44 protein-coding genes and 1 pseudogene are annotated in these 50,565 nt (G+C 76.3%); 23 read left to right on the top strand and 22 right to left on the bottom strand.

Annotation, left to right across the window (positions count from 1 at the left end):
* The 4 genes and pseudogenes from E9565_RS09525 to serS form a co-directional block, all read right to left on the bottom strand.
* Positions 1 to 287 (bottom strand): annotated as a pseudogene (locus E9565_RS09525) (MCP four helix bundle domain-containing protein); the annotation flags it as partial.
* A gap of 142 nt (positions 288 to 429) precedes the next feature.
* Complete coding sequence (locus E9565_RS09520) at positions 430 to 1,233, bottom strand: HAD family hydrolase (RefSeq protein ID WP_236826383.1); 804 nt, start codon at positions 1,231 to 1,233, stop codon at positions 430 to 432.
* Between the two features lie 11 nt (positions 1,234 to 1,244).
* Positions 1,245 to 2,156 carry an HAD family hydrolase gene (locus tag E9565_RS09515; protein WP_236834799.1) on the bottom strand — a complete coding sequence of 304 codons (912 nt, stop codon included), beginning with the start codon at positions 2,154 to 2,156 and terminating at the stop codon, positions 1,245 to 1,247.
* Positions 2,153 to 3,448, bottom strand: a complete 1,296-nt coding sequence (gene serS, locus E9565_RS09510) for a serine--tRNA ligase (protein ID WP_236826381.1) — start codon at positions 3,446 to 3,448, stop codon at positions 2,153 to 2,155. Before serS ends, E9565_RS09515 begins: the two co-directional genes overlap by 4 nt.
* Before the next feature lie 287 nt (positions 3,449 to 3,735).
* On the opposite strand from serS, the gene E9565_RS09505 reads away from it, so the two are divergent.
* The 3 genes from E9565_RS09505 (at position 3,736) to E9565_RS09495 (ending at position 5,920) form a co-directional block, all read left to right on the top strand.
* Positions 3,736 to 5,160, top strand: coding sequence for a GuaB1 family IMP dehydrogenase-related protein (locus tag E9565_RS09505; protein ID WP_236834797.1), 1,425 nt, complete (start codon positions 3,736 to 3,738; stop codon positions 5,158 to 5,160).
* Entirely contained in the window at positions 5,157 to 5,504 is a 348-nt protein-coding gene (locus E9565_RS09500; protein WP_236826379.1) for a metallopeptidase family protein, read from the top strand. Before E9565_RS09505 ends, E9565_RS09500 begins: the two co-directional genes overlap by 4 nt.
* An 86-nt stretch (positions 5,505 to 5,590) precedes the next feature.
* A complete protein-coding gene (locus E9565_RS09495; RefSeq protein ID WP_236826378.1) occupies positions 5,591 to 5,920 on the top strand; it encodes a co-chaperone GroES in 330 nt (109 codons plus the stop codon).
* On the opposite strand, the gene E9565_RS09490 is transcribed toward E9565_RS09495, so the two are convergent.
* On the bottom strand, positions 5,911 to 6,399 hold the full coding sequence (locus E9565_RS09490) for a MarR family winged helix-turn-helix transcriptional regulator (RefSeq protein ID WP_236826377.1): 489 nt from the start codon (positions 6,397 to 6,399) through the stop codon (positions 5,911 to 5,913). The genes E9565_RS09495 and E9565_RS09490 overlap by 10 nt on opposite strands.
* Before the next feature lie 77 nt (positions 6,400 to 6,476).
* On the opposite strand from E9565_RS09490, the gene E9565_RS09485 reads away from it, so the two are divergent.
* A complete protein-coding gene (locus E9565_RS09485; RefSeq protein WP_236834795.1) occupies positions 6,477 to 8,618 on the top strand; it encodes an MMPL family transporter in 2,142 nt (713 codons plus the stop codon).
* Between the two features lie 44 nt (positions 8,619 to 8,662).
* Complete coding sequence (locus E9565_RS09480) at positions 8,663 to 9,550, top strand: ketopantoate reductase family protein (RefSeq protein WP_236834793.1); 888 nt, start codon at positions 8,663 to 8,665, stop codon at positions 9,548 to 9,550.
* A 6-nt stretch (positions 9,551 to 9,556) separates the two neighbouring features.
* Here E9565_RS09480 and E9565_RS09475 read toward each other — a convergent pair whose 3' ends face one another.
* Both E9565_RS09475 and pheA read right to left on the bottom strand, forming a co-directional pair.
* Positions 9,557 to 9,829, bottom strand: coding sequence for a hypothetical protein (locus tag E9565_RS09475; RefSeq protein WP_236826374.1), 273 nt, complete (start codon positions 9,827 to 9,829; stop codon positions 9,557 to 9,559).
* A gap of 23 nt (positions 9,830 to 9,852) precedes the next feature.
* The gene (gene pheA, locus E9565_RS09470; RefSeq protein WP_236826373.1) at positions 9,853 to 10,800 is read right to left on the bottom strand and encodes a prephenate dehydratase; all 948 of its coding nucleotides are present in this window, start codon (positions 10,798 to 10,800) and stop codon (positions 9,853 to 9,855) included.
* A 107-nt stretch (positions 10,801 to 10,907) separates the two neighbouring features.
* Between pheA and E9565_RS09465 the strand changes: the two genes are divergently transcribed.
* The 3 genes from E9565_RS09465 to larC all read left to right on the top strand — a co-directional run bounded on the left by E9565_RS09465 (position 10,908) and on the right by larC (position 16,458).
* Positions 10,908 to 12,581, top strand: a complete 1,674-nt coding sequence (locus E9565_RS09465; protein WP_236834791.1) for a GGDEF domain-containing protein — start codon at positions 10,908 to 10,910, stop codon at positions 12,579 to 12,581.
* Positions 12,582 to 12,682: 101 nt separating this feature from the next.
* Entirely contained in the window at positions 12,683 to 15,256 is a 2,574-nt protein-coding gene (locus tag E9565_RS09460; RefSeq protein WP_236834789.1) for a diguanylate cyclase domain-containing protein, read from the top strand.
* Positions 15,253 to 16,458, top strand: a complete 1,206-nt coding sequence (gene larC, locus E9565_RS09455; RefSeq protein ID WP_236834788.1) for a nickel pincer cofactor biosynthesis protein LarC — start codon at positions 15,253 to 15,255, stop codon at positions 16,456 to 16,458. The genes E9565_RS09460 and larC overlap by 4 nt, the downstream gene beginning before the upstream one ends.
* A gap of 7 nt (positions 16,459 to 16,465) precedes the next feature.
* On the opposite strand, the gene E9565_RS09450 is transcribed toward larC, so the two are convergent.
* Positions 16,466 to 17,524: an MFS transporter gene (locus E9565_RS09450; RefSeq protein WP_236826369.1), complete on the bottom strand. Its 1,059-nt coding sequence runs from the start codon at positions 17,522 to 17,524 to the stop codon at positions 16,466 to 16,468.
* 269 nt (positions 17,525 to 17,793) lie between these two features.
* Between E9565_RS09450 and E9565_RS09445 the strand changes: the two genes are divergently transcribed.
* The gene (locus tag E9565_RS09445) at positions 17,794 to 19,293 is read left to right on the top strand and encodes a diguanylate cyclase domain-containing protein (RefSeq protein ID WP_304505899.1); all 1,500 of its coding nucleotides are present in this window, start codon (positions 17,794 to 17,796) and stop codon (positions 19,291 to 19,293) included.
* 87 nt (positions 19,294 to 19,380) lie between these two features.
* Positions 19,381 to 19,977 carry a TMEM165/GDT1 family protein gene (locus E9565_RS09440; protein WP_236834786.1) on the top strand — a complete coding sequence of 199 codons (597 nt, stop codon included), beginning with the start codon at positions 19,381 to 19,383 and terminating at the stop codon, positions 19,975 to 19,977.
* Between the two features lie 7 nt (positions 19,978 to 19,984).
* Here E9565_RS09440 and E9565_RS09435 read toward each other — a convergent pair whose 3' ends face one another.
* Complete coding sequence (locus tag E9565_RS09435) at positions 19,985 to 20,872, bottom strand: haloalkane dehalogenase (RefSeq protein ID WP_236834784.1); 888 nt, start codon at positions 20,870 to 20,872, stop codon at positions 19,985 to 19,987.
* A gap of 45 nt (positions 20,873 to 20,917) precedes the next feature.
* On the bottom strand, positions 20,918 to 21,619 hold the full coding sequence (locus E9565_RS09430) for a class I SAM-dependent methyltransferase (RefSeq protein WP_236826366.1): 702 nt from the start codon (positions 21,617 to 21,619) through the stop codon (positions 20,918 to 20,920).
* 77 nt (positions 21,620 to 21,696) lie between these two features.
* Here E9565_RS09430 and E9565_RS23175 point away from each other — a divergent pair, with 77 nt between their 5' ends.
* Positions 21,697 to 22,449, top strand: coding sequence for a MerR family transcriptional regulator (locus E9565_RS23175; RefSeq protein WP_236834782.1), 753 nt, complete (start codon positions 21,697 to 21,699; stop codon positions 22,447 to 22,449).
* Between the two features lie 10 nt (positions 22,450 to 22,459).
* On the opposite strand, the gene E9565_RS09420 is transcribed toward E9565_RS23175, so the two are convergent.
* Both E9565_RS09420 and E9565_RS09415 read right to left on the bottom strand, forming a co-directional pair.
* The gene (locus tag E9565_RS09420) at positions 22,460 to 23,095 is read right to left on the bottom strand and encodes an NAD(P)-dependent oxidoreductase (RefSeq protein WP_236834780.1); all 636 of its coding nucleotides are present in this window, start codon (positions 23,093 to 23,095) and stop codon (positions 22,460 to 22,462) included.
* The gene (locus E9565_RS09415) at positions 23,092 to 23,973 is read right to left on the bottom strand and encodes an NmrA family NAD(P)-binding protein (RefSeq protein WP_236834778.1); all 882 of its coding nucleotides are present in this window, start codon (positions 23,971 to 23,973) and stop codon (positions 23,092 to 23,094) included. The genes E9565_RS09420 and E9565_RS09415 overlap by 4 nt, the downstream gene beginning before the upstream one ends.
* 30 nt (positions 23,974 to 24,003) lie before the next feature.
* Between E9565_RS09415 and E9565_RS09410 the strand changes: the two genes are divergently transcribed.
* Entirely contained in the window at positions 24,004 to 24,465 is a 462-nt protein-coding gene (locus tag E9565_RS09410; protein ID WP_236826362.1) for a MarR family winged helix-turn-helix transcriptional regulator, read from the top strand.
* Here the strand turns inward: E9565_RS09410 and E9565_RS09405 are convergent.
* From E9565_RS09405 to E9565_RS09390, 4 genes are read right to left on the bottom strand one after another with little or no spacing between them, the layout of a single operon-like run.
* Positions 24,452 to 25,429, bottom strand: a complete 978-nt coding sequence (locus E9565_RS09405; RefSeq protein WP_236826361.1) for a glycine betaine ABC transporter substrate-binding protein — start codon at positions 25,427 to 25,429, stop codon at positions 24,452 to 24,454. The two genes, E9565_RS09410 and E9565_RS09405, sit on opposite strands and share 14 nt — an antisense overlap.
* Positions 25,429 to 26,244: an ABC transporter permease gene (locus E9565_RS09400; RefSeq protein WP_236826360.1), complete on the bottom strand. Its 816-nt coding sequence runs from the start codon at positions 26,242 to 26,244 to the stop codon at positions 25,429 to 25,431. Before E9565_RS09400 ends, E9565_RS09405 begins: the two co-directional genes overlap by 1 nt.
* A complete protein-coding gene (locus E9565_RS09395) occupies positions 26,241 to 27,425 on the bottom strand; it encodes an ABC transporter ATP-binding protein (RefSeq protein WP_236826359.1) in 1,185 nt (394 codons plus the stop codon). Before E9565_RS09395 ends, E9565_RS09400 begins: the two co-directional genes overlap by 4 nt.
* Entirely contained in the window at positions 27,418 to 28,059 is a 642-nt protein-coding gene (locus tag E9565_RS09390) for an ABC transporter permease (protein WP_236826387.1), read from the bottom strand. The genes E9565_RS09395 and E9565_RS09390 overlap by 8 nt, the downstream gene beginning before the upstream one ends.
* A 261-nt stretch (positions 28,060 to 28,320) precedes the next feature.
* On the opposite strand from E9565_RS09390, the gene E9565_RS09385 reads away from it, so the two are divergent.
* Positions 28,321 to 29,406 (top strand): aromatic acid exporter family protein, encoded by a 1,086-nt coding sequence (locus tag E9565_RS09385; RefSeq protein ID WP_236826358.1) that lies wholly within the window; start codon positions 28,321 to 28,323, stop codon positions 29,404 to 29,406.
* Between the two features lie 4 nt (positions 29,407 to 29,410).
* Here E9565_RS09385 and E9565_RS09380 read toward each other — a convergent pair whose 3' ends face one another.
* Both E9565_RS09380 and E9565_RS09375 read right to left on the bottom strand, forming a co-directional pair.
* Positions 29,411 to 30,205 carry a methyltransferase domain-containing protein gene (locus E9565_RS09380; protein ID WP_236834776.1) on the bottom strand — a complete coding sequence of 265 codons (795 nt, stop codon included), beginning with the start codon at positions 30,203 to 30,205 and terminating at the stop codon, positions 29,411 to 29,413.
* Positions 30,206 to 30,354: 149 nt separating this feature from the next.
* Positions 30,355 to 31,851, bottom strand: a complete 1,497-nt coding sequence (locus E9565_RS09375) for a glycerol-3-phosphate dehydrogenase/oxidase (RefSeq protein ID WP_236834774.1) — start codon at positions 31,849 to 31,851, stop codon at positions 30,355 to 30,357.
* A 38-nt stretch (positions 31,852 to 31,889) separates the two neighbouring features.
* Here E9565_RS09375 and E9565_RS09370 point away from each other — a divergent pair, with 38 nt between their 5' ends.
* Entirely contained in the window at positions 31,890 to 33,542 is a 1,653-nt protein-coding gene (locus E9565_RS09370) for an FAD-binding oxidoreductase (RefSeq protein ID WP_236834772.1), read from the top strand.
* A 153-nt stretch (positions 33,543 to 33,695) separates the two neighbouring features.
* Here the strand turns inward: E9565_RS09370 and E9565_RS09365 are convergent, their stop codons facing one another.
* Entirely contained in the window at positions 33,696 to 35,144 is a 1,449-nt protein-coding gene (locus E9565_RS09365; protein ID WP_236834770.1) for an FAD-binding oxidoreductase, read from the bottom strand.
* 301 nt (positions 35,145 to 35,445) lie between these two features.
* Here E9565_RS09365 and E9565_RS09360 point away from each other — a divergent pair, with 301 nt between their 5' ends.
* Positions 35,446 to 38,766: an AfsR/SARP family transcriptional regulator gene (locus E9565_RS09360; RefSeq protein WP_236826353.1), complete on the top strand. Its 3,321-nt coding sequence runs from the start codon at positions 35,446 to 35,448 to the stop codon at positions 38,764 to 38,766.
* A gap of 117 nt (positions 38,767 to 38,883) precedes the next feature.
* On the opposite strand, the gene E9565_RS09355 is transcribed toward E9565_RS09360, so the two are convergent.
* Positions 38,884 to 39,651: an SDR family oxidoreductase gene (locus E9565_RS09355; RefSeq protein WP_236826352.1), complete on the bottom strand. Its 768-nt coding sequence runs from the start codon at positions 39,649 to 39,651 to the stop codon at positions 38,884 to 38,886.
* Positions 39,652 to 39,757: 106 nt separating this feature from the next.
* On the opposite strand from E9565_RS09355, the gene E9565_RS09350 reads away from it, so the two are divergent.
* The 3 genes from E9565_RS09350 (at position 39,758) to E9565_RS09340 (ending at position 44,072) form a co-directional block, all read left to right on the top strand.
* On the top strand, positions 39,758 to 40,984 hold the full coding sequence (locus E9565_RS09350) for an arginine deiminase (RefSeq protein WP_236834768.1): 1,227 nt from the start codon (positions 39,758 to 39,760) through the stop codon (positions 40,982 to 40,984).
* Between the two features lie 134 nt (positions 40,985 to 41,118).
* Complete coding sequence (locus tag E9565_RS09345) at positions 41,119 to 42,633, top strand: MFS transporter (RefSeq protein ID WP_236834766.1); 1,515 nt, start codon at positions 41,119 to 41,121, stop codon at positions 42,631 to 42,633.
* A complete protein-coding gene (locus E9565_RS09340) occupies positions 42,630 to 44,072 on the top strand; it encodes a M20/M25/M40 family metallo-hydrolase (protein ID WP_236834764.1) in 1,443 nt (480 codons plus the stop codon). Before E9565_RS09345 ends, E9565_RS09340 begins: the two co-directional genes overlap by 4 nt.
* Before the next feature lie 128 nt (positions 44,073 to 44,200).
* Here E9565_RS09340 and E9565_RS09335 read toward each other — a convergent pair whose 3' ends face one another.
* Complete coding sequence (locus E9565_RS09335; protein WP_236834762.1) at positions 44,201 to 45,133, bottom strand: DUF5926 family protein; 933 nt, start codon at positions 45,131 to 45,133, stop codon at positions 44,201 to 44,203.
* Positions 45,134 to 45,224: 91 nt separating this feature from the next.
* On the opposite strand from E9565_RS09335, the gene E9565_RS09330 reads away from it, so the two are divergent.
* The 4 genes from E9565_RS09330 (at position 45,225) to E9565_RS09315 (ending at position 49,536) form a co-directional block, all read left to right on the top strand.
* Positions 45,225 to 46,433, top strand: coding sequence for a cytochrome P450 (locus E9565_RS09330; protein WP_236826347.1), 1,209 nt, complete (start codon positions 45,225 to 45,227; stop codon positions 46,431 to 46,433).
* A 134-nt stretch (positions 46,434 to 46,567) separates the two neighbouring features.
* Complete coding sequence (locus E9565_RS09325; RefSeq protein WP_236826346.1) at positions 46,568 to 48,184, top strand: long-chain fatty acid--CoA ligase; 1,617 nt, start codon at positions 46,568 to 46,570, stop codon at positions 48,182 to 48,184.
* Positions 48,185 to 48,262: 78 nt separating this feature from the next.
* Entirely contained in the window at positions 48,263 to 48,769 is a 507-nt protein-coding gene (locus tag E9565_RS09320; RefSeq protein WP_236834760.1) for a SigE family RNA polymerase sigma factor, read from the top strand.
* Entirely contained in the window at positions 48,766 to 49,536 is a 771-nt protein-coding gene (locus E9565_RS09315; protein ID WP_236834758.1) for a hypothetical protein, read from the top strand. Before E9565_RS09320 ends, E9565_RS09315 begins: the two co-directional genes overlap by 4 nt.
* Before the next feature lie 40 nt (positions 49,537 to 49,576).
* On the opposite strand, the gene E9565_RS09310 is transcribed toward E9565_RS09315, so the two are convergent.
* Complete coding sequence (locus tag E9565_RS09310) at positions 49,577 to 49,906, bottom strand: rhodanese-like domain-containing protein (protein ID WP_236826386.1); 330 nt, start codon at positions 49,904 to 49,906, stop codon at positions 49,577 to 49,579.
* A gap of 68 nt (positions 49,907 to 49,974) precedes the next feature.
* On the opposite strand from E9565_RS09310, the gene E9565_RS09305 reads away from it, so the two are divergent.
* The gene (locus tag E9565_RS09305) at positions 49,975 to 50,514 is read left to right on the top strand and encodes a PH domain-containing protein (RefSeq protein ID WP_236834756.1); all 540 of its coding nucleotides are present in this window, start codon (positions 49,975 to 49,977) and stop codon (positions 50,512 to 50,514) included.
* Positions 50,515 to 50,565: the final 51 nt, after the last annotated feature.

Genomic DNA, 50,565 nt, shown 5'->3' with positions numbered 1-50,565 from the left:
AGGGTGGGGATGGCGGCCCGCGCCACGTTGGTGGAGAGCTTCCACCAGTCGGTCTCGAGCTTCTCCAGGGCGCTCAGGGGGACGGCGCCGCGGTCGTAGACCTGCTGCGCCTGGTCGCTGATCACCGACATCCGCTGGATGCCGAACGCGCCGACGCCCACCGTGGTGAGGGCGACGACGAGGATCGAGCCGAGCAGCCGGCCACGCAGTCCGATGCCGGACACCCCCCGCCGGGTCTCGCCGGTCCCCGGCTCAGCCGTCGCCGCGGGGTCGTGCGCGTGATCCATGCCTGCTCGCTTCCGTGAGGTCGGTCGATCCTCCAGGACCGTCGTGCTCCCTTTCGGTAGGCGATCGGCCGGAATGCAGTCGAGCGGTGTACCGACTCCACCGACGGGCGGCGAGCGGGCGCGGGGCGAGCGGCGGGGCGGATCAGAGCGAGGCCAGGAACGCCGCGACGCCGTCGTCCTCGTTGGTGCCGGTGACGTCGGTGGCGACGGCGAGCAGGTCGGGGTGGGCGTGGGCCATCGCGACCGCCCGGCCGCCGCCGTCGCGCACCCACTCGAAGGCGGCGATGTCGTTGGGCATGTCGCCGAAGACGACGACGTCCTCCGGCCCGACACCGTGCCGGGCCGCGACCCGCGCCAGCCCTGTCGCCTTGGTCACCCCGGGAGCGGAGATCTCGGCCAGCGCGTCGGTCGAGGAGGTGGTGACCGTGGCACGGTCCCCGACGACCTCGTCGACGAGGCGGACGAAGGTGTCCCGGGTCATCGACTCGTGCCGGGCCAGCAGCTTCGCGACCGGCTGCGCGACCATCTCCGCCAGCGTCGCCTCGGCCACACCGGGCGCGTCGACGTCCCACCGCGGCCGGTAGATCGGCTCGTGACGGAACTCCAGGCCGTACTCGACCGCGAACCAGGTGTCGGGCTGGCGCCGCCGCAGCTCGGTGGTGACCGACTCGAGCACCTCGGGCCCGAGCGGCTCCTCGTGCACGATCTCGAACCGCTCGAGGTCCAGCAGCACCGCACCGTTGCAGCACACCGCGGTGCCGGTGCCCAGGACCTCGCGGATGCGGTGCATCCAGCGCGGCGGCCGGCCGGTGGCCAGGACGACCGGCACCCCGTCGGCCCGCCAGCGCGCGAGCTCGGCGACCGTCGCCTCGCTCACCGTGTCGTCCCAGCGCAGCAGGGTGCCGTCCATGTCGCTGGCGATCAGCCGCGGCTTCCAGTCAGACATCGCGCAACCGGTCAGACATCGCCCAGCACCGCCTCCAGGTAGCGGGCGACCCCGTCGACCTCGTGCCCGCTGGTCAGGTCCGCGGTCAGCGCCTTGACCGCCGGGTGCGCGTTGGCCACCGCGACCGCCCGGCCACCGGCGTCCTTGACCGCCGCGAGCATCGGCAGGTCGTTGGGCATGTCGCCGAACACCAGCACGTCACCGAAGCCGACGCCGTAGCGCTCCAGCGCCATCGCCAGCCCGCTGGCCTTGGTGATCCCCGGGGGCAGCACCTCGATGAAGCCCAGCCCCGCGTGGGTGAGCTCGGCGTCGGCCGGGTCGACGACGGAGCGGGCCCGGGCCAGCAGCTCGTCCTGGCCGAGCGCCGAGGAGCGGAGGAACACCTTCAGCACGGCGCGCTCGGGCAGCACCCGCCCCCGCGGCAGCAGGTGCGCTGGCTCCGGGTAGGGCCAGTCGAAGCCGTGCTGCACGCGCAGGCGGGCGTGCACCTCGCCCTGCTCGGCGGCGTCCTCGACGGCGAGGAGCAGGTCGCCGGCCACCGCCTCGATCTGCTCGACCACCCGCTCGGCCTGCCCCCGCGGGAGCGCGACGGTGCGCAGCACCTCGTCCCGCTCCAGGTCGACGACGAACCCGCCCTGCGACAGGACGGCGATGCCGCGGCCGTCGAGCGCCACCCGCACGCTGTCGAGCAGCCGGGGCCCGCGGCCGGTGACGCCGATGACCGGGATCCCCGCGTCCCAGCAGGCATCCAGCGCCGCGCGGGTGCGGGGGCTGACCTCGCCGTCGGGGCCCAGCAGCGTGCCGTCGAGGTCGCTGGCCACCAGCTTGGGCCGCCAGGGGCCCAGGTCGCCGAGCTCGACGACGGTGCCGGCCCCCTCGAGGACACCGTGGGCGCGGACGGCCCGCGGCGTGGTGCCCGTCATGCGGTCGGCACCGGGGCCACCAGCGTCATGCCGGGGGTGAGCTCCGCGACGCCGCCCAGCCAGGGCCGCAGCGCGACCGGCACGTGCACCGACCCGTCGGCCCGCTGGTGCACCTCCAGCAGGCAGGCGATGGTGCGGGCGATGGCGCACAGCGTGCCGTTGAGGGTGGCGGCGGTCTGGTTGCGGCCCTCGGCGTCCTTGTAGCGGATGCCCAGCCGGCGGGCCTGGAAGGTGGTGCAGTCCGACGTCGACGTCAGCTCGCGGTAGGTGCCCTGGGTGGGGAACCAGGCCTCGATGTCGTACTTGCGGGTGGCGCTGGTGCCGAGGTCGCCGGCGGCGATGTCGACCACGCGGTAGGGCAGCTCCAGGGCCTGGAGGAACTCCTCCTCCCACGCCAGCAGCCGCAGGTGCTCGGCCGCGGCGTCCTCGGGCCGGCAGAAGCTGAACATCTCGACCTTGTCGAACCAGTGCACCCGGATGATGCCGCGGGTGTCCTTGCCGTAGGAGCCGGCCTCCCGGCGGAAGCAGGAGGACCAGCCGGCGTAGCGCTTCGGCCCGCCCGCCAGGTCGAGCACCTCCCCGGAGTGCATGCCGGCCAGCGCCACCTCGGAGGTGCCGACGAGGTACAGGTCGTCCCGCTCGATCCGGTACACCTCCTCGTCGTGCTCGCCGAGGAACCCGGTGCCCTCCATGGCGCTGGGCTTGACCAGGGCGGGCGCCACCACCGGGGTGAAGCCGGCGGCGACGGCGCGGCTGATCGCCAGCTGGGCCAGCGCGAACTCCAGCAGGGCGCCGGGGCCGGTGAGGAAGTAGAAGCGGGAGCCCGAGACCTTGGCGCCGCGCTCCATGTCGATCGCGCCGAGCTTCTCGCCGATCTCGATGTGGTCGCGGGGCTCGAAGTCGTAGGTGGGCACCTCGCCGACGGTGCGCAGCGTCACCGCGTCGTCCTCACCGCCGGGCGGGACCTCGTCGGCGACGACGTTGGGGATGCGCAGGTGCACCTCCCGCAGCGCGGCCTCGGCGGCGCGCTGCGCCTCCTCTGCCTCCTTCACCTCGGCGGCCAGCGCCTTGGCCCGCTCCAGGACGGCGGGGCGCTCCTCGGGGGTCGCCTTCCTGACCGCCTGCGAGGCGCTCTTCTGCTCGGCGCGCAGGTCGTCGCCCCGCTTCACCGCGTCGCGGCGGGCGGCGTCGGCGGCCAGCAGCGCGTCGACCAGGGACTCGTCGGCGCCGCGGGCACGCTGGCTGGCACGGACGACGTCGGGGTGCTCCCGCACCAGGCGCAGGTCGATCACGGAGCCATGGTGTCATCCGGGCCCGGGCGGCGTGCCCGGCAGCAGGGCGCGGCGGGCACGCAGGGCGTCGCCGGGCGTCCCCCCGTGCGCACCGGCTCGGCAGGACCTCGTCGTCGCCGGCGTCGCGGGGTCCCTACCCGACCGTGCCACCGCGGCGCTCCCGGCCGACCCGCCGGCGGGGCACCGCAGACCCCCGGGCAGTCGCGCTCTGCCCACACCGGCGGGGCAGAGCGCTACTGCCCCGGACTCACTCCGGGCGTTCCTGCGGATCGGGGACAATGGCCGCCATGCGCTTCCTGCAGCGGCCCTCGCACGACCTGACCTACGCCGACGTCTTCATGGTGCCGGCGCACTCGACCGTCGGGTCGCGGCTGGAGGTCGACCTGCGCACCCCCGACGGCGTGGGCACCACGATCCCGATCGTCGTCGCCAACATGACGGCGATCTCCGGCCGGCGCATGGCCGAGACCGTCGCCCGCCGCGGCGGCCTCGCCGTCCTGCCGCAGGACATCCCGGTCGACGTCGTCGCCGAGGTCGTCTCGTGGCTCAAGACCCGGCACCCGGTCTACGACACCCCGATCACCCTCTCCCCCACCTCGACGGTGGGCGAGGCTCTGTCACTGCTGACCAAGCGCGCGCACGGGATCGTCGTGGTCGTCGAGGGCGGCGCCCCGGTCGGCGTCGTCACCGACGGGCAGTGCCAGGGGGTCGACCGGTTCACCCAGCTCTCCGAGGTGATGACCCGCGAGCCGCTGACCATCCCGGCCGGCACCGATCTCACCAAGATCTTCGACGTGCTCTCCGGCGAGCGGGTCAGCGCGGCGCCCGTCGTCGAGGGTGACCGGCTGGTCGGCGTCATCACCCGCAAGGGCGCGCTGCGCTCCTCGCTCTACACCCCGGCCGTGGACGACCGCGGCCACCTGCTCACCTCGGCCGCCGTCGGCATCAACGGCGACGTCGCCGGGAAGGCCGGCGCGCTGCTGGCCGCCGGGGTGGACGTGCTGGTGGTCGACACGGCGCACGGGCACCAGGAGAAGGCGATCGAGGCGGTCCGCGCGGTCCGCTCGGTGGCCGGCGCCGCGCCGGTCGTCGCCGGCAACGTGGTCACCGCGCAGGGCACGCGCGACCTGATCGAGGCCGGCGCCGACGTCGTCAAGGTCGGCGTGGGCCCCGGCGCCATGTGCACCACCCGCATGATGACCGGCGTCGGCCGGCCCCAGTTCTCCGCCGTCGAGGAGTGCGCCGCCGAGGCGCGCTCGCTCGGCAAGCACGTGTGGGCCGACGGCGGCGTGCGGCACCCCCGGGACATCGCGCTCGCGCTCGCGGCCGGCGCGGCGAACGTGATGGTCGGCTCCTGGTTCGCCGGCACCTACGAGTCCGCCGGCGACGTGCACGACGACGGCGGCCGGCTCTACAAGGAGTCCTTCGGCATGGCGTCGGCGCGGGCGGTCAAGGCCCGGACGGCGACCCAGACCGGGTTCGAGCGGGCGCGGGCCGGGCTGTTCGAGGAGGGCATCTCGTCGTCCCGGATGTACCTGGACCCCCAGCGCCCCGGCGTCGAGGACCTGATCGACCAGATCGTGGCCGGCGTGCGCTCCTCCTGCACCTACGCGGGCGCGCGCACCGTCGACCAACTGCACGAGCGGGCGGTGCTGGGGGTGCAGAGCTCGGCCGGCTACGAGGAGGGCCGGCCGCTGCCGACCAACTGGTGAACGCGCTCCCGCTCCAGCAGTTCGAGGAGCTGGTCGCCGACGCGCTGGACCAGGTGCCGGTCGAGCTGATGGCGCTGCTGGACAACGTCGTCGTCCTGGTCGAGGACCGCAACCCCGACGAGCCCGAGCTGCTGGGCCTGTACGAGGGCTACGCGCTGACCGAGCGGGGCTGGGACTACGGCGGGGCGCTGCCGGACCGGATCATGATCTACCGCGAGGCGATCTGCGACGTCTGCGAGACCGAGGACGACGTCGTCGACGAGGTCACGATCACCGTCGTCCACGAGATCGCGCACCACTTCGGCATCGAGGAGGACCGCCTCCACGAGCTCGGCTGGGGCTGACTGCGGCGTTTTGTGCACATAACGCCCCGGGGGGCGATCACACGTCGGCCCCGGCCGCTCCGAGGGCCCTAGTAGCGTTCGAGGACGTGCCCGAGAACAGCGCCGGCCGGCTGCCCATCAAGATGCTGCACGACCGCGTCCTGGTGTCGCTGCGCAAGGAGGACGGCGAGCGGCGCTCGACCGGCGGCATCCTCATCCCGGCGACCGCCCAGGTGGCCAAGCGGCTGGTGTGGGGCGAGGCCAAGGGCGTGGGGCCGTCGGTGCGCCAGGTGAAGGTCGGCGACCAGGTGCTCTTCTCGCCCGAGGACCAGCACGAGGTCGAGGTGCACGGCGAGGACCTGGTGATCCTGCGCGAGCGGGACGTGCACGCCGTCGCCGCCGAGCGCATCGAGGAATCGACCGGCCTCTACCTCTGAGCCGCCCCGGGTTCGGGCCGGGTCTCGCGGGCGTGCGCCTCGATCACCCCGGTCATCCCGGTCAGGAACCGGCGGACGACGGCGAGCTCGTCGTCGGAGAACTCCTCCATCGCCACCAGCAGGTCCCGCTGCAGCCCGCCGAAGAACTCCGCCCCCGCGGCCATGGCCTCCGGTGACATCTCCAGGGTGACCCGGCGGCGGTCGGCGTCGTCCCGGACCCGGCGCAGGTGCCCGGCGCGCTCCAGGCGGTCCACCAGCGCGGTCACCGAGGCCGAGCTGAGCTCCACGGCCGAGCCGAGCCGCCCGGCGGTGAGCGCCTCCCCGCGGCGGGCGGCGTCCATGACCGCGACCAGCGCCCGGACGTCGGTGCGCCCCAGCCCGTGCAGCCCGGCGAACCGCTGGCCGACTGCATCCAGTTCCACGGTCAGCCGGCGAAGGAGCAGCGCCAGCTCCTGCCGCGCGGGATCGACCTCGCCCACCGCACCTCCGTTCGCGCGCGGCCCGGGACCGCTCTAATCTCTCGATCATCGAGATGATCGACCGTCAAGGAAACACGATGCCGCGCCGCACCTCAGCCCTCCGCTGGATCCTCCCCGCTCTCGTCGCCCTGCTGTGGCTGGGGCTGGCCGGCCCGCTGGGCTCGTTCAGCGGCAAGCTGGCCGAGGTCTCCGAGAACGACTCCGCCGCCTTCCTGCCCGACAGCGCCGAGTCCACCCGCGTCACCGAGCTGCAGCAGCAGTTCCGCACCGAGCGCACGCTGCCGGTCATCCTGCTCTGGGAGAGCGAGGACGGCGCCCTCGACCGGGCCGCGCTGGCCGAGGCGCAGCAGCGGGTCGACGAGGCGGCCGCGATCGCGGAGGAGGCGGGCGCCCTGGTGGGGCAGCCGTCCCCGCCGATCCCGTCCGAGGACGGCGAGGCGCTCCAGGCCGTCCTGCCCTTCGACCCGGACCTGGGCGAGGCGCTCCCCGAGGTCATCGGCGACCTGCGCGACCTGCCCGGGATCGACGGCACGACCGCGTACGTGACCGGCCCCGGCGCCATCTTCTCCGACTTCGCCGAGGGCTTCTCCGGCATCGACGGGCTGCTGCTGGTCGCCGCGTTCGGCGTCGTCCTGCTCATCCTGCTGGTCGTCTACCGCAGCCCGCTGCTGCCGCTGCTGGTCATCGGCACCGCCGGCCTGGCCCTGGTCGTCTCGCTCGCGGTCGCCTACTTCCTGGCCGACCAGGGCTGGATCACCGTCAACGGCCAGAGCCAGGGCATCGCCTCGATCCTGGTCGTCGGCGCGGCCACCGACTACGGGCTGCTGCTGGTCGCCCGCTACCGCGAGGAGCTGCGCCGCGAGCAGTCCCCGGCCGCCGCGATGCGGGTGGCGCTGCGGCAGTCGTGGGAGCCGGTCCTCGCCTCGGGCGGCACGGTCATCCTCGGCGTCCTCTGCCTGCTCTTCTCCGACCTGGGCTCCAACCGCGCCCTCGGCCCGATCTCCGCGGTCTGCATCGCCTTCGCCATGCTGGCCGCCCTCACCTTCCTGCCGGCCGTGCTCGTGCTGCTGGGCCGCGCGGCGTTCTGGCCGTTCCGCCCGAAGTACGGCGAGGAGCACGCCCGCGGGCGCGGCTGGGAGCGGGTGGCCTCCTCGGTCGGCCGCCGCCCGGGCCGGTACCTCGCCGGCAGCGGCGCCCTCCTCGTCGTCATGGCGCTCTTCCTCCCGGCCTTCGACGCGGACGGCATCCCGCTGTCGGAGGCGGTGCGCGGCGGCTCCGAGTCCGGCGCCGGCCAGGAGGCGCTGGCCCGCCACTACGAGGCCGGCTCCGCCAGCCCCGCGGTGATCATCACCCCGGCCGACGGCTGGCCCGCCGTCGCCGAGGCCGCGTCCCAGGTCGACGGCGTCGCCGGGGTGGCGCCGTTCACCGGCGAGCCGGGCGGTCCGCCCGGGGCCGGGGACGCCGAGCCGGTCGAGGTGGACGGCCTGGTCCGGCTCGACGCCACCCTCGCCGACGCCCCGGACAGCGAGGCCGCGCAGGACACCGTCGCGCAGCTGCGGACGGCGGTGGGCGGCATCGACCCGGAGGCCCTCGTCGGCGGCTCCACCGCCCAGGACCTGGACACGCAGGAGACCGCCGCGCGCGACCTGGCGGTGATCGTGCCGCTGGTGCTGCTGGTGATCACCGTGGTCCTGGCCCTGCTGCTCCGGGCGGTCGTGGCGCCGCTGCTGCTGGTGGCGACGACCGCGCTGAGCACCGCGGCGACGGTGGGGGTCGCCGCGCTGGTCTTCGAGCACCTCTTCGACTTCCCGGGTAGCGACCCGCAGGTGCTGCTCATCGGGTTCGTGTTCCTGGTCGCGCTGGGGATCGACTACAACATCTTCCTGATGACCCGGGCCAGGGAGGAGTCGGTCCGGCACGGGGCGCGCGAGGGCGTGCTGCGGTCGCTGGCGGTCACCGGCGGGGTCATCACGAGCGCCGGGCTCGTGCTGGCGGCCACCTTCGGCGCGCTCACCGTGCTGCCGCTGGTCATCCTCATTCAGCTCGGCTTCCTCGTCGGCTTCGGCGTCCTGCTCGACACGTTCGTCGTCCGGTCGCTGCTCGTGCCGGCGGCCGTGCACCTGATCGGCGACACGGTGTGGTGGCCCGGGAAGCTCGCGCAGGGCCCGACCGAGCCGGCCGCGCCCGACCGCGAGCTCACCGGCGCGGCCGCGGGCTGACGGGGGCATGGTCTGCCGGCACGGCGTTCGGGCAGGCTGTGTCCGTGACGACTGCGGAGCAGCTCCGGATCGCGGTGCTCGGCCCGGGCGGTGTCGGCGGGCTGCTGGCCGCCCTGCTGGCGCGGGCGGGGCACGCGGTCACCTGCCTGGCCCGGCCGGCGACCGCCGCGCACCTCGGCGAGCAGGGCCTGCACGTGACCAGCGACCGGTACGGCGAGCTGACGGCCCGCGTCCGCGGCGCCGAGCGGCTGGACGGGCCGGTCGACGTGCTGCTGGTGACGACGAAGGCCACCCAGCTGGACGAGGCGCTCGACCGCGTGCCGGCCGGGGCGCTGGGCGGCGCCGTCGTCGTGCCGCTGCTCAACGGCGTCGAGCACCTGGCCGCACTGCGCGGGCGCTACCCGGCCGCGAGGGTGGTCGCCGGCACCATCCGCGTCTTCGCCTCCCGCCCCGCGCCGGGCGAGATCCGGCACGAGGGGCAGCTGTGCGCGGCGCAGCTCGCCCCGGGCGCCGAGCCGCTGGCCGCTGCCCTGACCGCGGCCGGGGTGGACGTCGCCGTCCGCCCGGACGAGGCCGGCCTGCTGTGGGACAAGCTCTGCTTCCTGGCCCCCATGGCGCTGCTGACCACGCGGCACGCGGCCGACCTGGGCGCCGTCCGCGAGCAGCACGGCGCGGAGTTCACCGCCGTCATCGCCGAGGTGGCCGCGGTGGCGCGGGCCGAGGGGGCCGCCGGCGACGCCGCGGCGACGCAGGAGTTCGCCTGGTCGCTGCCCGGCGGCATGCGCTCGTCGATGCAGCGCGACGCCGAGGCGGGGCTGCCCACCGAGCTGGAGGCGATCGGCGGCGCGGTGCTGCGGGCGGCCGACCGGCACGGCGTCGACGTCCCGGCCACCCGGCTGATCGTCGAGGAGCTGCGCGCCCGCCTGCACTGATCGGGCTCAGCCGGCGGTGGAGACCCAGGTCAGCACGGCACCGCCGACGACCACCCAGAGCAGCGGGACCCGGTTCACCCAGCGGGCGGCGACCTCGTGGCGGGTGCCGAACAGCACCCAGGCGGTGACCGCCGTCCCCACGGCGACGAACGGGTAGCCGAACCAGGCGTAGACCAGCAGCGCCGCGAGCGTGGTGCCCGCGCTGCCCGCCGCCATGACCCCGCCGACGGCGACCATCGACCACGGCAGCAGGAACAGCACGTACAGCCCCTGCAGCACGCCCAGCTCGATCGCGCCGCGGCTCAGCTGCCGCCGGCGCGGACCCCGGCCAGCCACTCCCCGGCCTCGACGAACGCCGCGTCGGAGGACCCCGGCGGCACCGCCCGGTTCTCCCGGCCGTCGGCGCGGGCGTAGGACCCGAGGAAGCGGACGTCGTCGCACACCCGGTGCAGCGCGGCCAGCGCCTCGCCCACCCGCGCGTCGGCGACGTGCCCCTCGCAGTCGAGGGAGAACGAGTAGACGCCGAGCCGCTGCCGGGTGGGCCGCGACTCGATGCGGGTCAGGCTGATGTCGCGGACGGCGAACTCGCGCAGCACGTCCAGCAGCGCCCCGGTGCGGTCCCCGACGACGACGGTCAGCGAGGTCTTGTCGTTGCCGGTCGGCGCGGGCAGCCGGCCGGGCGGCCGGACCAGCACGAACCGGGTGACGGCGCCCGCGGTGTCGGCGACGTCGTCGGCGAGGACCTCGAGCCCGTACCGCTCCGCCGCGATCGCCGCGCAGACGGCGGCGTCCACCTCGCCGGCGGCCACCGCCGCCGCGGCCGCGGCGGTCGAGGCGGTGGGCAGCGGCCGGATCCCCGGCAGCAGCCCGGCCAGCCGCCCGGTGGTCTGGGCGAGGGCGTGCGGGTGGCTGGCGACCGACCGGACGTCGGAGAGCGATGTCCCCGGCCGGACGGCGAGGACGAACGCCACCTCCAGGTACACCTCGCGGGTGATCACCAGCGGGTCGCCGTCGGCCAGCCCGTCCATGGTAGCCGGCACCGACCCCTCGACGGAGTTCTCCAGCGGCACGAGGGCGGCGTCGGCGTCCCCCGAACGGACGGCCGCCAGCGCCGCGGCGACACTCGGGTGGGGGTCCCGCCGTCCCCCGGCGGTGGCGATCGCCCTGCTCAGGGCCGCTTCGGCGAAGGTACCCTCGGGCCCCAGGTAGGCGAACCGCGTCGGCGGCGGACTGGGTGGCATCCCGGGCATCCGACGAGGGTAGTGCGCACGGAACGACGTGGTCGCCCGGCCCGGGTAGGGGTGCCGGGGACCGGTACCACCGGCCCTCCGGGGCCCCGCCGCGGAGGGAGGGATGCGTGAGCCCCGGACCGGCCCGCGTCGCCCCCGGCGACCTGCAGAGCGCCCTCTGGCGGCTGCTCGACGCCAGCGACCGGGAGGACCCCGCCCCGTTCCTCGCCCTCGCCGACCGGGTCGACGAGGCCTTCCCCGAGACCTCCTGGCCGACCTGGCAGGCCTGGCGGCACGCCTTCGGCGCCCGGCGCGCCCTGGTGGACGGCGACACCGCCGCGGCGTCGTCCGCGATCGCCGCGGCCCGCGAGCAGCTCGACGCCTGCCCCGTGTCCGCCGGGACGGCGCTGCTGATGGCCTACCTGGCGCACGTCGAGACGACCGCCGACCACCTCGACGCCGCGATGCTGCTCGCCGTCGACGCCAGCCTGCTCACCGACAGCCCGTCGCTGCCGCCCTCCCGCGCCCTGCTGCAGGCGCACCGCTGGCTGTCGCTGACCCTCTCCGCCCTGGACCTGGAGGAGCTCGCCGTCCACCACGCGGTCCGCGGGCACCAGGTCGCCGCGGCGCTGCCCGACGTCGGCGACCGCGGGCTGCTGCTCCTGCTCGCGGCCCGCCAGCACGTCGAGCTCGCCCAGACCATGCGCCGCCGCGGGGAGGCCGAGCGCGCCGCCGAGCTGGCCGGCGAGGCGATCACCTGCGCCACCGCCGCGCGCGAGCTGGACTGGTCCCCCGAGCAGGCCGACGCCGACCTGCTCGACGTCGTGCAGGCCTGGGCGCTGATGTGCAGCGGCGACCCCGACGCCGCGCTGGGGCCGCTCCGCCGGGTCCGGCGAACGCTGCAGCGGGACGGCGGGCTGTGGCTGCGCGGGTACGCCGACCTGGCGCTGGCCCGCGTGCTCTCGGCCGTGGCCGCGCGCGACGGCCGCACCGCCCCCGGCGAGGAGGCCATCGACCTGCTGGTCGACGCGTCCGGGGCGTTCGCGGCCGCCGGCGACCGCCGCCGCTACCGGCAGAGCCTGCTGGAGCTGGGGCAGGGCAACGCCGACCTGGGCCGCCCCGCGGAGGCGCTGCACTGGCTGGAGGCCTACCGCGCCGACACCGGCCGCGCGCACGCCCGCAGCCGGGAGCTGTGGGCGGAGATGTTCGTGCGCCGCAGCCGGCTGCGCGAGGCCGAGCGGCAGGAGGCGGTGCTGCGCCGGCACGCGCTGGAGGACCCGCTCACCGGGCTGGGCAACCGGCGCAGCGCCGAGCGCCGGCTGGGCTCGATGCGGCTGGGCGAGGAGCCGCTGTCGCTGGCCGTCGTCGACGTCGACCGGTTCAAGAAGGTCAACGACGACACCTCGCACACCCACGGCGACGCCGTGCTGCGGCGGGTGGCCGACCTGCTGCGCGAGCACAGCCGCACCGGGGACGAGGTCTACCGCTGGGCCGGTGACGAGTTCCTCGTGGTGCTGCCCACCGCCACCGAGGCCCAGGCCGTGGTGGTCATGGAGCGGCTGCGGTCGGCCGTCGCCGGGGCCGACTGGGGCGACCTGGAGCTCTCGTCGCCGGTGACGGTCAGCATCGGCGTGGCGACGGCGCCGGCGGCGGCCGAGGGCCAGCCCAGCCCGGTCGCCGGCTGGCGGTCGCTGTTCGACACCGCCGACCTGCACCTGTTCTCCGCCAAGCGCCTGGGCCGCAACCGGGTGCGCGCGCACGGCCCCGCCGAGGCTCCCCCGGACCGGGGGGCGGGCGGGTGACCACGCTGCACGCGTGGGACGGGAGGGACGCGTCGGACGGGGGACGGCGCGTTTCCCGTGACGTCCTCGACACGCTCGGTGACGACATGCACAGTGCGCTCGTGCCACCGGGAGCCCTGCACCAGCGGGTGACCGCCGCCCTCAGCAACTGGCAGCTCGACGACGCCGAGCGGCTGCTCGCCGGGGTCGAGCGGGACCCCTCGCCCTACGTCGCCGCCACTCCTGCGCCCGACGCGCCCGAGGGCGCCCCGGCGTCGCTGGGCCGCGCGTGGGCCGACACGCTGCGCGCCGAGCTCCTGGTGCGCCGGCTGCGCGTCGCCGGGTTCACCCTCGTGGGTGAGCCCGTCTCCCCCGCAGGGCCCGCCCTCGACCTGCACGCCGGTGTCGCCGGGCTGATCGACGGCTCCCCCGACGACCCGGACGCCGACCCGCGCGCGGAGCAGGCCTCCCGCGCCGCCCTCGCGATCGCGCTGGTCCGCTCGGCGAAGGCCGCGTTCGACGCCGCCGACGACGCCCTCCAGCGGGCCGCGGGCCTCGCTCGGCACGCGCGCATCGAGCTGCTCTCGCGGCGCATCGACGCCGCGATGGACGAGGCGGTGGAGGCCGCGAGCCTGCTCGACCCGGAGCTCACCCCCAGCCCGCTGCTGGTCGACACGCTGGGCACGCTGGCCGGGGTGCTCGCCGACCTGGAGCTCATGCCGCTGGCGCTGGACTACCAGCGGCGCGCGCTGGAGGCCGCGCAGGCGGTCGCGGCCGGCCCCGCCGCGGAGCCCGACCGCGACGTGCTCGTCGCCGTGGCCGCCACCCGGCTCGGGGAGCTGTGCGCCGAGCTCGGCGAGGGGCTCCTGGACGACGGCGCCCCCGAGTCCGCCGCGCCCTACTTCGCCGAGGCACGCGCGCTGGCCGAGCAGGCGCTGGTGCAGCTGCCGCCGGAGTCGCCCGGCGTCGTGGCGGCCCAGGTCGTGCACGGGTGGGCCCTGGTGGGCATGGGCGAGCAGGTGGCGGCGGTCGGGCCGCTCCGCGCCGCCGTCCGGCAGGCGACCGCCACCGCCGACCGCGACCGCACCGCCTCCGCCGAGCTCGCCCTGGGCCGGGCGCTGCGCCGGCAGGGCGAGGGGCGGGCGGCCGACGAGCACCTGGTCGCCGCGCTCACCCTGGCCACCGAGCACGGACTGCCCCGGGTGCGCCGGGCCGCGCTCCGCGAGCTGTGCACCCTGCACGCCGACCTCGACGACGCCGGGCGGGCGCTGCCGTACCTGCAGGCCTACCTGGCCGACGAGCTGGACCGGGTCGACGAGCGGCGCACCCGCTGGGTGGAGCTGTTCGGCCGGCGCAAGAGCCTGCTGGAGACCGAGCGCGCCGCCGGGCAGCTGCGCCGGCAGGCCTACGAGGACCCGCTCACCCACCTGCCCAACCGGCGCTACGCCGAGGCGCGGCTGGACGGGCTGCTCGCCGCCGGCGACGTGCCGGCGCTGGCCGTGGTCGACGTCGACAACTTCAAGGCGATCAACGACACCGCCGGGCACCCGGCCGGCGACGCCGTGCTGCGCACCGTCGGCGAGCTGCTGGTCGCCGGCGTGCGCGACACCGACGAGGTGTGCCGCTGGGCCGGCGACGAGTTCGTCATCCTGCTGCCCGAGACCACCGCGGAGCAGGGTGAGCGGGCGCTGGAGCGCATCCGGGCCGCGGTCGCGCGCTACCCGTGGGTGGACCTCGGCCTCGACGTCCCGGTGACCATCAGCGCCGGCATCGCCTCGGCCACCCGGGGCGACGACCGCAAGACCCTGTTCGCCGCCGCCGACGGCGTGCTCTACGACGCCAAGCGCAGCGGCCGCGACCGCGTCGTCCGGCTCTCCGCGCTCACCCAGACCCGGGCGGCCGACGGCGCCGCCCCGGCCCCCGCACCCGGGACGCCGGCCCCGCGGACCACCCCGGACGGCGACGCCGCCCGCGCCGTCGCCGCCGTCCGCGAGGAGGCCGCCGGGTTCGCCGCGCTGCTGGGCGAGCCGCACCCCCCGCTGGGGCGTCCCCACCCGGGCGAGCCGCTCCTCGTGCCCGATGCGACCGTGCGCCGCCCCGCCGAGGAGGTCGGCCCGGCGGTGGTCCGGGCAGCCGGCCGCAGCACCGAGCAGGTGCTGGCCCTCGTCCGCGACGCCCGGCGCGACACCCCCGACCGCCCGGTGCTCGTCGTCCGGGCGGCCCCCGCGACCCTGGTGGCGCTGGCCACCGAGCACGGCTCCGGCACCACCGTGGACGGCGCCGCGGAGGCCGCCGCCGTCGGCCCGCTGCCGCGGCCGGCCGGCCGCACCGCCGTGCTGCGCACCGACGGGGCCGACCCCGTCGCCACCGCGGAGGCCGCCTTCGTGGCCCGGGTCGCGGGCACCGAGGTGGTGCTGGTCGAGGGCGACCCGCTCCCGGAGGACGCCGACTGCCTGGTCGTCGTCGCCGGCGCCGACGCCGCGCAGGTCTCCTCGATCGCCGCCCGCACCGACGTGCCGGTGGTGGCGGTCCCGACGTCGGCCGCGCACCCCGGCGGGCTGGGCGGGCTGGGCGCGCTGGTGTCGATGCTGCACCCGGCGGGCTCCGGTGTCGTCGTCACCGCGGTGGACGACGGCTGCTCGGCCGGCATCTTCGCCGCCCGCGTCGCACGCAGGAGCGCGCGGACGTCGTCATGACCATCGGGTGGCTGGACCTGGCGGCGGGCGCCTCGGGGGACATGCTGCTGGGTGCCCTGGTCGACGCCGGGGTGCCGCTGGACGTGCCGGCGCGGGCGGTGGCCGCGCTGCCGGTCGAGCCGGTGCGGCTGACCACCGAGCAGGTCACCCGGCACGGCCTCGGCGCCACCCGGGTGCACGTGCACGCCCCGCCGTCGGACGTGCGGCGCACCTGGGCCGACGTCCGGGAGCTGCTCCGGTCCGCGGCGCTCCCGGCACCGGTGCGCGACGGCGCGCTCGACGTGTTCGAGCGGCTGGCCGTCGCGGAGGGCCGGGTGCACCGCGTCGACCCGGCGGAGGTGCACTTCCACGAGGTCGGCGCGCTGGACGCCCTGGCCGACGTGGTGGGCGTGGTCGCCGCCTTCGAGCACCTGGGCCTGTCGCGGCTGACCGCGTCGCCCGTCGCGCTGGGCAGCGGCACGGCGCGCGGGTCGCACGGCGTCGTCCCCGTCCCCGGCCCGGCCGTGCTGGAACTGCTCGCCGGGGCGCCGGTGCACGCCGGGGCGGTCCCGGCGGAGACGTGCACGCCCACCGGCGCCGCGCTGCTCGCCGCCCGGGTGGAGGAGTGGACGACGCTGCCCGCCCTCCGCGTCGAGCGGGTCGGCGTGGGCGCCGGCGCGCGCGACCCCGAGCAGCAGCCCAACGTCGTCCGGCTGGTGCTGGGCCACGGCGGCGACCCCGCGCCGGCCCGCCCGGTCGTGCTCGAGGCCAACGTCGACGACCTCGACCCGCGGGTGTGGCCCGGCGTCCTCGACGACCTCCTCGCCGCGGGGGCGTCCGACGCGTGGCTCACCCCGATCCTGATGAAGAAGGGCCGCCCGGCGCACACCCTGTCGGTCCTCTGCCGGCCCGAGGTCGTGCCCGCCGTGCAGGCCGCGGTCTTCGCGACGACGTCGACCATCGGGCTGCGGGTGGTCGAGGTCGGCAAGGTCGCCCTGGAGCGGGTGCAGGCCACCGTGGAGGTGCTCGGCGCCCCGGTCGGCGTGAAGCTCGCCGTCTCCGGCGGTGAGGTGGTCAACGTGAGCGTCGAGTACGAGGACGTCGCCGCGCTGGCCCGCGCCCGCGAGCTGCCGGTCAAGGAGGTGCTGCGGGCCGCCACGGCCGCCGCGGAGGCGGCCCACCCGGTGGGCCCGCGCGCCGCGCCGCCCCCGCTCTGGGGTTGATCCCGGCTCACCGCGCCCGCAGCCCGGCAGCCGCCACCGGTCCCACCGCGAGCACGAGCAGCCCGACGGCGCCCGCGCCGCCCACCGCCCACGCGGCGAACACCAGCAGCGAGGACAGCTCCACGCCCACCCCGGCCACCGAGGTGATCGTCGCCCGGTACGGCCCGCTGATCCGCCGCTGCAGCTCGGCCTCCGCGGCCACCAGCACCGCCAGGTAGACGCCGTAGGCCACGGCGAGCACGGCGACCACCAGCAGGCCCGCCGTCGCCGCGGCCAGCAGCAGCCCCGCGCCCGCCGCCAGGAGCAGCGCCCCCAGCAGTCGGCCCGGCGGCCGCACCAGCCGCCCGCCCGCCGCCGCGCCGGCGGCCCCGGCGAGCGAGACGGCCAGCACCGCCACCGGCACCGCCACCGCGGGCACGCCGCGGTCGGCCACCAGCACCGGGAAGTACTCCTCCACCCCGTCCAGCCCGCCGACCAGCGCCACGGCCACGACGGCGGCCAGCAGGGCGGGGCGGCGCAGCGCGACGCCCGGGCGCGCGGCGGGCTCCTCGTCGTCCGCGCCGCCGGCCACGGCCTCGGGGAACCGGAGGGCGAGGCCGGCGGCGGCCAGGCAGACGGCGGCGCTCGCCCAGCCGACCAGCGGGAAACCGCCGAGGGCGTGCAGGGCGGTCGCCGCCAGCGCCGTCGGCACCTGCACGAGCAGCTCGGCGGCGGTCATGGCGGCGTTCACCCGGGCGAAGCAGCCCGCCGCGCCGACCGCGGCCAGCCCGTCGTGCACGAGCGCCTCCGCGGTGCCCGACGTGCCGGCGCCGGCCAGGCCCCACAGCACGAACCCGGCCGCGAAGGCGCCGGTCGAGGGGGTCGCCGTCCACAGGGCGAAGGCCGCCGCCTGCAGCACGCCCGCGAGGGCCAGCACGCCCCGGCGGGACCACCGGTCGGCGAGCAGCCCGGCCGGGACCTCGGCCAGCAGGCCGGTGACCGACCAGAGGCCGAACAGCAGCGACAGCTCGGCGGCGGAGACCCCGGCGTCGAGGAACAGCAGGGCGTAGAGCGGGTACAGCGGCACCCACTCCGACAGCGCGGCCCAGCCGATGGCCAGGCGGGTGAGCGGTCTGGCCGCCGGGGGCAGCGGGGGCGGTGCGGATCAATGTCGGCGCATGACCGGCACGGTAGACCCGGGACGGCCCGAGCGCACCGGTGTTCCACGGGAAACCGCCGGACGCGGATGACCCGTGCGGGGGAAGTGACACGCCGGGGCTCAACCGCCGTAGCGTGCGCGCCGTTGCGAAACTGGACGGACCGGAAGCGCCGGTCCTGCCCGCGGGGGGACACGAGATGACGAGCACGGCCGAGCCCGCGCCGGTGCCCACGCGTCCGGACGCCCGCGAGGCGGACTCCGAGCTGCCCGTCATGGACGCCGACCCCGCGCTCCAGGGCCTGGTGCGGGTGGCCGCCGCGGTCACCGGGACGCCCTGGGCCTCGGTGATCACCATGGACACCGCCGTCATGCACGTCCTGGCGGTGCACGGCTTCCGCGGCGCCTCCTGGCCGCGCGAGGGCTCCATGGTGGCGACCGTGCTCGCGCGGGGGCCGGGGGTGCAGACCTGCGACGACCTCGCGCTGGAGCCGGCGTTCGCCGGCAGCCCGTGGCTGGACGGGCGCCGCGCACGGATGCGCGCCTTCGGCACCGTCCCGGTGGTCGTGGACGGCCGCACGGTGGCGGCGGTCTGCGTCTTCGACGTGGTGCCGCACGCCTTCACCGACACCGAGCGCGCCCGGCTGGCCGACGTCGCCGCCGCGGTGGCCGCGCTGCTCCGCGTGGGGCAGCAGGCGCGCGAGCTCGCCGACCTCGCCGCCGCCAGCCAGCTCGCCCGGGCCGAGACCGCCCGGGCGCACCAGGAGCTGGCCCGCTCGACGGCCTTCACGCGGTCCCTTCTCGAGGTGCTGCCCGTCGGCGTGGTGGGCGCGGACGCCGCGGGTCGGGTGACCCTCTTCAACGCCGCCAGCCGCCGCTGGCACGGCCTCGACGCCGACCCGACGGTGGAGCCGGCGGACATCCCGGTCACCTTCGCCCTCACCGACGTCACGGGGCAGCCGCTGACCCCCGAGCAGGTGCCGCTGGGCAGGATCTACGCCGAAGGGCGGATCGACGACGCCGAGATGGGCATCGCCCTGCCGGGCCGGCCGTTCCGCCGCATCTCCTGCTCCGGCGTGCAGGTGCACGGCGCCGACGGCGACCTGCTCGGCGCCGTCGTCACGCTCTCCGACGTCACCGAGCAGCGGGCCCTCGAGGACGCGCTGCGCGACGCCGCGCTGCACGACCCGCTCACCGGCCTGCCCAACCGCAACCTGCTCCTCGACCGGCTGGACCAGACCCTCGCCGCCGCGGAGCGGGCCCGCCGTCCGATGGCGGTGCTCTACTGCGACCTCGACGGGTTCAAGCCGGTCAACGACACCGCCGGGCACGCCGCCGGTGACGAGGTGCTCGTGGAGGCCGCCCGCCGGCTGGCCGCGGCGATCCGCCCCGGCGACACGGTGGCGCGGATCGGCGGCGACGAGTTCGTCGTCCTCTGCCCGGAGGCCGGCTCCGAGCGGGCCGCCCAGGTCATCGCCGACCGGATCACCGCCGCGTTCGACGCCCCCCTCCGCCGCCCCAACGGCGATGTGCACGCCGTCGGCATCAGCATCGGGGTGGCGCTCTGCGGGCCCGGCGAGACCCCGGACTCCGCGCTGGCCGCCTCCGACGCCGCGATGTACCGGGTGAAGGCGGCCCGCCGGGGCGCCCGCGTCCCGGCGCCCCGCCCGGTGACCGATCCCACCGTCCCCGCTCCCTGACCCGGCCGTCCGGCGGCCGCTACCGTGGACCGCCGAGAGGTCGCCTGCCCGAGCCCCGCCCGGCAGAGCCGTGCGAGGAGGGTTCCCGTGATCTGGTCGGTCGTGCTGGCCGCCTTCGTCCTGGTGCTGCCGGTCGAGCTGCCCGACAAGACGCTGTTCGCCAGCCTGGTGCTGGCCACCCGCTTCCCGCCGCTGCCGGTGTTCGTCGGCGTCGGCACCGCCTTCGGCCTTCAGGTGGCGATCGCGGTCACCGCGGGGTCGCTGCTCTCGCTGCTGCCCGAGGCGCTGGTCACCGGCGTCGTGGCGCTGCTGTTCCTCGCGGGCGCGGTGATCCTCTGGCGCAGCGCCACCGCGGGCGCCGAGGACGCCGGCGCGGCCGCGGACGCCCGGGAGCGGACGTCGTTCCTGAGGGCCGCGGCGATCTCCTTCGGCGTGCTGTTCGCGGCCGAGTGGGGCGACCTCTCCCAGCTCGCCACCGCCGGGCTGGCCGCGCGCTACGAGGAGCCGCTGTCGGTGTTCGTCGGCGCCTGGGCCGCGCTGCTCGTGGTCTCCGGGCTCGCCGTGTTCCTGGGCAAGAAGCTGGCCGACCGGCTGCCGATCCCGCTGATCCGCCGGGTCGCCGCGGGCCTGTTCCTCGTGTTCGCCGTGGTCGCGGCCGTCGAGACGGTCCGCGCGCTCACCTGACCGGCGATCAGGGCAGCGTCGGTATCCAGTCGGCCACCGCGCGGCCGATCTCGTGCAGGGAGTCCTCCGGGACGAAGTGGCTGCCCGCGACGGTGACCTCGGTGAGCGCCGGCCAGGTGCGCACGAACTCCCGCTGCCGCCCGACCAGGATCGACCCCGGATCGGCGTCGATGAAGAGCTTGGGGACGTCGCTGCCGGCGAGCCACGCCCCGTAGCGCCCCACCACCTCGACGACCGCCGTCGGCTCCCCCTCGATCGGCAGCTGGCGGGGCCACTCGAGGGTCGGCCAGCGGTCCTCGCGCCGGGCGAACGGGGCCCGGTAGCGGTCGTGCGCCCCGGGGGTGAGGCCGCGGGCCACCGACGCGGGCAGCACGCGCTCGACGAAGACGTTCTTGTCCAGCACCGCGACCTCGCCGTCCGGGCCGCGCATGACCTGGAAGACGTTGCGCGCCGCCGCGGGCCAGTCGTCCCAGGTCACCGGGGCGACGATCGCCTCGGTGAACGCGATGCCCCGGACCCGGTCCTGGTGGCGTTCGGCCCAGTCGAAGCCCAGGCCCGACCCCCAGTCGTGCAGGACCAGCGTGACGCGGTCGCCGACGAAGACCCGGTCGAGGAACTCCTCCAGGTAGGCCGCGTGCGTGGCGAACGAGTAGGTGCCGGGACCGGCGTCGGGCAGCTTGTCCGACTCACCCATGCCGACGAGGTCGGGGGCGATGCAGCGGCCGAGGTGCTGCACGTGCGGGATGACGTTGCGCCAGAGGTAGGACGACGTCGGGTTGCCGTGCAGGAAGACGATCGACTCCCCGGTGCCGACGTCGACGTAGGCCATCTCGGCGTCCCCGACGGTGATCCGCGTGCGGGGGAACGGGTCCTCGGGCGAGACGTCGTCGGCCATGCCGCCGATCCTCACACCGCCCGGCGATCCCCGCCGGTCGCCGTCTCAGGCCGGCCGTGCGACCAGCACGCGGAACAGGTTGCGCAGCCGGTAGCCGCCGTCGCCGGTGCGGTGGGGCGCCAGGTGCTCGAGCAGGCTGTCCCGCACCGCCTCGGGCTCGGCCCGGCGCGCCGCCGAGCGGGCGACCGGCGTGGCCATGAGGGGCCCGAGCAGCTCGTCGGCGTCCGCGTAGCCGAACGGCACGACCACCTCGTCGAGCCGCTCGACCACCAGCCCCGCCCGTCCCGCCATCGCGCGCAGCCGCGCCGGCTCGCTCACCGCGGGCCCCCGGCCGGGCCGGCGCGGCGCCAGGGCCTCCTGCAGCACCCGCAGGTCGCACTCCCGGTCGCGGCCCCAGACGGTCGCGACGACGACACCGCCGGCCCGCCCGGCCCGGTGCAGCACCGCGACCGGGTCGGCCACGTGCATGAGCAGCTGGACGGCGGTGACGACGTCGAACGGCCCGGGCGGCGGGTCCTGCGCGTGCCGCACGAGGAACGTCCCGCCGGGGACGGCGGCGGCCGCCTCCGCGACGGCGTCCGGGTCGGTGTCGACGCCGGTCACCCGGGCACCGCGGTCGGCCGCGCGCCGCGCCAGCCCGCCCGCACCGCAGCCCAGGTCGAGCAGCCGGGTGCCGGCGGCCACCGCGGCGGCGTCCAGCACCGCCTCGTGCAGCACCGCGCCCCAGCCGTCCGCTCCCCCGCTCACCGGACCGACCATAGAGGCTTGACCCTGACGCGACGTCAGGCCGCACGCTCGTCGTCGTCACGGAGAGGAGGGATCCGGTGAACGTGGGAGAGGTGGCCGCGCTGGCCGGCGTCACGGTGCGCACGCTGCACCACTACGACCGGATCGGCCTGCTGCGGCCGTCCGGGCGGACGTCGGCCGGCTACCGGCGGTACGCGCCGGCCGACCTCGACCGGCTGCACCAGGTGCTGCTGTACCGCGAGCTCGGGTTCCCCCTCGAGGAGGTCGCGGCCCTGCTGGACGACCCGTCCGCCGACCCCGCCGAGCACCTGCGCCGGCAGCACCGGCTGCTGCGGGACCGGCTGGAGCGGACGCAGGCCATGGTCGCGGCCGTCGAGAAGGAGATGGAGGCACGGGACATGGGGATCGACCTGACCCCGGAGGAGCGGTTCGAGGTGTTCGGCGAGCACGACCCGGAGCGGTACGAGGCCGAGGTCCGGGAGCGCTGGGGCGAGACGGACGCCTACGCGGAGTCGAAGCGGAGGACCGCGGCGTACGCCAAGGAGGACTGGCTGCGCATCAAGGCCGAGGGGGAGGACCTCGAGGCCCGTTTCGCGGCCGCCCTGGCCGACGGCGCCCCGGCCGACTCGGAGCGGGCGATGGACCTCGCGGAGGAGCACCGGCAGCACATCGGCCGGAACTTCTACGACTGCCCGCCCGAGATGCACGCCGGCCTGGGCCGGATGTACGTCGAGGACGAGCGGTTCACCGCCCACTACGAGCGGATCGCGCCCGGCCTGGCGCGGTACGTGGGCACCGCCGTCGAGGCCAACGCCGCGCGCCAGGGCTGAGCGTGTGCGGTCAGGCCTTGGCCGCGGCCACCAGCGGCGCCTGGCGCCGGTAGAGGTCCTGCTCGACGCAGTCGACGAGGAACGCCGCCAGGTCGGCGCGGTCGATCCAGGTCGCCCGCGCCGACCGGTGGGCGTCGTGGTCGACCGCGCCGGTCGGGCTGCCCTCCTTGAGCCGCGGCGGCCGCACCAGGGTCCACTCCCGGTCGCTGGCCGCCCAGCGGGCGTGCTCGGCCGGCTTGTCCTGCACCACCTCGCCGCCCAGCTTCTGGATGAGCAGGGAGATGATTCGCGCGGTGGGGGACTTCCGGTCGCCCGGCACGTCGATCCCGGCTCCGGAGACGCCGACGAAGCGCGCCACCCCGGTCCGTTGCATGACCGGGACCAGCGCCGCGGCGGTGTCCCGGTGCAGCGTGTGGTCGCCGCCCACCGGGCCCAGGGCGGAGACGACCGCATCCGCACCCGAGACCAGCTCGGTGAGCGCGACCTCGTCCCGGCTGCTGCCGGGGACGACGCGGACCCGCCCCGCCGTCTCCCCCAGCTTCGCCGGGTCGCGCACGAGCACGGTGACCTCGTGCCCGCGGCGGAGCAGTTCCTCGACCAGCGGGCGGCCGGTGCGCCCGGTGGCCCCCAGCACGGCGACCTTCACGACGACTCCTCCCGGGGGACGGTCTCCGGGCGGCGCCACGCCCCCGCCTCGCGCCGCACGGTCTCGAGCACCGGGCGCGGGTCGCGCCCGGTCACCTGCCGCACGTCACCGGTCAGGCCGGCGGCCAGCCCGAGCCGCGCGGTCGTGTAGATGCCGGCGGTCACCCACGCCATCCCGGCGCCCATCCCGAGCGCCGTGCGCGCGTGGCGGACGTACCGCAGCACGCCTGTCGGGCGGTAGGTGATGCGGCGGCCGAGGACCTCGGACAGCGCGTCCGCCACCTCGCCGTAGGTCAGCGCCTCCGGCCCGGTGACCGTCCACGCCCGCCCGCGGTGCGCCCGCGGCTCGGCGAGGACGGCGGCGACGACGTCGGCGACGTCCAGCGTGTCCACGAACGCCGTGCGCCCGTCCCCCGCCGGCAGGACCAGCTCGTCCCGGTCGCGGATGTCGGCGGCGTGGGTGGTCGACAGGTTCTGCGTGAAGAAGGACGGGCGCACGAACGTCCACGACATGCCGGAGCCGCGCAACCAGCGCTCCACGGTCGCGTGCGGGACGACGGGGATCCGCTCGGCGCCCTGCAGCGACAGGAAGACGACGTGGCCGACGCCGGCGTCCCGGGCCGCGGCCACCGCGGGCAGCAGGTCGCGCCGGACGTCCCCGAGCGCCGGCGGGCGGACCAGGAAGACCGTCTCGACGCCGGCGAAGGCGGCCGGCCACGTGGCCGGATCGGTGAAGTCGAAGCGGACGGCCTCGGCGCCGGGCCCGGCATGATCGGCGGGGCTGCGGTCCGCGCGGCGGACGGCGATCCCGCCGGCCACGAGGCGGTCGACGACGGGCCGGCCGACGTTGCCGGAGGCGCCGGTCACCAGGACGGTCATATGTGTACGGTACATGTGAAGGAGGGCGCCGTGTCCGATCTCGAACGCCTCGACCGGGCGCTGCTGCGGCTGCGGCGCGTCTGGGACGCCCCGGCGGGGATCGAGCACGAGGGGCGCACCGTGGAGGGCTCCACCCTGCTGGTGAGCCTGGCCGTCGAGGAGCACGGCCGGGCCGGCGCCGACGCCGGCGTCACCGAGGTCGCGGGCACGCTCGGCGTCACCCACTCGACGGCGAGCCGGCTGGTCGGCCGGGCCGTGGCGGCCGGCATGGTCGCGCGGCGGCCGCACACCGGGGATCCGCGGCGGGTGGCCCTGTCGCTCACCGCGGACGGGGAACGGCTGGTGGCGGCGTCGCGCGCCTTCCGCACCGCCCGGCTGCGCGGCGCGCTCGACTCCTGGCCGGAGGACGAGATCGGCACGCTGGCCGACCTGCTGACCCGCTTCGCCGAGGCGATGGCCCCCGCTCCGGGGGCGCGGGTCAGCCGCGGGTGACCAGCCCCTCGGAGACCAGCCAGTCCAGGGCGACGTCGGCGGGTTGCTCCCCGCCGACGTCGACGCGGCCGTTGAGCTCCACCATCACCTCGTCGGTGAGCCGCGGGGCGATCCGGGCGAACACGTCGGCGATCGCCGGGTTCTCCTCCAGGACGTCGGTCACCACCACCGGGGCCGCGTTGTAGGCGGGGAAGTAGCCGCGGTCGTCCTCCAGGACGGTGAGGTCCAGCGCCGCGATCCGGCCGTCGGTGGTGAAGACCTCGCCGAAGTTGCACGCCCCGTCGTCGGTCGCCGTGTAGACCGCACCGGTGTCCAGGACGCGGACGTTCTCCCGCGGCACGCCGTCCGGGTCGCCGAGCGGGATGCCGTACGCCTCGAGCATCGGCTCGAAGCCGTCACCGCGCGTGGCGAACTCCGACTCCACGCAGAACGTCCGCTGCTCCACCGGCAGCTCGGCGACGTCGGAGAGGCTGGCGACCCCACCGAGCTCCGGCACCGCCTCGGAGCGGACGGCGAAGGCGTACGTGTTGTTCAGCGGGGCCGGCGGCAGCCAGGTGAGCCCGTTGGCCGCATCGGCGTCGCGCACCGCCTCGTACTGCTCCTGCCGGTCGGGGATCCCCTCCGGCATCCCCAGGTAGTTCAGCCACCCGGTGCCGGTGTACTCCCACTGCACCTCGACCTCGCCGTCGAGCATCGCGGCCCGCGCCGGGGCGGCACCGGGGATGCCGCTGCGGTCGACGACGTCGAAGCCCGCCACCTGCAGGGCGATCACGGCGATCTTGCCCAGGAGCAGCGCCTCGGTGAAGTTCTTGGTGCCGACGACGACCTGCGCGCCCTCCTCCGCGACCGGCTCGATCGCGCCCGGCGCGGCCTCCGGGGTGAAGGTGTTGGCGCTCTCCAGGCCGCAGCCGGCCACCAGCGCGGTGGACAGGACGGCCGCGGCGGCGGCAGCGGGGGCGCGCATCACAGCCCCTTCGGCCGGGCGACGTGCTCGACGACCCTGCCCAGCCAGTCCACCGCCAGCGCGAGCAGCGCGACGAGCACCGCCCCGCTGATCAGCAGCGAGTCCAGCGAGAGGGTGATCCCGGTGTTGATCAGGACGCCCAGCCCGCCGCCGTCGATGAAGGTGGCCAGCGTGGCCGTCCCGACCAGCAGGACGAGGGCGGTGCGCACGCCGGCGAGCAGCACCGGCACGGCGAGCGGGAGCTCCACCCGCAGCAGCACCGCCAGCGCGCTCATCCCCATGCCGCGCCCCGCCTCGACCAGCCGTTCGTCGACCCCCTGGATGCCGACCATGGTGTTGCGCAGCACGGGCAGCGCCGCGTACACGACGAGCGCGACGACCGTCGTCCCGAAGCCGAAGCCCAGCCAGGTGGCCAGCAGGACGAACAGGCCGATCGCGGGGGCCGCCTGCCCGGTGTTGGCGATGCCGACGACCAGCGGGCTGAGCCGCCGCAGCGGGCGCCGGGTCAGCGCGATGCCCAGCGGCACCGCGATGAGCAGCACGATGACCGCGGCGACGACGGTCAGGGCCAGGTGCTCGCGGATGCTGTCGCCGAGCACGCCCCAGCCGAGCTGCCGGGCCTCGGTGTCGCTCAGGTCGGCGGTCAGCCGCCACACCAGGAAGGCGGCCACCCCGAGGACGACGAGCGCCGGCTGCAGCAGCAGCGCCCGCCAGCCACCGCCGCCCGCGGCGGAGGGGTCGGCGTGCCGCGCGGTCTCCTCGGCGGGGGCGGGTTCCGGTGCGCCGCCGGCGCGCACCTCGGGGGCGGCGGTCATCCGGCCGTCTCCGTGCGGGACCGCTGGATGGCGGCCATGACGGTCTCCACCGCCATCACCCCGGCGAGTCCGTCACGCCGTCCGGTCACCACGACGCCGCCCTGGCTGGCCGCGAGCATGGTGTCCAGCGCGTCGTTGAGCGTCGACCGCAGCCCGACGACCGGGAGCCGCTCGTCCACCGTGTGCGGCACCGTGGTCGTCCGGGTCAGCTCGGCCACCGTCGGCCAGCTGATCGGCCGCCCCCTCGAGTCCAGCACCACCACGAAGTCGTCGCCGGCGGCCTGCGCCGCGGCCACCGCCTCCGCGGACGGGGAGCCCGCGACCGCCGTCGTCACCTGCACGAGGTCGACGTCGCCGACCCGGGTCAGCGTGAGCTGCTTGAGGGTGGCGCCTGCGCCGACGAAGTCGGCGACGTAGTCCTCCGCCGGCTCGGCGAGGATCCGCTCCGGGGTGTCGTACTGGACCACCCGCGCCCCGACGTCGAAGACGACGATGCGGTCGCCCAGCTTCACCGCCTCGTCGAAGTCGTGGGTGACGAACACGATCGTCTTCCCCAGCTCCTCCTGGATGCGCAGCAGCTCGTCCTGCAGGCGCTGGCGGGTGACCGGGTCCACGGCGCCGAACGGCTCGTCCATCAGCAGCACCGGCGGGTCCGCGGCCAGGGCGCGGGCCACGCCGACCCGCTGCTGCTGCCCGCCGGAGAGCTCCCGCGGGTACCGGTCGCGGTAGACGGCCGGGTCCAGGCCGACCAGCTCGAGCAGCTCGTCGATCCGGGCGGCGGTGCGCTGCTTGTCCCACCTGAGCATCCGGGGGACCATCCCGACGTTCGTCGCGACGGTCATGTGCGGGAAGAGCCCGCCGGCCTGGATGACGTAGCCGATCCTCCGGCGCAGCTGGTCGGCGTCCTGGTCCGTGACGTCCTCGTCGCCCAGGTGGATGCGCCCGCTGGTCGGCTCGATGAGCCGGTTGAGCATCTTGAGCAGGGTGGTCTTCCCGCAGCCGGACGGCCCGACGAACATCACCGTCTCGCCGGCGGCGATCTCCAGGTCGACGTCGTCGACCGCCGGCCGGTCCTGCCCGGGGTAGCGCTTGGTGACGCCCTCCAGGCGGATCGGCACCCCGCTGATGCGCCGGTCGTCGCCCGCCGTCCCGGCGGCGGCTGCGGATGCGGTCTCAGGCACGGATCCCCCTGGGGGTGGTGAGCCGACCCACCAGCACGAGCAGCAGGTCGAGGACGAGCGCGAGCAGGACGATGGCGATCGTCCCGGTCAGCGCGGAGTTGAGGGCGTTCGCGCCACCCAGCCGGGAGAGGCCGGAGAAGATGAAGCCACCGAGCCCGGGCCCGAGCACGTAGGCCGCGATCGCGGCGATGCCCATGACCATCTGCGTGGCGACGCGGATGCCGGCCAGGATGACCGGCCAGGCCAGCGGCAGCTCCACCCGCAGCAGGGCGGCGGCGCGGGTCATGCCGATGCCCCGCGCGGACTCGACGGTGGCCCGGTCGACCCCCGCCAGCCCGACCACGGCGTTGCGCAGCACCGGCAGCGCCGCGTAGAAGGTCACCGCGATCACCGCGGGCGTGATGCCGAAGCCGAACGGCGCCAGGAGGATGCCCAGCAGCGCGAAGGCGGGGATGGTCAGGCCCACGGCGGACACCCCGTTGGCCAGGGCCGTCGCCGTGGGGTTGCGGTACACCAGGACCGCCAGCGCGACCCCGATCAGCGAGCCCAGCAGGACGCACTGCACGACGAGGCTGACGTGCTGGACCGCCTGGAAGGTGATGAGGTCGGCCCGCTCGGTCACGTACTCCCACATGGGCCGCACCTCCCCTGGCCCGCGTCGGGGCCGCGTCCTCGTCGTCCGGCAGTGCGAGCCGTCCCGCCGATCGGCGGGGCGGGCGATCTTCGGCGCTCCAGGCAGCCGGCGAGCCACGACACGCGGCCATCGACTCTCGCACAGCTCACCGGGGCCGGCGACCCGCCGCCCATGACGGTTCCGTGACATCGCGCGGCGGGGCCGCCGCCGGCGTCCCCACCCCGGGGAGGGGACGCCGGGAGGGGAGCGCATCCTGGCGGGGTGGGACAGGTGGTCGCGCGGCTGCAGCAGCCGTGGGTGCAGCGAGCGGTCCGGGCAGCGCTGGCAGCGGGCCTGGCGTGGCAGGTGGCCCTGCTGCTGCCCGGGAGCCTCTCCGACTACGCCTACTACGCCCCGCTCGGCGCGGTGATCGCCGTCAGCCCGACCGTCGCGGACTCCGCGTCGGCGGCGTGGCGGAGCCTGCTGGCCATCCTGCTCGGCTTCGCGCTCGCCGTCGGGGTGTACGAGCTCACCCGGGCGGTGCCCAATGCGCTGAGCATCGCGCTGATCGTGCTGCTGGCGATCGTCGTCGAGCAGTGGCGGGTCCTGAGGGAGCAGGCGAGCTGGGTCAGCTTCGCGGCCGTCCTGATGCTCACGGTGGGCACGGCCGACCCCGCCGACTACGCGGTCCGCTACGCCGGGCTGACCTTCCTGGGGGCGGCGATCGGCGTCCTGGTGACCACCGTGCTCTTCCCGCCGCTGCAGCTCACCACGGCGGTCCAGCGGATCCAGGCGGCCCGGGCGCTGATCGCCGACCACCTGGGCACCATGGCAGCCGCCCTGCGCAGCGGCCGGGTACCGGCGCCCGACGAGTGGGACGCCCGCGGGACCGAGCTCGACCGGGCGCTGGAGCGGATGCGGCACGCGGAGCTGGTGGTCGAGCGCGCGCGGCGGGCCAACCCGCGGGCGCGGAAGTGGCACGGGACCGCCGCCAGCATCCGGGAGCAGTCCCGGGCCCTGGACCGCGTCGCCGTCCTCATCGACGACCTCACCACGCTGGTCGTCGAGTTCCAGCCGCACCGCCGCGGGCTGGACCGCGTCGACGACGGGACCGGCTGGGTGCTGGCCGACGCCCTCGACGGCCTGGCCGGCGTCGTCCGCACCCCGTACCACGCCGCGGGCGCCGGGCCGGACGAGCGCGACCGGGCCGTCGACGGCGCGCTCGCCGCGGCCGGGCGGCTCACGGCGCTGGTGCGCGACTCCGCCATCGGTGACGACCAGGGCTTCTTCGCCCTCGGGGCGGTGGCCGTCGGCCTCCGGCGCAGCCTGGCGACGCTCGGTGCGCACCAGCGGCAGGAGGTGGCCTGAGGGGTCAGACGCGGACCAGCAGCTCCCCGTGCAGCATGCCGAGCCAGCCGTCGTCCGCGGCGGCCCAGCGCAGCCATGCGTCCGCGATCCCCCGCAGCTCCCCCGGCGTCGCCAGGCCGTACGCGACCGCCTGCTCGGCGAACGCCGACGCCGTCGCCCGCCCCGCCCACGAGCGGCCCCACCACTCCCGCTCCGCCGGGGTGGCGAAGCACCAGGACGACGTCGTCGCCGTGACGTCGCGCAGGCCCGCCGCGTGGGCCCAGGACAGCAGCCGCCGCCCGGCGTCGGGCTCGGCGTGGTTGCGGCGGGCCACCTGCCGGTAGAGCGACAGCCAGCGGTCCAGCCCGTCGTCGGCGGGGAACCAGGTGGTCGCCGCGTAGTCGACGTCGCGGACGGCGACCAGCCCGCCCGGCCGGCACACCCGCGCCATCTCCCGCAGCGCGGCCACCGGGTCGGTGAGGTGCTGCAGCACCTGGTGGGCGTGGACGACGTCGAACGAGGCGTCGGGCAGGTCGAGGGCGTGGACGTCGCCGACCGCGAAGGTGACCGCGACCCCGGCCCGGTCGGCGGCGGCCCGCGCCTCGTCGAGGGGGTCGGCGGAGAGGTCCAGGCCCAGCACCCGGCCGGGCGCCACCCGTGCGGCCAGGTCGACGGTGATCGTGCCCGGCCCGCAGCCGACGTCGAGCAGGTCGAGGCCGGGGCGCAGCGCGGGCAGGAGGTGCGCGGCGGAGTTCCCGGCGGTGCGCCACCGGTGCGACTGCAGGACCGGCTCGGCGTGCCCGTGCGTGTAGGTGTCCACGGCCGCAGTGTTCTCCTCCGTCTCGCAGAGTGGAACCAGCGTCTCACTGCACGAGATACGCCTGCCCTCCCTCGGCGCAGCACGTCCTCGCCCAGCGCCCACGGTGAGGGAGGGCGCGCCTGACCGGGGGACCTGGTCGTCGCGGCGGGTCAGGCCTCGGCGAGCACCTGCTCGGCCACCGGCACCGCGCGCTCCCTGTCTGCGGGCACCAGGCCGATGCGGGTGCGGCGGTCGAGCAGGTCGGCCACGGTGCGCGCCCCCTCGTGGCGGACGGCGAACCGCAGCTCCCCCACCGTCTCCGGCCGTCCCGCGACCACCAGCGCCGGCCCCAGCGCCTCGACCGCCGGCGCCTCGGTGCCGTACCGGGCCACCAGCCGCGGCGGCGCGACCAGCCGGTCCAGCGCCACCCGCGGCGCGGCCCCGACCAGCGCCAGCCGCGCGGTGACCGACCGCGCAGCGCCCCGGCCGAGCCGCGCCACGACGGCGTCGACGGCCTCCTCGGCCATGGCGCGGTAGGTGGTGAGCTTCCCGCCGACCACGGAGAGGACCGGTCCGTCCCACGCCAGGAGGTGCCGGCGGGAGAGGTCTGCGGTCGCGCTGCCGGGGGTCGCCGCCGCGGGCAGCACCAGCGGCCGGTAGCCCGCGTAGGCGCCCACCACGTCGCCAGGGGTCAGCGGCTCGGCGAGCACCCGGTTCACGGTGCCCAGCAGCTGCGCCACCTCGGCCTCGGACGGCGTCGCGTCGTCGTCGGGAACCGGCCCCTCGACCGGCTCGTCGGTCAGCCCCAGGTAGACCAGCCCATCGGCCTGCGGCAGCGCGAACACGTACCGCGAGCGCGAGCCGGGCAGCGGCACGGTCAGCGCCGCCGAGGGTGACCCCAGCCGCACGCCCGGCACCACGAGGTGCGAGCCGCGGGAGGGCACCAGCCGGAGGCCGGGCGCGAGCCGCTGCGCCCAGACCCCGGCCGCGTTGACCACCGCCCCCGCCCGCACGGTGACCGGCCCCTCGTCGGTGGCCACGTGCACGTCCGCGCCGTCGACGGCGGTGACCGCGGCGCCGGTGAGCACGCGGGCGCCGTGCGCGGCCGCCGTCCGGACCAGGGCGACGACGAGGCGCGCGTCGTCGACCAGCTGCCCGTCCCAGAAGACGACGCCACCGCCGCCGGGCCGCACCCCCGCGACCAGCCGGCCCACGTCGGCGGCGCCCACCCGCCGGGTCGGGGGCAGCGACCGCCGCCCACCGGGCACCGAGAACCGCACCGCGTCACCCAGCCGCCCGCCCAGCTCGGCGAGGGCGGTGACGTCGCGGCCGGCGGCGTCGGGGACGAGGAAGGGCAGCGGGCGCACCAGGTGCGGCGCCGTCGCCCCCATGAGGACGGCGCGCTCGCGGGCGCTCTCCCGCGCCAGGCCGAGCTCCCCGTGGGCCAGGTAGCGCAGCCCGCCGTGCACCAGCTTCGAGGACCACCGGCTGGTGCCCGCCGCGAGGTCGGCCCGCTCGCACAGCAGCACCGAGAGCCCGCGGGACGCCGCGTCCAGCGCCACCCCGGCGCCGGTGACGCCGGCGCCGACCACGACCACGTCGACGGCCGCCCCGGCGACGGCGGCGAGGTCACGGGCCCGGCGGGCGGGCGACAGGGAACCGATCACCCGGTCCTCCACCGCTGCGGCACCGGCAGACTGTAGCCGTGCCCGAGCAGCCGGAACTGACGATCCAGGGCTGGGGCCCGCGCCCCGCCACCCCCGGGGACGAGGGGCCCGACGGCGTCCTGACCAAGGCCGCGCGCCGCCACCTCACCCGCGAGCTGGGCTGGGAACCGCGGGCCACGCCCCCCGCGCCGGTGGACGGGATCCGGCTGGCGCCCTGCCGGCTGCCCGAGGAGGACCGCGCCGCGCTGGCCGGCCTGCTCGGCGAGGACCACGTGCGCACCGACCGCGGGTCGCGGCTGCGCCGGGCCGGGGGCAAGAGCTACCTGGACCTGCTGCGCCGGCGGGAGGGCGACGCCTCCGACGCCCCCGACGCCGTGGCGCTGCCCGGCACGACCGAGGAGACGGCCGCGCTGCTGGCGATGTGCAGCGAGCGCGGCATCGTCGTCGTGCCGTTCGGCGGGGGCACCAGCGTCGTCGGCGGGCTGGCCGGCGTCGACCCCGACGACCGGCCGGTGCTGGCGGTCGACCTGACCCGCATGGCCTCGGTGCAGGCGCTGGACGTGCACTCGTCGCTGGTCACCGTCGGGCCGGGCATGCGCGGGCCGGCCCTCGAGCGGGCGCTGGCCCGCGAGGGGCTCACCCTCGGCCACCTGCCGCAGAGCTGGGAGTTCGCCACGCTCGGCGGGTACGCCGCGACCCGCTCGGCCGGCCAGTCCTCCACCGGCGTCGGCCGGTTCGACGAGCTGGTCGCCGGCTTGATCCTGGCCACGCCGTCGGGGGTCCTCGAGCTCGGCCACCCGCCGGCGTCGGCCGCGGGGCCCGACCTGCTGGGCCTCGCGCTGGGCTCGGAGGGGACGCTCGGGGTGATCACCGAGCTGACGCTGCGGGTGCGCCCTAAGCCCTCGGCCAGCGCCTACGAGGGCTGGTCCTTCCGCACCTGGGCGGACGGGCTGGCCGCGCTCCAGCAGCTCGCCCGGCACGACCTGCTGCCCGACGTCGTCCGGCTCTCCGACGCCGACGAGACGCGGGCCAACCTGCTCATGGCGGCCGGGGCCGGAGCGAAGGCGCTGCGCGGCAGCCTGCGGGCCCGGGGGCGCGCCGAGGGCTGCATGCTGGTCGTGGGCTGGGAGGGCGTGCCCGACCTGGTCCGCGCCCGGGTGCGGGCCGCGTCGTCGCTGCTGCGTGACGGCGGCGCCGTCCGGCTGGGCCGGCGGGTGGGCGACTCCTGGCGCCGGCACCGGTTCGAGGCGCCCTACCTGCGCGACCGGCTCATGGACGGCGGCCTGCTGGTCGAGACGCTGGAGACCGCGGCCACCTGGACGGCGCTGCCCACCGTGTACGACACCACCCGCCGGGCGCTGCGGGAGTCGCTGGCCCGCGGCGGGCACCGGCCGCTGGTGATGGCGCACGTCTCGCACGGGTACGCCACCGGCGCCTCGCTCTACTTCACCGTGCTCGCCGACCGGGACGACGCCCTGCCCATCCAGCAGTGGCTCTCCGCGAAGCGCGCCGCCACCGACGCGCTGCTGGCCGCGGGCGGCACGCTCACCCACCACCACGCCGTCGGCGCCGACCACCGGCCGTGGCTGGAGCGGGAGGTGGGCTCGCTGGGCGTCGAGGTGCTGCGGGCGGTCAAGCAGCGGCTGGACCCCCACGGCATCTGCAACCCCGGCGTCCTGCTCCCCGACTGATCGGCCATGGTGATCAGGTGACCTGATCGTCTGCGGTCCTGGCTCACCACCGGTGGTGAGCTAGGACCCGGAACGACCAGGTCACCTGATCAACAAGGGGCCGGTGGGGCGCCGGGAGGGCCGGGGTCAGGGGCCCGTGACGCCGCCCGGCTCTCAGAAGGCGTGGCCGAAGGAGAAGACGCGCTCCGGGTCGACCGCCGCCTTCACCTCGGCCAGCCGCTGGGAGACGCCGGGCGGGTAGGCCGCGGCCACCTCACCGGGGCCGGAGACGTCCCCGAGGAAGTTGGTCAGGCAGCCCGGGGCCTTCCACGGCGCCATCGCGGCGAGCACGGCGCGCCCGACGGCCGGCACCACCTCGGCGAGCTCCGGCACGCCCGGCCCGAGCACGAGCATCGAGAACGCGCCGTCCCGGCCGGCCACCGCGTTGGGCACCTTCGGCCGGCGCGCGAACGCCCCGCCCAGCATCCGCAGCTCGACCATCAGCAGCGGGATCTGCGCCTGCGGGCCGGCCACGGCCAGCAGCGCGTCGACGCCCTCGACGGTCAGCTCGGTGAGCAGCTGGCCCTTCTCCCACGCCGGCAGCGGGTCGACCGGGTCCATGTGGATGGCGTCCATCTCGTCGGTCCGCATCGGCCCGGTGAAGCCGAGCAGGATCCGGCCGGCCTGCTTCATCGGCTCGACCAGCCGCTCACCGTCGGCGAAGTCGGTGCCGCAGTAGGCGTAGCGCAGGTGGACGGCGGTCTGCCCGCGCAGCGGCGGCGGCAGGAACTCCATGTCCGGCAGCCGCATGACGGCGATCGAGGTGCTCACCTCGTCGGGCAGGTGGCGGGACCAGCGGCGGAAGGCGTGCAGGACGTCGGCCATGTCCTCGCCGGCGAAGAAGATGCCGCCCCCGTACAGGCCGGTCAGCGGTACCAGGTCCATCTCCAGCGCGGTGACCACGCCGAAGTTGCCCTTGCCGCCCCGCACCGCCCAGAACAGCTCCGGCTCGGAGTCCGCCGACAGCGTGCGCTGCCGGCCGTCGGCGGTGACGATCTCGACGGCGCGCACGTGGTCCGCGGCGAAGCCGTGCTTGCGGCCCAGCGACCCCACCCCACCGCCGAGCGTGTACCCGACCACCCCGACGTCGGACGACGACCCGCACAGCCCGGCGAGGCCGAACTCGGCGGCGGACTCCATGAGCCGCTTCCACTTCACCCCCGCCTCGACGCGGACGGTCCGCCGCTCGGGGTCGATGAACAGGCCCTGCATCCGGCGGGTGGTGATCATCATGGACCCGGCGGCGTTGCGCACCGGGCCGTGGCCGGTGGCCTGGACGGCGACGCGCAGGCCGCGGGCGACGGCCCAGGAGACGGCGGCGGCGACGTCGGCGGCGCAGGTGGCGCCCACCGCGATGGCCGGCGTGTGGGTGACCGCGACGTTCCAGGTGGCCACCTCCGCGGCCAGCCCGTCGTCGCCGGCGGCGTAGACGGGGCCGTGGACGACGCCGCGGAGCTCGTCGACGTCGGCCGCGGGGAAGGGCGGGACGAGGCTGTCGACGGCCGCCGCGTCCAGGAGGGCGACGGGCTGCTCGGGCTCGCGGGGGAGCTCGGTGAGGGACATGCGGATTCCTCTTCGCTGCCGCGGCGGTCACCGCGGGAAGGGCACCGCGGTCGGGCCGCGGCTTCTCGGGACAGGGGGAGCGTGCGCGGCCCCGCTTGCCGGGCACTTGGAGCCGACTTGGACGCCGGCTTGCAGCGCGCCGACCGCTCCCTGCGCGGGGTCAGGCCGGTCCAGCGACCGTCCAGCCGCGCCGTGGCCCGGCCGGACGTCCGGCGGTCCGGCTCGACCCGCCCCGGCCGGAGGACTCGTCGCGCGCGGAAAGGGGTGCCCCGCGCCGCACCGCGCTGAGAGCATCCGCGGCGTGCGCTTCCGAGTCCTCGGGCCGCTCGAGGTCACCGGTCCCGACGGCCGCCCCGTCGACGTGGGCGGCGCCAAGCCCCGGGCGCTGCTGACCCTGCTCCTGGCGGACGCCGACCGGGTCGTCGGCGTCGACCGGATCGTGAGCACCCTCTGGGGCGAGGAGCCGCCGCCGACGGTCACCGGCACCCTGCAGGCCTACGTCTCGCACCTGCGCCGCGTGCTGGAGCCCGGCCGCGGCCCGCGCGAGGCGCCGTCCGTGCTCATCACCCGCCCACCGGGCTACCTGCTGCGCGCGGGCGCCGAGGACCTGGACCTGCTCCGCTTCACGCAGCTGATCGAGGCCGGCGACCGCGCGGTGGCCGACGGTTCACCCGCCCGCGGGGTGGCGTTGCTGGACGAGGCCCTGGGCCTCTGGCGCGGGGAGCCGCTGGCCGAGCTGGGCGACCTGCCGGCGGCCGCGAGCGACCGGCTGCGGCTCACCGAGCTGCACGTGCGCGCACGCGAGCGCCGCTGCGACGCGCTGCTGGCGGTCGGCCGCCCGGAGGCCGCCGTCCCCGACCTGCAGCACCTGGTGACCGAGCACCCGCTGCGCGAGCGGCTGTGGGCCCGCCTGGTCACCGCCCTCTACGCCGCCGACCGGCAGGCCGAGGCCCTGGACGCCTGCCGCCGGTGCACAGAGCTGCTGCGCGACGAGCTGGGCATCGACCCCGGGCCGGAGCTGCGCGACCTGGAGCAGGCGGTGCTGCGGCAGGACCCGCGCCTGCTGGAGCGGCTGCCCCGGCCCGTGCTCCCGTCCGCCCCCGCTCCGGCGCCCAGCACCTCGGCCGACGCGCTGGTCGGCCGGCGGGCGGAGCTCGACCAGGTGCGGGCGGTCGCCGAGCAGGTGGCCGGCGGGCGCTCCGCCGTCGTCGTGGTGGAGGGGGAGGCCGGCATCGGGAAGACCCGGCTGGCCGGGGCGGTCGCCGACGGCGCCCGGCTGCTGGGGTGGCCGGTGGCGTGGAGCCGGTGCGCCGACGACACCGGCGCGCCGGCGCTGTGGCCGTGGACGCAGGTGCTCGAGCAGCTGGACCAGCCCGAGCTGGTCCCCGACGCCGCCACGCCCGGCGACGACGCCGACGCCGCCCGCTTCCGGCTGTTCCAGGACCTGCGGGCCCGGCTCACGGCGGCCGCGTCCCGCCCCGTGCTCGTCGTCCTCGAGGACCTGCAGGGCGCCGACACGACGTCGGTGCAGCTGCTCGGGCTGCTCGTGCGCCACCTCCCCCGGGCGCCGGTGCTGCTGGTCGTCACCGCCCGGACCGTCGGCGAGCCGCTGCCCGAGGCGGTCGCCGACTGCCTGGCCCGGCTGGCCCGCGAGCCGGCGGCCACCTGCCTGCGGCTCCGCGGGCTGGACGCCGACGACGTCGCCGCGCTGCTGACCGCCCAGCTGGGCTCGCCCGGCGACCGGGCGCTGGCCACCGCGGTGCACGACCGCACGGGCGGCAACCCGTTCTTCGTCGTCGAGCTGTCGCGCTGGATGGTGGGCGCCCACGACCTGCACCTGGACGCCGTCCCGGTGCCGCCGTCGGTCGGGGAGGTGCTGCGGACGCGGCTGGCCCGGCTGCCCGCGGGCGCCCGCGAGGTGCTCGAGGTGGCCGCCGTCGCCGGCCGCGAGGTGCCGCTGGCCCTGCTGGAGGCTGCCGGCACCGCCGTGGACGACGCCCTCGCCGCGATGGACTCCGCCCTCGCCGTCGGCCTGGTGGTGGAGGGCGGGCGGCCGTGGAGCTGGCGGTTCGCCCACGCGCTGGTGCAGGAGGTGCTCGCCGGCGACCTGCCCGCGCTGCGGCGGGCACGGCTGCACGCCCGCGTCGGTGAGGCGCTGGAGCGGCAGCTGGCGACGTCGACGGACGACGGGGTCGTCGAGCGGCTGGCCCACCACTTCGTCGCGGCGCTCCCGGTGGTCGGTCCCGGGCCGGCCCTGCTCTACCTCGGCGCCGCCGCCCGCGCCGCCCGGGCCCGGCTGGCCCACGGGGAGGCCGCCGCGCACGGCCGGCGGGCCCTGCAGCTGCTCGACCCCGAGGCGCCGGACGCCGCCCGCACCCGGCACGACCTGCTCACCGCGCTGGGCGGCGACCTGCTGCGCAGCGGCCAGCTCACCGAGGCCCGGGAGGTGGTGGCCGAGGCGATCGGCCTGGCCCGCCAGCTCGACGACCGGGAGTGCCTCGCGGAGTCCGCGGCGGTCTGGGGCAGCGTCACGCTGTGGAACTGGCGGCCGCACGGGGTGGTCGACGAGGACATGGTCGCCGTCCTGGAGGACCTGCTCGCCGAGCGCGGGGGCGGCGACGACCCGACCACCGCCCGGCTGCTGGGCACCCTGGGCGTCGAGCTCGCCTTCGACCCGGACGACCGCGGGGTGCAGGCGGCGCAGCGGGCGGTCGCGATGGCCCGCCGGATCGGCGACCCGGAGCTGCTGGGTCGCACGCTGAACAACTTTAGCCTGGCGGTGTGGGGGCGGCCCGGGGCGGCCGAGCTGCGGCTCGCCGCGGCCGACGAGTCGCTGGAGCTCGCCGGCCGGGGGCTGCCGCGGCGCACCGAGTTCCTCGCGCACCTGCACCGGGCGGCGATCCGGCTGCACCTGGGCGACCTGGCCGGCTTCGAGGCCGACCACGCCCAGGCGCGGCGGCTGGCGGTGTCGCTGAGCGGGCCGGAGGTGCGCCCGCACGTGCTCTGGCAGGCCGCTGGGCTGGCCTGGCTGCGCGGCAACGCCGCCCGCGCCGAGGAGCTGACCACCGAGGCCTACGAGCTGTTCCGGCGGGTGACCCCGCACGCGCGGCACGCCTACGCGGCGCACCAGTTCACCCTGCGGCGGGCCGACCACCGCGAGGCCGACGCGCTGCCGCTGCTGGTCGAGACCGGCGACGAGGGCAACCCGCTGCTTCAGGAGATGGCGGTGCTGGCCGCTGCGGAGTCCGGGGACGTCGCGGAGGCCCGCCGGCTGCGCGCCCGCTGGGGCCGCACGCTGGTCCGGGACTGGGCCAGCGACGTCGCCCTCTACCTGCAGGCGGAGAGCACGCTGTGGCTGGGCGACGAACCGGACTGCGCGGCGGCGCTGGCCTCGCTGCTCCCCTACCGCGGCCGGCAGGCGGTGCTCGGGACGCCGTCACTCACCCTCGGCGCCTACGACGAGCTGCTGGGCCGGATCGCCGAGCGGCTCGGTGACCTGGAGGGCGCGCGGCGGTGGTGGACGGCGGCCCGGGAGCAGGGCGGGCTCGTCGGCTCACCGCACCAGGTGGCCCTGGCCGAGGCCCACCTGCACCGGGTCGCGGCCGAGCCCAGCCCCGCCTGAGGCCCGGCCCGCGGCTCCGCGCACCGTCCTGGCTCACCGTTCGGGGTCCTGGCTCACCGTCGATGCTGAGCCAGGACCCCTGACGATCAGGTGACCTGATCATCGCGGGCCCCCGCGCTACGCCGTCGTCGCGATGCCGCCGTCCACGGGGATGACGGCGCCGGTGACGTAGGCGCCCGCCCGCGAGGAGAGGTAGACCACGACGCCGGCCATGTCGTCGGGGCGGCCGATGCGGCCCAGCGGCGACTTCGCGGCGATCTCGGCGCCGAAGGCGTCCAGCGTGGCGGCCATCATCTTCGACTCGAACGGGCCGGGGGCGACGGCGTTGACGGTGACACCCCTCGGCCCGAGCTCCTTGGCCAGCACGCGGGTGAGCTGGTGCAGCCCGGCCTTGCTCGCGGCGTAGGAGTAGGTCGGCATGGAGCTGACGTGCAGGCCGTCGATGCTGCCGACGTTGACGATGCGCGCCGGGTCGCCGTCGGACGCCGCGGCCTCCAGCTTCGGCAGGAACGCCCGGGTGAGGAAGAACGGCGACTTCAGGTTCAGGTCGAGCAGCTTGTCCCAGGCCGACTCGGGGAAGGTCTCCAGCGGCTCGCCCCAGGTGGCGCCGGCGTTGTTGACCAGGACGTGCACCCGCTCCTCGGCGCGGCCCACCTCCTCGGCCAGCCGCCGGCACTCGGCCTCGGTGGAGAGGTCGGCCGGGATCGAGACGACCGTGCCGAACTCGGCCAGCTCCGCGGCCGCGGCCTCGCCGGCCTCGGCCTTGCGGGAGCTGATGTAGACCTTCGCCCCCGCCTGCAGCAGGCCCCGGGCCATCATCAGGCCGATGCCGCGGGTACCCCCGGTGACCACAGCCACCTTGCCGGTCAGGTCGAACAGGTCCACGGGTACCTCCGGTTCGGCGTCGCGGCGCCGTCGTCGGCACCGACCCCGGCACCCTAACGAGGCGTCCACGACGCCGTCCCCGCCGACCTGTGCCAGCCTGGCGGTCATGATCGGATCCGCCGCGACCCCCGGGGCGACGAGCGAGGTCGGCCCGCTGCGCACCGTGATGCTGCACCGGCCCGGCCCCGAGCTGCGCCGGCTGACGCCGCGGAACAACGACCAGCTGCTCTTCGACGGCGTCCCGTGGGTGGCGCGGGCGCAGGACGAGCACGACGCCTTCGCCCAGGCCCTCCGCGACCGCGGCGTCGAGGTGCTGCACGTGGCCACGCTGCTGGCCGAGGTGCTCGCCGTCCCCGCCGCCCGCGACGAGCTCATCGCCGCCGCCGTGGACGACCCCCGGCTCGGCGCCACGCTGCAGCGCGACGCCACCCGGCACCTGGCCGCCCTCGCGCCGGACGACCTGGCGACGGCGCTCATCGCGGGGCTGGCGCACGAGGAGCTGCGCGGATCCGGGCTGGCCTACCAGCTCATGGACCGCTCGGACTTCGTCGTCCCCCCGCTGCCCAACCTGCTCTTCACCCGGGACTCGTCGGTGTGGATCGGCGACGAGGTCGCGGTGACCTCCCTGGCCATGCCCGCGCGGCACCGGGAGAGCACGATCACCGCCGCCATCTACACCCACCACCCGCGCTTCGCCGGGGCCCCGCAGCTGTACGGGCCCGAGCTCGAGCACCTCGAGGGTGGGGACGTGCTGCTGCTGGCCGAGGGCGTCGTCGCCGTCGGGGTGGGGGAGCGGACGACGCCCGGCGGCGCGGAGCGGCTGGCGCGGCGGCTGTTCGCCCGCGGGCTGGCGCACACCGCGCTCGTCGTCCCGATCGCGCAGGAGCGGGCGACGATGCACCTGGACACGATCGCCACGATGGTCGACATCGACGCGATGGTCATGTACCCCGCGGTCGCCGACTCGCTGGTCGCCTGGACGGTGCGCGCGCCCGAGGGCTGCTCCCCCGAGGACGCCGACACCACCGACCTCGCCGTCGCCGGGCCCGAGCCGTTCGTCCGCGCCGCGGCGCGCGCGATGGGCATCGACAGGCTGCGGGTGATCGACACCGGGCTGGACCCGGTGACCGCCGAGCGCGAGCAGTGGGACGACGGCAACAACACCCTCGCCCTCGCCCCGCGGCTGGCGGTGGCCTACGAGCGCAACACCGTCACCAACGCCGCGCTCGAGGCGGCCGGCATCGAGGTGGTCCGCATCGCGGGCTCCGAGCTCGGCAGCGGCCGGGGCGGCCCGCGCTGCATGTCCTGCCCCGTCTCCCGCGACCCCCTCTGACCCACCCCGGCCTCTTGTGCACATGACGCCCGACAGGGGCGTTATGTGCTGCTCGCAGGCGGCCACGGTGATCCCGGCCACTACGCTGCTGGCTCTCCGCGCCGGGCCCGGCGCCTCGGGGAAGGGACGGCGCGGTGGCGACGACGGGGACGGCGCGCGGGGCGGGGCGCATCGCGGGCATCGGCGGCGGGCTCGTCGGCTACCTGGTCTTCGTCGAGTTCACCAGCGGCGTGCTGCAGGGCTACTACATCCCTCTGCTCACCGACATCGCCCGCTACCTCGGGGTCAACGACGCCGACGTCAACTGGCTCGAGGCCGCGCAGCTGGTGCTGTCGGCGGTCGCCGTCCCCGTGCTCGCCAAGCTCGGCGACCTGCACGGGCACCGCAGGGTGCTGCTGTGGTCGGCGGTCGCCACGGCGCTGTCCACCGTCGCGCTGGCGTTCGCCACGAGCTTCCCCGTGTTCCTGGTCGCCTGGGCGCTGCAGGGGCTCTACGTCGTCTGGCTGCCGCTGCAGGTGGCGCTGATCTGGGACCGGTCGCGCCGCACGCCGGGGGCCGCGGGCCAGACCCGCCGCGCCACCGGGCTGATCGTGGCCGCGCTGCAGGCCGGGGCGATCGCGGGCGCGCTGGGCGGCGGCCAGATCGGGCAGAGCCTCGGCGACTCCCTGGGGCTGGTGCTGGTGCTGCCCGCGGTGCTGGTCGTCGGCGTCTGCCTGGTCGTGGCCTTCCGGGTGCCCGAGAGCGAGGACCGCACCGGCGGCAGCGTGGACGCGACCGGCGTCGCCCTGCTCAGCGTGGTCCTGCTGGTGATCACCGGGGGTCTGAGCTTCGTCCGGCTCAACGAGGGCGCGCTGTGGCCGTGGGCGGTGGCCGCCGTGGGGGTCCTGCTCGTCGTCCCGTTCGTCGCCTACGAGCTGCGGCAGGACGACCCGCTGGTGGACTTCCGGGTGCTCCGCAGCCCCGCGATGTGGCCGGTGCAGCTCACCGCCGGGCTGTTCGGGGTCAGCGTGCTGGGCGCCCAGGGCCCGCTGTCGACCTACGCGCGCACCGACCCGGCGGTCTACGGCTACGGGCTGGGGCTGTCGACCAGCGAGGTCTCGGTCGTCATCGGGGCCTACGTCGTCTCGATGCTGGTCGGCGCGAGCCAGTTCTCCCGGGTGAGCCGGCGGACCACGCCGCGGAGCACGCTCATCGGCGCCGCGACGCTCACCGGCACCGGCTACCTGCTGCTGGTCCCCTTCCACGGCACGCTGGCCCAGATGCTCTCCTGCATCGCCATCGCGGGCCTGGGCTCCGGCGCCCTGGTGGCGGCGCTGCCCGCGGCGGCCGCCGCCGCCGCGCCGGTGGGTCGCACCGCGGTCGCGACCGGGCTGACCAACACCACCAAGGTGATCGGCGGGTCGTTCGCCTCGGCGGTGTTCGCGATCGCGCTGGCCTCCGACGTCCCGCTGCTGGCCGACGGGTCGGCAGGCACCGCCGGCTCGCTGTCCGGCTACATCACCGTGTGGGTGGTCTGCGGGACGACGGCGCTGCTGGCCGCGGTGGCGCTGCTCGTCGTCCCCCGGCTGGCCTTCTCCGACCCCGCCGTCCCCGAGACCACCGTCCCCGAGACCGCCGTCCCCGAGACCGCCGAGGAGTCCCGAGCATGAGGCGCGCGCTGGCCCTGGCCGTCACCGGAGCCGCCACCGGAGCCGCCGCCGCGGCCGCCCGCCGGGTCGCCCGGTTCCGGCCGGTCGAGCAGCCCGTGGCACCGGTCGACCTCACCGGCCTGGACGCCGACGCGGCGGCGCAGCGGCTCGCCGAGCTCATCCGCATCCCGACGGTCTCCTCGCGCGACCCGGGCCAGGTGGACGCCGCGGCCTTCGAGACCTACCGCGCGCGGCTGGCCGAGCTGTACCCGCGCACCCACGAGGCGCTGGATCGCGAGGTGCTCGGCGGCGGCGCGCTGCTCTACCGCTGGCGCGGCACCACCGACGAGCCGCCGCTGGTGCTCATGGCGCACTACGACGTCGTCCCGGTGGCGGGCCAGGAGTGGAGCCGCGACCCGTTCTCCGGGCTGGTCGAGGACGGCCGCGTGCACGGTCGCGGCGCCATCGACGACAAGGGCTCGATGGTGGCGATCCTCGAGGCGGTCGAGGCGCTGGTGGCCGAGGGCTTCACGCCCCGGCGCGACGTCCACCTCTCCTTCGGCAACGACGAGGAGGTCGCCGGGGTCGGGGCCCGGCTCGCCGTGGAGGCGTTCACCGCCCGCGGCATCCGGCCCTGGGCGGTGGTCGACGAGGGTGGCGCCGTGGTGAGCGGCATGTTCCCGGGCGTGCCGGGGCAGGTCGCCGTCGTCGGGCTGGCCGAGAAGGGGCTGCTGGACGTCGAGCTGGTCACCACCGACGCGGGCGGCCACGCCTCCTCCCCCGCCCGCGACGGTGCGCCGGCGCGGCTGGCCAGGGCGATCCTCGCGCTGGAGGCCGACCCGTTCCCCGCCCGGCTGCACGACGTCGTCCTGGGCATGATCGACGCGGTCGGCCGGCAGGCCCCGCTCGGCCACCGGGCGCTGTTCGCCCACGCGGGCCGGCTGCGCCCCGTGCTCGCATCGGTGCTGGCGCGGGCGGGCCGCGAGGCCGGCGCCATGGTGCGGACGACGGTGGCGGTCACCCGGCTCGAGGGCAGCCGGGCGTCCAACGTGCTGGCGACCCGGGCGCTGGCGCACCTGAACATCCGGATCGCGCTGGGCGAGACCGTGCAGTCGACGGTGGCGCGCCTGCACCGGGTCATCGGCGACCCGTCGGTGGAGGTGCGGGTCGTGTCCGGCAACGACCCCTCGCCGGTGTCGCGGTCGGACAACGAGGCGTTCGCGCTGCTCTCATCAGCCGCGCGGGCGACGTACCCCGAGGCCGTCGTCGCGCCCTACGTGATGGTGCAGGCCAGCGACGCCCGGCACTTCAGCCGGATCTGCGACAGCGTCTACCGGTTCATGCCCTTCGACCTGAGCCGCGAGGAGCTGTCCGCGCTGCACGCCGCCGACGAGCGCATCTCGATCGCCGCCCTGCACCGCGGCGCGGGGTTCTTCCGGCACCTGATCCGCAGCGTCTGACGCCGCCACGTCCCGCCCGCACCCCGGGGGGGCTTCCGGATCAGCAGGTCTCTGCCCACACCCGCGGGGCAGAGAGCGACTGTCCGCGGCCCCCTGGGGGTGCGGGGATCAGGCGCCGGAACCGCTCATCAGCGCAGGGTGATCTGGCGGGAGAGCAGGCCGGCGCGGGCGCGCCGCTCGTCGGCGGTCAGCGGCGCGGTCTCGGCGAGCGCCTTCTCCAGCCGGACCTGGAACTCGGTCGCGGGGCCGGCCCAGTCCGCGGCCGGGACGTCGGCGGGGAGGTCCCACACCGGGACGACGAGGCCGTGCGCGCGGAAGGCCCCGGCGTAGCGGGTGCCCTCGCCGAGCTGGATCTGCTCGGCGGCCGAGAGCCGGGCCAGCGCGTCGAGGAGCTGCTCCTCCTTCTCCGCCCGCACCCAGCGCAGGTGCGCCCGCTCGTTGCCCGGGCGCACCCAGTAGGCCGCCTCCAGGCCCTCCAGCCGCACCGTCGGCAGGATCGCCTCGTTGGCCTGCGCCAGACCGGCGCGGGCCTGGGGGCTGGGGTCGGTGCCCTCCAGCCAGAAGTCGAAGGTCTCGTGGACGGTCACCTCGAGCGGCGCGGTGAGGTCGAGGACCTCCTGCAGCCGCGGGCCCGCCGAGCCGGCGCCACCGATCGGGCCCGGGTCCACGGGCGCGCCGGCGGGGGCCTCCAGCGCCGCGGCGATCGCGGTGCCGAGGTCGCGGCTGACGTCGTCCGACGAGGTCGCCAGCTGCGCGCCGACGAGGATCTGGCCGTTGGCGCGGACCAGCCCGGGCGCACCGCCGGGCAGGACGCTGGCCAGCGTCAGCTCCCGGCCGTCGGCCGAGCGGAGCGTCGCCGTCGCCGCCGGGACCAGCTCCCGCAGCGCCACCCAGTCGGCCTCGCCGGGCAGCCCCTCGAACGGCCGCGTCACCGGCGGGGCGTACCCCGAGCCGTGGCAGTGCTTGTAGCGGCGGCCCGACCCGCAGGGGCAGGGCGCCTTCGGGTTGACGCCGCCCTCGGCGACGGCGGCGGGAGCGGCGGGGCGCTTGCGGGAAGCCATGCGCAGCAGCGTAAGCGGCCCCTTCCCGGGGCCGACCGCGAGCCCGCGCGTGGCGGGGAGCACACCGGCCGGGTCGCTAGGGTCCGGTGGCGTGACCGTGTCCGTCGACGCGCTCGACCTCCGCGCCCCCTCGTTCGTCGCCGACCCGTACCCGGCCTTCGCCCGTGCCCGGGAGAAGGCGCCGGTGCAGTGGCACGAGGGGCTGGGGCTGTGGCTGGCCTTCACCCACGCCGAGTCCAACGCCGTGCTGCGCGACCGGCGGCTCGGCCGCATCTGGCGGGACAAGGAGCCGGCCGAGCGCTTCGGCAGCTTCAACCTCATCCACCGCAACGCCATCCTGGAGATGGAGCCGCCGGACCACACCCGCCTGCGGCGGCTGATCACCAGCGCGTTCGCCCGCGGGCACGTGGAGCGGCTGCGGCCGTGGGTGGAGGAGCTCGCCGGGCGGCTGGCCGACGAGCTCGTCGAGCGCTCCGCGGGGTCGGCGCCGGTCGACCTGCTCACCGGCATGGCCGAGCAGCTGCCGGTCGCCGTCATCGCCGAGCTGCTGGGCGTGCCCGAGGCCGACCGCCCGCTGCTGCGCCCGTGGTCCAACGCGATCGTGAAGATGTACGAGTACGGGCGGACGGCGGCCGTCGAGGAGGCGGCCGAGCGCGCGGCGGACGAGTTCGTCACGTACCTGCGCCGGCTGGCCGCCGAGCGGCGGACCACGCCCGGCGACGACCTGCTCTCCCACCTCGTCTCCGTGCGGGACGCCGACGGCGACAAGCTCACCGAGGACGAGCTGGTCACCACCTGCATCCTGCTGCTCAACGCCGGCCACGAGGCGACCGTCAACGTCACGGGCAACGGGATGCTCGCGCTGCTGCGCCACCCCGACCAGCTGGCCGCCCTGCGCGAGGACCGCGACCTGCTGCCCGCGGCGCTGGAGGAGCTGATGCGCTTCGACCCGCCGCTGCAGCTGTTCGAGCGGACCGCCACCGCCGACGTCGAGATCGGCGGCGTCACGGTGCGCGAGGGCCAGAAGATCGCCGCGCTGCTCGGTGCGGCCAACCACGACCCCGCCGTCTTCGCCGAGCCGGAGACGCTCGACGTGCGGCGCACCGACAACCCGCACATCGCCTTCGGGGCCGGCATCCACTTCTGCATCGGTGCGCCGCTGGCACGGGTGGAGCTGCAGGCGACGTTCGGCGCGCTGCTGGACCGCACGTCGGTGCTCGAGCTCGGCGGGGAGCCGGCGCGCCGCCCCGAGTTCGTCATCCGCGGCCTGGAGACGCTGCCCGTCGTCCTCGGCCGCTGACGGCGACGCCGCCCTCCCCCACCGCACGGCGTCCTCCCTCACCACCCACCGCGAGGGAGGACACCCCGTGATCGGGGAAGCCGATCGTCGCCGCACCGGTAGAAGGTGAGCGCGGTCACTGGCAGGATCCGGCCATGCGCGGCTTGATGCAGGACTACCCCCTCACGATCGATGCGATCTTCCGGCACGTCGAGCAGCACTACGGCGACGGGACGATCGTCACCAACAACCCCGGCGGGGTGACCCGGGCGACCTACGCGGAGTGGGCGGAGCGCACCCGCAGGCTGGGCGGCGTCCTCGACACCCTCGGCATCAGCGCCGACGGGCGGGTCGGCACCTTCGGCTGGAACAGCCAGCGGCACCTGGAGCTCTACTTCGCCGCGCCGTGCACCGGCCGCGTCCTGCACACCCTCAACGTCCGGCTGTTCCCCGAGCAGCTCACCTACATCGCCAACCACGCCGAGGACGAGGTCGTCTTCGTCGACCGCACCGTCCTGCCGCTGCTCTGGCCGCTGATCGACACCATGAAGACGGTCAAGCACGTCGTGGTCATGGACGACGGCGGCGACAACGAGATCCCCGACGACTCCCGGGTGCTCGACTACGAGACGCTGCTGGCCGACGCGCAGCCGGTCGAGTTCTCCGTCACCGACGAGTGGCGGGCCGCCTCGATGTGCTACACGTCGGGCACCACGGGCAACCCGAAGGGCGTCGTCTACTCGCACCGCTCGACGTTCCTGCACACGATGGGCGTGATGGCGCCCAACGCCTTCGGCCTGGGCATCAACGACGTCGCGATGCCGGTCGTCCCGATGTTCCACGCCAACGCCTGGGGCATCGCGCAGGCCGCCCCCGCCGCGGGCGCCTCGCTGGTCATGCCCGGCGCCCTCATGCAGCCCGAGGCGCTGGCCAAGCTGATCGTCGAGGAGGGCGTCACCTTCACCGCCGGCGTCCCGACCATCTGGCAGGGCGTGCTCCCCCACCTGGCCGGCCGGCCGCACAAGCTCCGCGACATCGGCTGCGGCGGCTCCGCAGTGCCCAAGGCGCTGAGCGAGGCCTACCGCGAGCAGGTCGGCATCCCGATCCTGCAGGCGTGGGGCATGACCGAGACCCACCCGGTCGCCTCCTCGGGCGTGCTGCCCAAGCGGTACCAGGACGCCGACGACGAGACCAAGGCCGCCCAGCGCGCCCGCGCCGGCATCCCCTTCCTCGGCGTCGAGGCCCGCATCGTCGACTCCGACACCCTCGAGCCGCAGCCGTGGGACGACACCGCCACCGGTGAGCTCCAGGTGCGCGGCCCCTGGTGCGCGCAGGACTACTACAACCCCGACGCCGGGGTGGAGCTCACCACGGCCGACGGCTGGATGAAGACCGGCGACGTGGCGGCCATGGACGCCTTCGGCTCGATCCGCATCGCCGACCGCACCAAGGACCTCATCAAGTCCGGCGGCGAGTGGATCAGCTCGGTGGACCTGGAGAACGCGATCATGAGCCACCCGAAGGTGAAGGAGGCCGCGGTCGTCGGCATCCCGCACCCGAAGTGGGACGAGCGCCCGCTGGCCTGCGTCGTCCTCAAGGAGGGCGAGGAGGCGACCGAGGAGGAGATCCTCGAGCACCTCAAGCCGCTGGTGGCCAAGTGGTGGATGCCCGACGCCGTCGAGTTCATCGACGAGGTGCCCAAGACCAGCGTCGGCAAGTTCTCCAAGAAGGACCTGCGCACCCGGTTCGCGGAGTACGAGCTGAAGAGCTGACCCCCGGGGCGGGCGCGGTGGAACCGCGCCCGCCCCCTCACCCGTCATGCTCACCGGAGGACGACTTCCGGAGGGCGAGTGGAGCGGGACGAGGCGTTCACGCGGTACGTGGACGAGCGCTGGCCGGTGCTCGTCCGCTCCGCCGTGCTGCTCGGCTGCGCCCGCCCCGAGGCCGAGGACCTGGTGCAGACGGCGCTGGTGCGCTGCTACGTCGCCTGGGACAAGGTCGGCAGCGCCGGGAACCGGGACGCCTACGTCTACCGGGTGCTCGTCAACTGCCACCACGACAGCCGCCGCCGGCGCTGGTGGGGCGAGCGGCCGACCGCCGAGGTGCCCGACGTCGCCACCGACGACGGCACCGCCCGGGTGGACGACGCCGACGCCGTCCGCCGCGCGCTGGCCCGGCTGAGCCCGGCGCACCGCGCGGTCGTCGTCCTGCGCTACTACGCCCACCTGGGCGAGCAGCAGATCGCCGAGGCGCTGCGCATCGCACCCGGGACGGTGAAGAGCCGGCTGTCCCGCGCGCTGGCCCAGCTGCAGACCGATCTGGACGTCGCCGAGCTGCGGGGAGGGAGGGCATCGTGACCGACCGGGAGACCTCGACGTTGCTGGGGGAGGCCGCCGACCGCGTGCCGGTCGGCCCCGCACCCGTGGGGCAGCTGCTGAAGGCGGGGCGCCGCGCACGCCGGCGCCGGACCGCCGGTGTCTCGCTCGCCGTCGCGGCGGGTGCGGCGGTCATCGCCGGCGGCGTGGTCACCGTCGTCGACCTGCCGGACGGGCAGGGGGACGCCGCCGGCTCGGCGGCGGCGCTGAGCGCCGAGGAGCCCCGGGAGGGCGGCCCGGAGGCGGCCGACGCCGCGCCGGGCACCGGCATGCCCCCGGCCGACGGCGGCGACGCAGCGTCGGGCAGCCAGCTCGCCCCGCCCGCCCAGGACCCGACCGCCGGGCGCACCGGGCCCCTCGACAGCACCCCCGCGAGCTCCTGCGCCGTCGAGTACAGCCCGGCCGCGCTGGCCAAGCAGGACTTCGCCTTCGCCGGCGTGGTGGTGGGCATCGGGCCCGCCGTCACGACGCAGCCGCGCTCACCCGGGCCGCCGGAGGACCTGGTCGGCGTCACCTTCGCCGTGCAGGAGTGGTTCACCGGCGGGTCGGGGGAGACGGTGACCGTGGACCTCCCGGCGCCCTACGACCCGGCCGCGGGCAGCACCACGCCGGGCCCGGTCTACGGCATCGGGTCGCGCCTGCTGGTCAGCGGCGCCGACCGGTGGGAGGGCGCACCGCTGGAGCCGATCGCCTGGCTGTGCGGCTTCACCCGGTACTTCGACGAGGAGACCGCGGCCGCCTGGCGCTGACCCCCTCCTGGCGTTTTGTGCACAGAACGCCAGGAGGGGGTCAGCGGACGAAGGGCTCCTCGCCGGTCTCGCTGACCATCGGCTTGCCGGCCGCCTGCCACTCGCCCATGCCACCGCCGACGTTCACCGCGTCGAAGCCGTTGGCGTTCAGCCAGGCGGCCACGCGCGCCGACCGGCCACCGCCCCGGCAGGTGACGTAGAGCGGGTCGCCCTCGGGCAGCTCGTCGAGCCGCGCCGGGACGTCGCCCATCGGGATGTGCGTGGCGCCCTCGATGTGGCCGTGCACCCACTCGTCGTCCTCGCGGACGTCGAGGACGACGGCGTCCTCGGGCAGTTCGGAGGCGGGCACGGTCGGGACCTGCTGCGGCATCACGCCCCCATCGTGGCACGGGGACCGGTTGCGCGACCGGCGCCGACCGCACTGGGAGGATGGGGCCGATGTCCCCCAGCCACCGGGCCGCCCCGAGCGGCGCCCGCCCGACGCCCGTGCGCGAGCCCGCCTGGGAGCTGCCGCGCTCGGCGATCGGGCTGTGGGTGGTCGAGAGCCTGATCAGCACCGCGTTCGTGTGGCTGGCGATCGGCGCCTTCCTGCTCTTCGTGCCCGCCGACGCCGGCGACCCGCTGCCGCTGCTGCGCCGGCTGGTCCCGATCGCGGGCGCCGTGTACGCGGTGGTCGCGCTGAGCATCCGCCCGTGGTTCAAGCACCGGGTGTACCGGTGGGAGATCACCAACGAGGCCGCCTACACCCGCACCGGCTGGCTCACCCAGACCTGGACGCTGGTGCCGATCTCCCGCATCCAGACCGTCGACGTCACCCGCGGCGTGCTGCAGCAGCTGTTCGGTCTGGCCACCGTCGCGGTGCTCACCGCCTCCAGCCAGGGCACCGTGCGGATCTGGCACCTCGAGCACGACGTCGCCCAGCGCGTCGCCGACGACCTCGCCCGCCGGGCCGAGCTGGTCCGCGACCAGGCCACCTGAGCCGCCGTGCACCCCGCGCCCCCACCCCCGCGCCGGCCGGCCGGCCCGCTC

This window comes from Blastococcus sp. KM273129, from assembly GCF_021698995.1.
Classification (GTDB): Bacteria; Actinomycetota; Actinomycetes; order Mycobacteriales; family Geodermatophilaceae; genus Blastococcus.
Note: the sequence above shows the minus strand (reverse complement) of the source record. Positions and strands in the feature narration are given on the sequence as shown.

Excerpts from the sequence above, each read along its gene's own strand:
- E9565_RS09520 (WP_236826383.1), bottom strand. The coding sequence starts at position 1,233 with ATGTCTGACTGGAAGCCGCGGCTGATCGCCAGCGACATGGACGGCACC.
- E9565_RS09515 (WP_236834799.1), bottom strand. The coding sequence starts at position 2,156 with ATGACGGGCACCACGCCGCGGGCCGTCCGCGCCCACGGTGTCCTCGAG.
- E9565_RS09505 (WP_236834797.1), top strand. The coding sequence starts at position 3,736 with ATGCGCTTCCTGCAGCGGCCCTCGCACGACCTGACCTACGCCGACGTC.
- E9565_RS09485 (WP_236834795.1), top strand. The coding sequence starts at position 6,477 with ATGCCGCGCCGCACCTCAGCCCTCCGCTGGATCCTCCCCGCTCTCGTC.
- pheA (WP_236826373.1), bottom strand. The coding sequence starts at position 10,800 with ATGCCCGGGATGCCACCCAGTCCGCCGCCGACGCGGTTCGCCTACCTG.
- larC (WP_236834788.1), top strand. The coding sequence starts at position 15,253 with ATGACCATCGGGTGGCTGGACCTGGCGGCGGGCGCCTCGGGGGACATG.
- E9565_RS09445 (WP_304505899.1), top strand. The coding sequence starts at position 17,794 with ATGACGAGCACGGCCGAGCCCGCGCCGGTGCCCACGCGTCCGGACGCC.
- E9565_RS09435 (WP_236834784.1), bottom strand. The coding sequence starts at position 20,872 with ATGGCCGACGACGTCTCGCCCGAGGACCCGTTCCCCCGCACGCGGATC.
- E9565_RS09415 (WP_236834778.1), bottom strand. The coding sequence starts at position 23,973 with ATGACCGTCCTGGTGACCGGCGCCTCCGGCAACGTCGGCCGGCCCGTC.
- E9565_RS09405 (WP_236826361.1), bottom strand. The coding sequence starts at position 25,429 with ATGCGCGCCCCCGCTGCCGCCGCCGCGGCCGTCCTGTCCACCGCGCTG.
- E9565_RS09400 (WP_236826360.1), bottom strand. The coding sequence starts at position 26,244 with ATGACCGCCGCCCCCGAGGTGCGCGCCGGCGGCGCACCGGAACCCGCC.
- E9565_RS09390 (WP_236826387.1), bottom strand. The coding sequence starts at position 28,059 with ATGTGGGAGTACGTGACCGAGCGGGCCGACCTCATCACCTTCCAGGCG.
- E9565_RS09365 (WP_236834770.1), bottom strand. The coding sequence starts at position 35,144 with ATGTCCCTCACCGAGCTCCCCCGCGAGCCCGAGCAGCCCGTCGCCCTC.
- E9565_RS09350 (WP_236834768.1), top strand. The coding sequence starts at position 39,758 with ATGATCGGATCCGCCGCGACCCCCGGGGCGACGAGCGAGGTCGGCCCG.
- E9565_RS09340 (WP_236834764.1), top strand. The coding sequence starts at position 42,630 with ATGAGGCGCGCGCTGGCCCTGGCCGTCACCGGAGCCGCCACCGGAGCC.
- E9565_RS09335 (WP_236834762.1), bottom strand. The coding sequence starts at position 45,133 with ATGGCTTCCCGCAAGCGCCCCGCCGCTCCCGCCGCCGTCGCCGAGGGC.
- E9565_RS09325 (WP_236826346.1), top strand. The coding sequence starts at position 46,568 with ATGCGCGGCTTGATGCAGGACTACCCCCTCACGATCGATGCGATCTTC.
- E9565_RS09310 (WP_236826386.1), bottom strand. The coding sequence starts at position 49,906 with ATGCCGCAGCAGGTCCCGACCGTGCCCGCCTCCGAACTGCCCGAGGAC.
- E9565_RS09305 (WP_236834756.1), top strand. The coding sequence starts at position 49,975 with ATGTCCCCCAGCCACCGGGCCGCCCCGAGCGGCGCCCGCCCGACGCCC.